At 59.3% G+C, this 57,520-nt stretch carries 52 protein-coding genes (1 of these 52 only partly in view); 21 read left to right on the top strand and 31 right to left on the bottom strand.

Going from position 1 to position 57,520, the window contains the following annotated elements; all coding sequences use genetic code 11:
- Positions 1-416: 416 nt before the first annotated feature.
- Positions 417-953: a hypothetical protein gene (locus VK574_RS08460; RefSeq protein WP_472799400.1), complete on the bottom strand. Its 537-nt coding sequence runs from the start codon at positions 951-953 to the stop codon at positions 417-419.
- 171 nt (positions 954-1,124) lie between these two features.
- On the opposite strand from VK574_RS08460, the gene rpsO reads away from it, so the two are divergent.
- Positions 1,125-1,391 carry a 30S ribosomal protein S15 gene (gene rpsO, locus VK574_RS08455; RefSeq protein WP_472799399.1) on the top strand — a complete coding sequence of 89 codons (267 nt, stop codon included), beginning with the start codon at positions 1,125-1,127 and terminating at the stop codon, positions 1,389-1,391.
- 294 nt (positions 1,392-1,685) lie between these two features.
- Positions 1,686-4,163: a polyribonucleotide nucleotidyltransferase gene (gene pnp / locus VK574_RS08450; RefSeq protein ID WP_472799398.1), complete on the top strand. Its 2,478-nt coding sequence runs from the start codon at positions 1,686-1,688 to the stop codon at positions 4,161-4,163.
- 84 nt (positions 4,164-4,247) lie between these two features.
- Here the strand turns inward: pnp and VK574_RS08445 are convergent, their stop codons facing one another.
- The gene (locus tag VK574_RS08445) at positions 4,248-5,600 is read right to left on the bottom strand and encodes a diguanylate cyclase domain-containing protein (RefSeq protein WP_472799397.1); all 1,353 of its coding nucleotides are present in this window, start codon (positions 5,598-5,600) and stop codon (positions 4,248-4,250) included.
- A 212-nt stretch (positions 5,601-5,812) separates the two neighbouring features.
- Here VK574_RS08445 and VK574_RS08440 point away from each other — a divergent pair, with 212 nt between their 5' ends.
- Complete coding sequence (locus tag VK574_RS08440) at positions 5,813-6,223, top strand: hypothetical protein (RefSeq protein ID WP_472799396.1); 411 nt, start codon at positions 5,813-5,815, stop codon at positions 6,221-6,223.
- 46 nt (positions 6,224-6,269) lie between these two features.
- Here the strand turns inward: VK574_RS08440 and VK574_RS08435 are convergent, their stop codons facing one another.
- Positions 6,270-6,566, bottom strand: a complete 297-nt coding sequence (locus VK574_RS08435) for a hypothetical protein (protein ID WP_472799395.1) — start codon at positions 6,564-6,566, stop codon at positions 6,270-6,272.
- 126 nt (positions 6,567-6,692) lie between these two features.
- On the opposite strand from VK574_RS08435, the gene VK574_RS08430 reads away from it, so the two are divergent.
- Positions 6,693-6,827 (top strand): hypothetical protein, encoded by a 135-nt coding sequence (locus VK574_RS08430; RefSeq protein ID WP_472799394.1) that lies wholly within the window; start codon positions 6,693-6,695, stop codon positions 6,825-6,827.
- A 237-nt stretch (positions 6,828-7,064) separates the two neighbouring features.
- Here VK574_RS08430 and murA read toward each other — a convergent pair whose 3' ends face one another.
- Positions 7,065-8,342: a UDP-N-acetylglucosamine 1-carboxyvinyltransferase gene (murA, locus tag VK574_RS08425; RefSeq protein ID WP_472799393.1), complete on the bottom strand. Its 1,278-nt coding sequence runs from the start codon at positions 8,340-8,342 to the stop codon at positions 7,065-7,067.
- 215 nt (positions 8,343-8,557) lie between these two features.
- On the opposite strand from murA, the gene VK574_RS08420 reads away from it, so the two are divergent.
- On the top strand, positions 8,558-10,108 hold the full coding sequence (locus tag VK574_RS08420) for a DUF5597 domain-containing protein (RefSeq protein WP_472799392.1): 1,551 nt from the start codon (positions 8,558-8,560) through the stop codon (positions 10,106-10,108).
- Positions 10,109-10,466: 358 nt separating this feature from the next.
- Positions 10,467-10,754, top strand: a complete 288-nt coding sequence (locus VK574_RS08415; RefSeq protein ID WP_472799391.1) for a hypothetical protein — start codon at positions 10,467-10,469, stop codon at positions 10,752-10,754.
- A 32-nt stretch (positions 10,755-10,786) separates the two neighbouring features.
- Here the strand turns inward: VK574_RS08415 and VK574_RS08410 are convergent, their stop codons facing one another.
- The 4 genes from VK574_RS08410 to VK574_RS08395 all read right to left on the bottom strand — a co-directional run bounded on the left by VK574_RS08410 (position 10,787) and on the right by VK574_RS08395 (position 13,211).
- Positions 10,787-11,194: a VOC family protein gene (locus VK574_RS08410; protein WP_472799390.1), complete on the bottom strand. Its 408-nt coding sequence runs from the start codon at positions 11,192-11,194 to the stop codon at positions 10,787-10,789.
- Between the two features lie 132 nt (positions 11,195-11,326).
- Positions 11,327-11,845: a hypothetical protein gene (locus VK574_RS08405; RefSeq protein WP_472799389.1), complete on the bottom strand. Its 519-nt coding sequence runs from the start codon at positions 11,843-11,845 to the stop codon at positions 11,327-11,329.
- 188 nt (positions 11,846-12,033) lie between these two features.
- Positions 12,034-12,663, bottom strand: coding sequence for a hypothetical protein (locus tag VK574_RS08400; protein WP_472799388.1), 630 nt, complete (start codon positions 12,661-12,663; stop codon positions 12,034-12,036).
- Positions 12,664-12,941: 278 nt separating this feature from the next.
- Positions 12,942-13,211 (bottom strand): hypothetical protein, encoded by a 270-nt coding sequence (locus VK574_RS08395; RefSeq protein WP_472799387.1) that lies wholly within the window; start codon positions 13,209-13,211, stop codon positions 12,942-12,944.
- Positions 13,212-13,354: 143 nt separating this feature from the next.
- On the opposite strand from VK574_RS08395, the gene VK574_RS08390 reads away from it, so the two are divergent.
- Together VK574_RS08390 and dnaE are read left to right on the top strand one after the other, a co-directional pair.
- Positions 13,355-14,077 (top strand): hypothetical protein, encoded by a 723-nt coding sequence (locus VK574_RS08390; protein WP_472799386.1) that lies wholly within the window; start codon positions 13,355-13,357, stop codon positions 14,075-14,077.
- A 773-nt stretch (positions 14,078-14,850) separates the two neighbouring features.
- Positions 14,851-18,357 carry a DNA polymerase III subunit alpha gene (gene dnaE, locus VK574_RS08385; protein ID WP_472799385.1) on the top strand — a complete coding sequence of 1,169 codons (3,507 nt, stop codon included), beginning with the start codon at positions 14,851-14,853 and terminating at the stop codon, positions 18,355-18,357.
- A gap of 297 nt (positions 18,358-18,654) precedes the next feature.
- On the opposite strand, the gene VK574_RS08380 is transcribed toward dnaE, so the two are convergent.
- From VK574_RS08380 to VK574_RS08330, 11 genes are all read right to left on the bottom strand, one after another.
- A complete protein-coding gene (locus VK574_RS08380) occupies positions 18,655-20,124 on the bottom strand; it encodes a rhamnulokinase (RefSeq protein ID WP_472799384.1) in 1,470 nt (489 codons plus the stop codon).
- 23 nt (positions 20,125-20,147) lie between these two features.
- Positions 20,148-22,367, bottom strand: coding sequence for a bifunctional rhamnulose-1-phosphate aldolase/short-chain dehydrogenase (locus VK574_RS08375; RefSeq protein WP_472799383.1), 2,220 nt, complete (start codon positions 22,365-22,367; stop codon positions 20,148-20,150).
- 65 nt (positions 22,368-22,432) lie between these two features.
- Positions 22,433-23,626 carry a sugar isomerase gene (locus tag VK574_RS08370; RefSeq protein WP_472799382.1) on the bottom strand — a complete coding sequence of 398 codons (1,194 nt, stop codon included), beginning with the start codon at positions 23,624-23,626 and terminating at the stop codon, positions 22,433-22,435.
- 194 nt (positions 23,627-23,820) lie between these two features.
- Positions 23,821-24,459 (bottom strand): LutC/YkgG family protein, encoded by a 639-nt coding sequence (locus VK574_RS08365; RefSeq protein ID WP_472799381.1) that lies wholly within the window; start codon positions 24,457-24,459, stop codon positions 23,821-23,823.
- Entirely contained in the window at positions 24,456-25,919 is a 1,464-nt protein-coding gene (locus VK574_RS08360) for a LutB/LldF family L-lactate oxidation iron-sulfur protein (RefSeq protein WP_472799380.1), read from the bottom strand. The genes VK574_RS08365 and VK574_RS08360 overlap by 4 nt, the downstream gene beginning before the upstream one ends.
- Entirely contained in the window at positions 25,916-26,668 is a 753-nt protein-coding gene (locus VK574_RS08355) for a (Fe-S)-binding protein (protein ID WP_472799379.1), read from the bottom strand. The genes VK574_RS08360 and VK574_RS08355 overlap by 4 nt, the downstream gene beginning before the upstream one ends.
- 144 nt (positions 26,669-26,812) lie before the next feature.
- Positions 26,813-27,433: a potassium-transporting ATPase subunit KdpC gene (gene kdpC, locus VK574_RS08350; protein ID WP_472799378.1), complete on the bottom strand. Its 621-nt coding sequence runs from the start codon at positions 27,431-27,433 to the stop codon at positions 26,813-26,815.
- Between the two features lie 10 nt (positions 27,434-27,443).
- Entirely contained in the window at positions 27,444-29,546 is a 2,103-nt protein-coding gene (gene kdpB / locus VK574_RS08345; RefSeq protein ID WP_472799377.1) for a potassium-transporting ATPase subunit KdpB, read from the bottom strand.
- A 71-nt stretch (positions 29,547-29,617) separates the two neighbouring features.
- The gene (kdpA, locus tag VK574_RS08340) at positions 29,618-31,360 is read right to left on the bottom strand and encodes a potassium-transporting ATPase subunit KdpA (protein ID WP_472799376.1); all 1,743 of its coding nucleotides are present in this window, start codon (positions 31,358-31,360) and stop codon (positions 29,618-29,620) included.
- A gap of 1 nt (position 31,361) precedes the next feature.
- Positions 31,362-31,451 carry a potassium-transporting ATPase subunit F gene (locus VK574_RS08335; RefSeq protein ID WP_472799375.1) on the bottom strand — a complete coding sequence of 30 codons (90 nt, stop codon included), beginning with the start codon at positions 31,449-31,451 and terminating at the stop codon, positions 31,362-31,364.
- Positions 31,452-31,694: 243 nt separating this feature from the next.
- Complete coding sequence (locus VK574_RS08330) at positions 31,695-32,390, bottom strand: response regulator transcription factor (protein WP_472799374.1); 696 nt, start codon at positions 32,388-32,390, stop codon at positions 31,695-31,697.
- Between the two features lie 69 nt (positions 32,391-32,459).
- Here VK574_RS08330 and VK574_RS08325 point away from each other — a divergent pair, with 69 nt between their 5' ends.
- On the top strand, positions 32,460-33,926 hold the full coding sequence (locus VK574_RS08325; RefSeq protein WP_472799373.1) for a sensor histidine kinase: 1,467 nt from the start codon (positions 32,460-32,462) through the stop codon (positions 33,924-33,926).
- Here VK574_RS08325 and VK574_RS08320 read toward each other — a convergent pair whose 3' ends face one another.
- The 3 genes from VK574_RS08320 to VK574_RS08310 are packed head-to-tail and all read right to left on the bottom strand — an operon-like array spanning position 33,927 to position 38,192.
- The gene (locus VK574_RS08320; RefSeq protein WP_472799372.1) at positions 33,927-34,988 is read right to left on the bottom strand and encodes a Gfo/Idh/MocA family oxidoreductase; all 1,062 of its coding nucleotides are present in this window, start codon (positions 34,986-34,988) and stop codon (positions 33,927-33,929) included.
- Positions 34,989-35,025: 37 nt separating this feature from the next.
- Positions 35,026-36,768, bottom strand: coding sequence for an ABC transporter permease (locus VK574_RS08315; RefSeq protein WP_472799371.1), 1,743 nt, complete (start codon positions 36,766-36,768; stop codon positions 35,026-35,028).
- The gene (locus tag VK574_RS08310; RefSeq protein WP_472799370.1) at positions 36,765-38,192 is read right to left on the bottom strand and encodes an ABC transporter ATP-binding protein; all 1,428 of its coding nucleotides are present in this window, start codon (positions 38,190-38,192) and stop codon (positions 36,765-36,767) included. Before VK574_RS08310 ends, VK574_RS08315 begins: the two co-directional genes overlap by 4 nt.
- A gap of 455 nt (positions 38,193-38,647) precedes the next feature.
- Here VK574_RS08310 and VK574_RS08305 point away from each other — a divergent pair, with 455 nt between their 5' ends.
- Positions 38,648-39,019 carry a response regulator gene (locus VK574_RS08305; RefSeq protein WP_472799369.1) on the top strand — a complete coding sequence of 124 codons (372 nt, stop codon included), beginning with the start codon at positions 38,648-38,650 and terminating at the stop codon, positions 39,017-39,019.
- A gap of 19 nt (positions 39,020-39,038) precedes the next feature.
- On the opposite strand, the gene recR is transcribed toward VK574_RS08305, so the two are convergent.
- From recR to VK574_RS08270, 7 genes are all read right to left on the bottom strand, one after another.
- On the bottom strand, positions 39,039-39,641 hold the full coding sequence (gene recR / locus VK574_RS08300) for a recombination mediator RecR (RefSeq protein WP_472799368.1): 603 nt from the start codon (positions 39,639-39,641) through the stop codon (positions 39,039-39,041).
- An 11-nt stretch (positions 39,642-39,652) separates the two neighbouring features.
- Positions 39,653-40,600: an MBL fold metallo-hydrolase gene (locus VK574_RS08295; protein ID WP_472799367.1), complete on the bottom strand. Its 948-nt coding sequence runs from the start codon at positions 40,598-40,600 to the stop codon at positions 39,653-39,655.
- A gap of 55 nt (positions 40,601-40,655) precedes the next feature.
- The gene (locus VK574_RS08290) at positions 40,656-40,982 is read right to left on the bottom strand and encodes a YbaB/EbfC family nucleoid-associated protein (RefSeq protein ID WP_472799366.1); all 327 of its coding nucleotides are present in this window, start codon (positions 40,980-40,982) and stop codon (positions 40,656-40,658) included.
- 16 nt (positions 40,983-40,998) lie between these two features.
- Positions 40,999-42,912: a DNA polymerase III subunit gamma/tau gene (dnaX, locus tag VK574_RS08285; RefSeq protein WP_472799365.1), complete on the bottom strand. Its 1,914-nt coding sequence runs from the start codon at positions 42,910-42,912 to the stop codon at positions 40,999-41,001.
- Positions 42,913-43,040: 128 nt separating this feature from the next.
- The gene (locus tag VK574_RS08280; RefSeq protein ID WP_472799364.1) at positions 43,041-43,436 is read right to left on the bottom strand and encodes a hypothetical protein; all 396 of its coding nucleotides are present in this window, start codon (positions 43,434-43,436) and stop codon (positions 43,041-43,043) included.
- Positions 43,437-43,632: 196 nt separating this feature from the next.
- Positions 43,633-44,385: a hypothetical protein gene (locus VK574_RS08275; protein WP_472799363.1), complete on the bottom strand. Its 753-nt coding sequence runs from the start codon at positions 44,383-44,385 to the stop codon at positions 43,633-43,635.
- Positions 44,386-44,455: 70 nt separating this feature from the next.
- Positions 44,456-44,983 carry an SET domain-containing protein gene (locus VK574_RS08270; RefSeq protein WP_472799362.1) on the bottom strand — a complete coding sequence of 176 codons (528 nt, stop codon included), beginning with the start codon at positions 44,981-44,983 and terminating at the stop codon, positions 44,456-44,458.
- Positions 44,984-45,084: 101 nt separating this feature from the next.
- Between VK574_RS08270 and VK574_RS08265 the strand changes: the two genes are divergently transcribed.
- Positions 45,085-45,819, top strand: a complete 735-nt coding sequence (locus tag VK574_RS08265; protein WP_472799361.1) for a tetratricopeptide repeat protein — start codon at positions 45,085-45,087, stop codon at positions 45,817-45,819.
- 396 nt (positions 45,820-46,215) lie between these two features.
- Here the strand turns inward: VK574_RS08265 and VK574_RS08260 are convergent, their stop codons facing one another.
- Positions 46,216-47,085, bottom strand: coding sequence for a prepilin peptidase (locus VK574_RS08260; protein ID WP_472799360.1), 870 nt, complete (start codon positions 47,083-47,085; stop codon positions 46,216-46,218).
- A 126-nt stretch (positions 47,086-47,211) separates the two neighbouring features.
- Between VK574_RS08260 and VK574_RS08255 the strand changes: the two genes are divergently transcribed.
- From VK574_RS08255 to VK574_RS08230, 6 genes are all read left to right on the top strand, one after another.
- On the top strand, positions 47,212-48,309 hold the full coding sequence (locus tag VK574_RS08255; RefSeq protein ID WP_472799359.1) for an SMP-30/gluconolactonase/LRE family protein: 1,098 nt from the start codon (positions 47,212-47,214) through the stop codon (positions 48,307-48,309).
- Positions 48,310-48,424: 115 nt separating this feature from the next.
- Entirely contained in the window at positions 48,425-49,465 is a 1,041-nt protein-coding gene (gene mazG / locus VK574_RS08250; protein WP_472799358.1) for a nucleoside triphosphate pyrophosphohydrolase, read from the top strand.
- Positions 49,466-49,616: 151 nt separating this feature from the next.
- Positions 49,617-50,423 carry a GNAT family N-acetyltransferase gene (locus tag VK574_RS08245; RefSeq protein WP_472799357.1) on the top strand — a complete coding sequence of 269 codons (807 nt, stop codon included), beginning with the start codon at positions 49,617-49,619 and terminating at the stop codon, positions 50,421-50,423.
- 67 nt (positions 50,424-50,490) lie between these two features.
- A complete protein-coding gene (gene menC, locus VK574_RS08240) occupies positions 50,491-51,621 on the top strand; it encodes an o-succinylbenzoate synthase (RefSeq protein ID WP_472799356.1) in 1,131 nt (376 codons plus the stop codon).
- A gap of 169 nt (positions 51,622-51,790) precedes the next feature.
- Entirely contained in the window at positions 51,791-52,243 is a 453-nt protein-coding gene (locus VK574_RS08235) for a GNAT family N-acetyltransferase (protein ID WP_472799410.1), read from the top strand.
- Between the two features lie 135 nt (positions 52,244-52,378).
- The gene (locus tag VK574_RS08230) at positions 52,379-53,317 is read left to right on the top strand and encodes a DUF2076 domain-containing protein (RefSeq protein ID WP_472799355.1); all 939 of its coding nucleotides are present in this window, start codon (positions 52,379-52,381) and stop codon (positions 53,315-53,317) included.
- A 39-nt stretch (positions 53,318-53,356) separates the two neighbouring features.
- Here VK574_RS08230 and VK574_RS08225 read toward each other — a convergent pair whose 3' ends face one another.
- On the bottom strand, positions 53,357-54,160 hold the full coding sequence (locus tag VK574_RS08225) for a hypothetical protein (protein WP_472799354.1): 804 nt from the start codon (positions 54,158-54,160) through the stop codon (positions 53,357-53,359).
- Positions 54,161-54,570: 410 nt separating this feature from the next.
- Between VK574_RS08225 and VK574_RS08220 the strand changes: the two genes are divergently transcribed.
- The 4 genes from VK574_RS08220 to VK574_RS08205 all read left to right on the top strand — a co-directional run.
- Entirely contained in the window at positions 54,571-55,317 is a 747-nt protein-coding gene (locus VK574_RS08220) for a YebC/PmpR family DNA-binding transcriptional regulator (protein ID WP_472799353.1), read from the top strand.
- A gap of 286 nt (positions 55,318-55,603) precedes the next feature.
- Positions 55,604-56,311, top strand: coding sequence for an acyloxyacyl hydrolase (locus VK574_RS08215; protein ID WP_472799352.1), 708 nt, complete (start codon positions 55,604-55,606; stop codon positions 56,309-56,311).
- 56 nt (positions 56,312-56,367) lie between these two features.
- Positions 56,368-57,318 carry a glutamate formimidoyltransferase gene (ftcD, locus tag VK574_RS08210; protein WP_472799351.1) on the top strand — a complete coding sequence of 317 codons (951 nt, stop codon included), beginning with the start codon at positions 56,368-56,370 and terminating at the stop codon, positions 57,316-57,318.
- A 98-nt stretch (positions 57,319-57,416) separates the two neighbouring features.
- Positions 57,417-57,520 carry the beginning of a hypothetical protein gene (locus VK574_RS08205; RefSeq protein ID WP_472799350.1) on the top strand. Its footprint extends 850 nt past the window's final position, so 104 of the gene's 954 nt are visible here — the first part of the coding sequence; the start codon lies at positions 57,417-57,419; its stop codon lies beyond the right edge, outside the window.

The raw sequence follows: 57,520 nt of genomic DNA, 5'->3' as shown, positions 1-57,520 counted from the left end.
CTCCTTTTCGAGGCCAATCTGGACCAGAACATACCTGAGTCGATTGTGCCTGGACGTGCGAACGAATCCAAGGTTGCGAGAACAACAACCGGGTCTACCGGAAAAGGACCGAATGCAGAAGGCCAATTGTGCAACGGAATTCTCGCCTTGTCACGAACGCTCATACATCGCGGCCCCGATGTACTTCAAAGCCTTAGGAGCAACTCGCAAAACCGTTAGAGTGCGACGGGTGCCAAGCCGTCCACGCGGGCTTTGCGTCGATTTCTCAATAGTATGACGAGCAGGTGATTGAATTAGCGTGTGCCTGCGCAAAAATACTGCGATTGGGTTAGGTCAAAATGCGGCGCGTCGCGATGCCCCAAGGGTTCACATTGGTTCCCAACCAACATTCGGCGGCAGGAAAGAGAAAATCCAAATCATCCATTCGAGGCAAGAGTAGTGCGGTCGAACCATTCGGGGCGGGCGCCGGCATGACGGATATCGGCGGCGGTTTTTCCGGTGCGCCGGAACAGTTCGTTGACGGCGTCGAGAAATCCCCATGCGCCTGTCGGTTCAACGGCGATGTAACGATCGAGTTGGCCGGCTGTTGCGAGGGCGGCTTCTTCGCCTTTCGGGATCGGGTCTTCGAGCCAGTGCCAATCTTCGGGCGCACCTTCGCGAAGAACGAAGCCGGCTTTGCCGTCGGGGTGGTCATGATCCCAATCGGCGTAGCGGAAGGACTCGTTGATGCTGGCGCCGTAGAGTCCGCGCATCAGAGTCGCGACGGAGACTCCTGTGGCGGACAAGGACGTGTCGATGTATGGCCAGGAAGTGAGCCAGCAGCAGTCGTACATTCGCCCCAAAATTGTCAGGTGGGTAATGACGCATGGGCGGAGATCGAAGCCGGAACCGGGCAAGACCTCCGCGATGATGGTGTCGTCGATATCGACGTAGAGGGTTGTCTTTCGTTGCACTTGTTGGGACTCCACAGCTCGATATCACTGTAGTTCAGGTATTGCATGGAACGCAGAGGTCTAGTTTCGGCGGGGTATGAAGGGCACGGGGTTACTCGCGCAAGTCATTCATGGTAATCTCTATCTAGACACTTGAGAGTGGACTGAGAACGCAAGAGGAGTAATACCGCCGTGCTGGCGACTGCCAAGAAAACTACCCTGATTGAACGCTTCCGCACCCACGAGAAGGACACCGGTTCCCCCGAAGTCCAGATCGCGATTCTGAGTGAGCGGATTGGTGAACTGACCGAGCACTTCAAGACTCACAAGAAGGATCACGCTTCGCGGCGTGGACTTTTGATGCTGGTCAGCAAGCGCCGCCGCCTGCTGGACTACCTGAAGACGCATGATTCCGATCGCTATCGCGACGTAATCGGCAAGCTCGGTATCCGCAAGTAATCAGAAAGCAAACGTTGACCCGGAAGCGCCCAGACCGGATTTTGGTCACGGCCCCGCATTACCTAGAACCTGGGGCCATGGTGTACCTGGCGAATCAAAGATGCCGCCAGGGCTCGCGCAGAGCTGTCGCCGATTGGCGATTTGGAAGCTTCGCGCGGCCCGCGCATTTTGTATCGATGCAAATTGGTTTGGTTCAGTCGCGTCCTGCGACTTCCGCGCATCGGTACACCCACCGGATTTCCGGATCTTCCTACCCACAAGTTTCCCAAGCGAAAAAAATGAAACGAGGACTCCATGTCTAAACAAGAAGTGACAGTCGAGCTTGCAGGCGGCAAGCGGCTGGTCTTTGAGACCGGGCGCATGGCGAAGCAGGCATCTGGTGCTGCACTGGTCACCACGGGCGAAACCGTGGTTCTGGCCACCGCGGTCGCGTCTCCTGACCCAAGAGAAGGCATCGACTTTTTCCCCCTCACGGTGGATTACCGCGAATACACCTACGCCGGCGGACGCATCCCCGGCGGATTCATCAAGCGCGAAGGCCGGCCCAGCGAAAAGGAAGTTCTTACCTGCCGGCAGATTGACCGACCGATCCGTCCACTGTTTCCTGATGGCTTCCGCAACGAGACACAGGTAATTGCCCTGGTCTTCTCGGCGGACAAGGAAAACGATCCCGATGTTGTCGGGATTAATGCAGCAGCTTGCGCATTGGCTCTCAGTGACATTCCGTTCAGCGCCACGGTCGGCGCCGTTCGCGTGGGTCGCGTGAATGGGGAATTCGTCATCAATCCCACCTATTCAGAGCGCGCGGAAACGACGGTGAACATCATGGTTGTCGGTCACAAGGACGGCATCGTGATGATCGAGTCGGGCGCGAAGGAGGAGACGGAAGAAGTCATTCTCGCGGCCATCGAATTCGCTCATACCGAGATCAAGAAGATTGTCGCTGCGATCGATGAGTTGGTTTCCAAGGCCGGCAAGCCGAAGCGTGCATTCGTCGCGCCTAGCACGGACGAAGGCTATTACGATGAGCTGAAGACCAAGATCGGCGATCGCCTCAAGGATGCTCTCGACACCAAGAAGTACGCCAAGACCGACAGCTACGCACTGGTAAAGAAGCTCAAGGACGAGTTGGCTGCCGAGCTTCCCGCCGACGATGCAACCGCAAAGAAAAAACTGGCCACGTATTACGAGCTACTCCGCGAGCGGACTTTCCGCGAGCAGGTGACCAAGGAACGGATTCGTCCCGACCGCCGCGCTTTCGACGAGATTCGCGAGATCACGATCGAGACCAGCGTTCTTCCCCGCACCCATGGTTCAGCACTGTTTACCCGCGGCGAGACACAGGCCCTGGTGACGGCAACCCTGGGAACCGCCGATGACGGACAGCGCCTGGAGAGCTATGAAGGCGAGAAGAAAAAGAACTTCATGCTTCACTACAACTTCCCGCCGTTCTCTGTTGGTGAGACGGGACGTATGACCGGAACAGGCCGTCGCGAAATCGGACACGGAGCGTTGGCCGAGCGCGCCATCACTGCGGTTCTGCCGACCGCAGATGAGTCGCCCTACAGCATTCGCATCGTCTCGGACATTCTGGAGTCCAATGGATCTTCGTCGATGGCCTCGGTTTGCGGCGCGAGTCTTGCTCTCTATGACTCCGGCATCGCACTGAAGGGTGCAGTGGCCGGTGTGGCGATGGGCCTGGTGAAGGAAGGCGATAACTATGCCATCCTTACCGACATTGCCGGAGCGGAAGATCACTACGGCGATATGGACTTTAAAGTTGCCGGAACGCGTAAGGGAATTACCGCGCTGCAAATGGACATCAAGATCGGCGGACTGACGCGCGAGATCCTGCAGCAGGCCATGGAGCAGGCGAAACGCGGCAGGCTCTTCCTGCTGGACAAGATGGATGCAGTTCTGGATGGACCGCGCACGGAGCGCTCGGCTTATGCTCCGCGGATCGAGACCGTCATGATTCCGACGGACAAGATTCGCGATCTGATAGGCAAGGGTGGCGCGACAATCCGCGGCATCATCGAGCAGACAGGAGCCAAGATCGATGTGGACGATACGGGCAAGGTGAGCGTGGCCTCAAGCGACGCGGACGGCCTGAAGCGCGCACTCGAAATCATTGGCAACATCACAGCGGTTCCCGAGATCGGCAAGGTCTACTTGGGTAAGGTGGTTCGTCTGGCGGAATTCGGCGCATTTGTCGAATTGTTCCCCGGCACCGATGGACTGCTGCACATCTCGGAGATCGCAGAGCATCGCGTGAAGGAAGTCAAGGATGAGTTGCGCGAAGGTGATCAGGTGATGGTGAAGGTCCTCGCTATCGAGGGCAATCGCATCAAGCTGAGCCGCAAGGCGCTCATCCGCGAGCAGAAGGCGAAGCTGGCGCAGTCTGCGCCAGTAGCTGAGGCTCCAGAGCCCATCGAGGGCGGTACTGAAACCGAAGCAGCAATTCCACCGCCTGCGCGACCGCGTCACGAATTCGACGAACGTCAGCCCCGCTCAAATCAGAGCACGATTCTGATTGAGGGCGGGGAAGACTTCGACGATGACGACGAAGAGGGCGAAGAAATCGATGAAGAGAACGAGCCCAACTTCAATCGCGCGGATGGAACCCCTGTTCCGGCAGGACAAGTTGTCGGTGGAGGAGCAGGACCCAGGCCCGCTGGTGGTGGCGCTGCGGGAGGCCCAGCCAACAGGAATCGTCGTCGGCGGCGGCGCGGCGGACGCGGCGGACAGGGTGGCGGCGGCGGTAGCCGGTAACCCAGTCGAACCAAAATGAGGCACACGCAAGACAGAGTGCCCGAGCCAAAAGCTCGGGCATTCTTTTTGCGTTATGCGTAGCGCCTAGATTTTCGGTACGTGCGCGATCATCTTGAAGCCTTCGTTTTCTTTGCTGCGAAACTCTGGCAGAGGCTCTGACTTGACGGGGAGGCGCTCGGCGTCGGTCTCTCGCGATTCATTTTTGTCGTCGTACATGCGGAGATCGGCAGCGATGCACAGGCCTTCAATGTCGGCTGCATCGTCGGGAAAGACGGCGACGCCGATGCTGGCACCGACCTTGAGTGTGTGTTCGCCGACCTGCAGGGGCTCATCGAGCATTTCCATCAGAGACTTTGCGACCCACTTGGCGTTGGAGCGGTTGGTGGGCTCTTCAAGGATGAGAGAGAATTCGTCGCCTCCGGTGCGGGCCACGGTATCGGAGCGGCGGACGCGGCTCTGGAAGATCGAGCTGACTTTTTTGAGCAGCAGGTCTCCGGCATGGTGGCCGAGCGTATCGTTGACCCGCTTGAAGTGGTTCAAGTCGATGACCAGCAGAGCGGCTTTGGATTCCATGCGGCGTGCGCGTTCAAGCGAGAGCGCGAGGCGGTCAAGAAAGAGACGACGATTGGGGAGGCCGGTGAGTTCGTCGTGGAGGGCCAGGTACTTGTTGTGCTCAATCTGGTCCTCGAGGAGGAGCAGAATCATGCCAACGGCGACGACGTACTTAGGCAGGTTCCAAACCTCGCTCTCAATTTGAGCATTGGGTACAAGAAATCCGGCAATCGGCGCAAGGACAAACACCATCGCCCAACCAAGAAATCCGACAATCGTGATCAACGAGCCTGCGCTCACGCGTTCGCGATAGCTATACCAGACATGCACGCAGCAACCGAAATAGACCGTAAACAGGACGGCATTGGATGCGATATAGAGTCCATTGCCAGGCCGGTTTTGGAAAGCGAGCAGGAAAACGGCGAGCACGCAATAGATGCCGACGAGCAACCAGCGCAAAAGGTGGGTAAAGTCGCGCCGTGCAGTGAGGGCGAGGGTCAGGGGTGCTGCTCCAAAGAGGATTGCCGCAGTGTTGAGCGCCGATGGCCATGGGTGATCGAAGCCCAGCAGCACAATGTAGATCGCGTTGGTGGCGAGCACTGAGATCAACATCCATACGCTCGAGCGCTCAGTGCGGTAGGGAACGGATGCCCACATGAAGAGCACGCCGGCAGAAATGAGCGAGATCAAGCCGATGTCAGTTGCGATCTTGCCCCAGGCGCCGGGCGCTGAAGAGAAGATGAAGGCGGCGAAGTGGACAGCAATGAGGACCCAGCCGGTGAGCCAATGCCGCGAGGTCGTGGTTTGGCCACGCCGCGCCACGGACGCAAATGCGCACGTGAGCGCAGCCACCGCTGCAAGGTCGGGGAGTTTAGTCCAATCCACCCAGGGTCCCTCGGTTCCACAATCCGTTCTGCATCAATTTTAGATGCGGTCTTATATTGAGAATGAGCGAGATGACGCTTTTGTTGTATTGCGGCAGCAATACCTATGAAACTTGCGTAATCTTGCGCTCCCACCCGAACCAGTGATCCTTTGGATTACCTGAGGGGAAATTGAGTGTTTGCTACAGTTTCTCTCCACTATGCTCAAAAGCGATGGCTGCGAGTTTGTACATTGTTGTGGAAGGAGTAGACCCCGGCTTCGACATCTTCGTCAACGGCCACGCACTGGCGCGTAACGAAGATGCGCTGGAGCGTCTGGCGGAGTCGCTCAGCGTTGCGCCGCTGCTGCAGTTCTTCTCCGCAGACGAGAACTCGATGTGCCTTCTGCTGGACCAGGGCGCGGGCGACCCGGAATGGGCTTGCAACCTGCCGGAACCACAATGGTTTGACCCGGCCGATGGACTGGTGAGCGTACGCGCGCTGATTCGCTTTCTTGCGGATACGCCGGTGGCATTCGGATCGGAGACCCTGCCGATCCTGGGTGAACTGCGGGAGTACGAGCGGGTGCTGGAGAAGACGGCACAGTACAAATTGCGGTGGCACCTGGCGGTGAGCTGGCGGTGAGTAGTTCTCAAGCGGCCCAACAGACAGGATGGCGGGAATTGTGAAGTCAGTTCGGCTGTCGCGCCCCCTCAGCGCGTGCTTTTCTGCCCACCAGGTCAATTTCGCCGGTCATGACGTGGGCGTGCAATCGATATTCGCCGTCCGTTGTTTTCTTCGTGAAGCTGCGGAAGAAGCCGCCCTTGTCAGCGCCATAAACTCGTGCACTAACTTGGCCGATCGTCACAGATGCATTCACGCTTCGGTAGTTCCATTCGTGGGCAGATGAAATCGTAATCTGGCCGGCGTAGAGATCGATATCCTTGTCGCCCTTGATCTCCTCGACTTTCACTTCTCCTGCAGGCATTCGCACGCTCAGATTCGTTTTCCACGGCACCTCGACTCTGACCTGAAGGTTATCCCCGTGTCTCAGATGTCTGCCCTCAATTGTCAGTCTGCCGCCGTCTGGGGTTGGAGAGAATTGAAGGAGGATATGGCGGGCCGCGTCCTCGCTGTCACCACCGCTGCACGTCACGTGGATCGTCCCATGGTCGGTTCCAACGATTTCGAGACCTGCGGGCCGCGAGTCAATTATGAGGACGGCGCTCGAGCGGAGTGGGGCGGTTAGGGTCTGATCGCAGGAGACTTTTGTCTCTGCGAGCCCGGCAAGATTGCAGGCAAACAAAGCCGCGCCTGCGACGGCACAGACAGATCTCATGGTGTACCGTACGGTGATTTCGTGACAATAGTTCCCGAAGGTTCCCAAAGTGGCAGCTCGCCCGGGCAATCGCGTATTTGTGACCAAACCCGTATACGAATCCCATGTGGGCGAGGCAGCAACCGTATTGGTTTGTCAATGCCGGACTCAGCCGAAGACGTTTCCCATGCGGCGGATCTGGGCGCCAGCGCTTTCGAGTTTCTGCTCGATGCGTTCATAGCCGCGGTCCATGTGGTAGACACGGTCAAGGATGGATTCGCCATCGGCGACAAGGGCTGCGAGAACCAGCGAGGCGGATGCGCGCAGGTCCGAGCACATGACGGCCGCGGCGGATAGAGGGGCGGGACCGCGAACCGTGGCAGTGCGGCCGTCGACCTTGATGTTTGCGCCCATGCGCACGAGTTCTTGCACGTGCATGAACCGGTTCTCAAAGATATTTTCCGATATCTGACTAACGCCCTCGGCCTGCGTTGTCAGCGCCATGTACTGCGCCTGCATGTCAGTGGGAAAGCCAGGATACTCTTCAGTGGAGATGTCGGCGGCGCGAAGCTTGCCATCGCTGCGGACGCGGACGGAGGTGGCGTTGAGGATGTCGACGGTCGCGCCGGCCTCTTGAAGCTTGGCGATGACGGCGCCGAGGTGGTTGGGGTTGCAATCGGCGATGGTGAGGTCACCCCCAGTGATTGCGCCGGCGATGAGGAATGTGCCGGCTTCGATGCGGTCGGGGTTGATGCGGTAGTGCGCGCCGTTGAGGCTGGTGACGCCCTGCACGCGGATGGTGGAGGTTCCAGCGCCTTCGATCTTTGCGCCCATGGCAATGAGCAAGTCGGAGAGATCGCAAACTTCAGGCTCGCGCGCGCAGTTTTCCATCAGGGTTTCGCCTTCGGCGAGGACGGCGGCCATGAGTAGATCTTCAGTGCCGGTGACGGTGATTTTGTCGAAGACAATGTGAGCGCCTTTTAGCTTGCCGGCGCGGGCTTCGAGGTAGCCGTGTTCCTGGAAAATCTCAGCTCCCATTTTTTCGAGGCCCTTGATGTGGAGATCGATGGGGCGGCCGCCGATGGCGCAACCGCCGGGCATGGCCACGCGGGCCATTCCAGCGCGGGCGACGAGCGGGCCCAGGACGAGGGAACTTGCGCGCATGGTTTTGACGATTTCGTATTTTGCCTCAGGGCTGGAGAGGGTGCGGAAGCTAATGCGGGTGCTGTGGTCGGCGGTTCCTGTGCCTAGCTCGACTTCAGCGCCCATGGCGACGAGGAGTTTGCGCTCGGTCTCGATGTCGCGGACCTGGGGAATGTTTTCGAGCGTGACTTCGTCTTCGGTGAGGATGGCGGCTGCCATGCAGGGAAGTGCGGAGTTCTTTGCGCCCGAGATGCGAACTGTTCCAACCAGCGGATTTCCGCCGCGAATGACGAACTTGTCCATGAAGGTGTGGTGGCTCCGTGCTTTTCCAGTGTAATTCTGTGGCGTGAAGATGCAGTTGGCGAGGGATATACTTGGCGTTGATTTAACGCTGAACTTTTGAGGGCACGGAGATGACAGGTACGAGCGCGTGGATGAATGCGAGAAAATCAGCTCTTGTTGTGCTGCTTTTGGAAACGTTTGCAGGTTTGTTGATTTGGGCGCAAGAGCCTCGTCCAATGGCAGCACGCGCAAGGCCGATTCCAACGATCGCGCAGAAGGATGGCCGTTACGCGCTCATGGTGGATGGTGAGCCGTACTTGATGCTGGGCGTCCAGGCGAATAATTCAAGCGCGTGGCCGGCCTATCTCGACAAGGTGTGGCCTGCGGCGGAGACGTTGCACGCAAACACAGTGGAGCTGCCGATCTATTGGGAACAGATGGAGCCGACGCAGGGCAAGTTTGATTTCAGCGCCGTGGATCTGATTTTGAAGCAGGCGCGGGAACATCATAAGCGCTTGTTGCTGCTGTGGTTTGGCACGTGGAAGAACGGCAGCTCGCATTACACACCGGACTGGATCAAGCTGAACCAGGAGAAGTATCCGTTTCTGAGAAATGAAAAGGGCGAGACAGTGGATTCGCCATCGCCGTTTTCAGAGGCATTTCTCGAAGCGGACAAGACTGCATTTCGCGCGCTGATGCGGCATTTAAAGGACGCCGATGTGCAGCGGACGGTCTTGCTGATGCAGGTGGAAAACGAAGGGGGAGTGTGGGGCGGCGTGCGCGATTACGGCGATGCGGCGCAGAAGGCGTTCGCGGGGCCGGTTCCTGAAAAGCTGGTGAAGGGGCTCGGTAAGCAGGCGGGAACGTGGAAGGAGGTCTTTGGAGAGGATGCGGATGAGACCTTCGAGGCATGGTACACGGCGGTATACATTGAGCAAGTCGCGGCGGCGGGAAGGGCGGAATACCGCCTGCCGTTGTATGTAAATGCAGCGCTGCGCGATCCGTTTCATCCAGGAAGGGCGCCGAGCTACGAATCGGGTGCGCCGACGGACAACAACATTAGCTTGTGGAAGATTGCCTCGCCGTCGATTGATGTGGTGGCACCGGATATCTATATTCCGGACTATGCGAAGTACCTGAAGGTGATGGATCTTTACGGACGACCAGGGAATCCGCTGATGATTCCGGAGACGGGGAACGCGGCGATTTACGCGCACTATGTGTACGCTGCGATCGGGCATGGCGCGATGGGATGGGCTCCATTCGGCCTGGACCTGTCGCGCTACAGCAACCTGGCGGAAGGGCCGGAGGCGATGGAGGCGAACGCGCTGAAGCCGGTTGCGGAGCAGTATGCGTTGCTGGCGCCGATTGCGCGGCGGATTGCGAAGGCGAACCTCGAAGGGAAGGTTTTGGGAGTGAGTGAAAGTCCTGAACTTCATACGAACGAGATCCCATTTGGACGGTGGGACGTGGTGGTGAAATACGGCATGCCATCGTTTGGAAACTGGATGCAGCCGAAAGGGAACACGCCTCCAGATGGAGGTGCGGTGGTTGTGGAACTGGGGCAGGATGAATATCTTGTCGCGGGCCATCACGTGCGTGTGGATTTCGTGCCGACATTTGCGCCCGGGAAGAAACGGCTTTGGCTCAAGGTGGAAGAAGGCAGTTATGACGCGGCGGGGACCTGGAAGACGGTGCGGATCTGGAATGGAGATCAGACGGATTATGGATTGAACCTGAAGGCGGACGAGAATGTGCTGCTGCGGGTGCGGCTGACGACGTTCTGATGATGAGCGCGAATATTGATTTGCGGCTTTGAAAGGGACACTTAGCGACGAATGCAGCGTGGTAAACTGCGAGGCTTAAGAGGTCGAGCATGAATCCCTTACATTTGAAAGACTTTTGCCCACTCCCCTGAGCGCGTGCCGCACTGTGCCTGGTTCTTTGTTTTCCAACTTTGACCGCGTTTGCCCAGTCGACCGCTGTGCCGTTCGCCGGCGCGGCTGGTCCGCAGAAGGCGAACAACGAAGGCCGCACCCAGTTGCCGATGGTGGTGAGGCGAAGCCACCAAGAGCATGCCGGATGAGGAGAAAGTGAAGGCGGAGATCGACGCCTTTGCAAAGAAGATGAAGGCGGGCGCAGAGCGTGCTGACAAGCAATGCGGGCGCCAGGGAATCGACGTTGCGCATGCCCGACCAGATCCACGAGAAGTTGTTCGCGCTGGATGGTCTATTGGAAGGCGACGATATGGCCCCGACGGCAGCCGTGATGGACGACCAACGCCAAGTAGATGCGGAGTTCGAAACCGCGATCCGCAAATTCAACCTGTTTCTTGCTGACGACGCGAAGGCGTTCAACAGCGCAATGGCAGCACGGAATCTTACTGGAATTGTGACGGGGGAAGCGTTGGAGCCTAGAGCACGGAGGAGATAGCGTTCAGGGAGCGATGGGCTCGAACCGCTTGTTCAAAGCGCAACCCAGGTACCGCCCCAGCTTTCGGGCTCGATGTCGGCGAGTGTCTGCGTGAAGTCCCAGTGGTGGCCGTGGAAGTCTCGCGCGTTGTATTGACGCTCGCCGTACATGTGGTCAGCAGGCTCACTGAGGATGACGGCTCCGGCCTGACGGGCGCGCTCGCAGTGTGCACGCGCGTCTTCTACACGGACCTGAATGATGTGCGAACGATTGGGCGCAATAGTGCCTTCGGCGATAGTGAAGCAGCCTTCGCCAGCACGCATCTGAATACGATGGTTGGCAATGCGCAGACGCACGGTAAACCCGAACGCCTTGCCCAGCCACTCTGCCGCGACTGAGGGATCAGGATATATGAGCACGGGAATCACGGTACATGGCGGGACGGAGCGATTGGTCAGCATGTCCACAATTTAGCAGGAAATAAAACCTCGCTTCTCTTTTTTAGCGGAGGAGACAACGAGGAGGCGCGGACCGACCTCGCCAAGCAAGCGGCCGCGCAACTTTACCTGTGGGAGATGTGCATTTAGCAGGGCTCAGCGCGAGGCGATGAGCTGCTTATCGAAAATGGCGACGATGCGGTAGGTTTCCGCTGCGGTTTTGCCGTCGGTGCCCACGGGCCACTTGAGCTTCGCGTTCTTGCCATTCAGCTCGGTCTCTACGTGCTCAACCAGTGGCATTTCGCAGATGCGGCGGCTGATGTAATTGCCCTTGGATGAGTATTTGTTGACGCAGTTGACTAGCGCGACTCTTCCGTCGGGCAGCAGCAGCGAAAGCGTGGTGCCCACGAGATTGAAGGAAACCTGTCCCGGCGCGGCGAGCGCAGCATTGGCGTGGCTGGGCGCAGCGCACGCCTCGGAGAGCGGTTCAAGGGAGCAGTCGGTGCCGCCTTCATTGGGAGTGATGGTATATCCAGGGATCACGGCGAAGTAGTTCGAGTCGCTGGCTTGGCGGTACAGCACGGTCGCATCCAGTTTCTGCGCGCAGACCGACTGCACGCTTGTCGCGATCACAAGAAACGCCATCCCGAAACCCATCCAGCGGGGCTTGCTCATGTCAGGACCTCTATCCAAGTGTTTCCCAGAGTGTATGGGGCGGGCCAGTCGAATGGCGGCGCGTCTGGAGGGGCTGACACTCTGAGGTAACGTGACAGAAGAGCTTCCTCTTCCGCACCATTTGTGGCGGAAACCTGAGAAACGTGAGGAATGGCTGTCGGATGCGCCACTTAGCTAAGTCGGCAATTTCAGAGGGAAACGCTAAGTGCAATTCCTAGAGGGCCGGGATAGCGGCGGTTGAACAGGTAATAGCCGTCCCCCTTGTAGGCCACGTAGACGTCGTCGGTCTCATACCATCTTCCGCCCCAACTCTCTGGGAATGGATCGAGCAGGGTGAACCAGTAGCCGTCATACTGGAAACGCGGATTTCCAGCTTCGTACTGGAAAGGAAGGCCGTAGATCCGGAAAGCGTGTCCGTCGCCGTAATGATCGTGGAAGTAATCCTCAGGAACCCGATAGCCGCTATAACCGCCTCGTTGCTGCCAGCTGCGGCGCTCGTATTCCCAATGATTCGCGCGCCGCTCCTGCCAGGCACGTTCCTGCGTTCTTTGCTGGTCGTGCGCTTGTTCCGGTGAGCGCTCCATCTGCTTCTGTTGCCCAACACGCCGGCCGTTATCGACCTGATTCTGCGGGCGCGAGCTCTGAGGTCCATGCTGATCGGTCTGCCCCTTCGGCTGGTTGGCTGGACCGGCATGTTTGTCCTGATTCTGCCGTTTGTCTTTGTTCTTGTCCTGGTTGTCCTGGGCGTAAGAGAAAGCGCATGCCCCGAGAGTGAGAGACAGGATGGAGACGGAAGCGACGATGCGAAAGCGTGTCATGCGTGTTTCCTCTGTACAGTTTCTGAATGCTCTCGTTGTTGGAGGCTCACTTTACTGGCAGCAAGAGGGACCGTCTGGGAACGGATGGTGCTCCCAATGCTACGCGCATTCGGGGCCAGGTGCTTATCCTGGATCGCCTCACCGCAATCCAAAGTTCCTGAGCCTTTGGACTTAAGGATGTACGCCTTTGATTGCATGGGACTGATTGGAGGGTAAACCGGCAGAGAAACTGAGGGCTTTTGGGCCTCGACGACGCGCTGTGCGAAATTCAGCCTCAATCAAGGCCCGCTATTCGCCTGGGAGACGGAAGTGTTGTTGACAATGCCTTCGAGGGAGTCGGGCATCGCCATCGGCGCCGTGGTATCGGGATCGATGACGAAGATGTCTGCCGCCTTGTGCCATTGGCCCATGTGTCCCATGCCGCCCTCATCACTTGAAACCTTGTAAGCCTTCATTCCGTTATCGCCGCTTGCGCGGGCGAGGACATAGCAGTTGTAGCCAATTCCCTTATCTGTAATAACCGTGACTTGCTGGCCTACTTCGAACATGGGGAGCCGCCTTTTCCTGACAATCTCTCACAGCCTAGCGGGTCTGCGGAGAGATTGATGGTCTGAATTGACCGCAATCTGAAGTAGCGTGAGGATCGACGAGGGCCCGCATCCCGCAGAGACCCGAAGATATAATTGCTGCCATGTTGCGCTCAGTTTTATGTTTGACGATCCTCTGCACCGGCACTGTGTATGGCGCGGTGAAGCATATCCCGATCCGGTCGGGTGTGGCGTTGAAGCCGGGTGAGGCTTACACAGCTCGGGTTGAGAGCGCGAAGCCCGTAGAGATCGGGTGGACGGCCGTGCAGGCGAATCCCTGCACCATGGACTGCATTCGCTTGACCTTGATGAGTGATACCAATCCTCTGCCGTTCGCATCGGCGCGCGGGGCGCAGGGAAAGTACACGCCGACGAACGGAAAAATCATCGTGGAGTACAAGAACGTCTCGCAGCAGCCGGTCACGATAGATGTGTACCGCCTGGAGCGGACCTGCGATGCCGAGGCGTGCAAGCTTTTCGACCCCAGCAAGAAGGGGAATTGGCTGGTGTTCAAGATTGATGAGTTCAAATCGATCACGAACAGCACGGATACTTCCTACTCCGTGATCTCAGGCGTTGTGGAGAGCGGGCGGGCGTTCCGCATTCATGTGGTGTGGTGGACGGATGAGAAAGGTGCGGGGTTCATGGGCTGTCCGCGTTGGATCAAGGGATATGTGGATAACCACACACCGAAGGAGAAGTATCGACCCTACATTATTTCCGGGATGAATGTGGGGGATGAGAACAATATCGTTCTGAAGTCGATCGATGACTGCGTTCCGCTGGCGCCGCATTTTGGGGTGCCGGAGAAGAACGTTTTCAAGTAGGCTGCGGAGCTAACGCGTGTCCTCGGACGGCGGCCTTGCAGTTGTTGCCATCGGTCAGGATGTGGGGACACTCCTTGAACATCGATATGACTCCTGGGCACCCCCTATTATCCCGTCTCTCGAGGTAAGCATGCTGCTTTCATCGAATTGCAGAGAGGGGTGGCGCCAAAGATATCTGTGCACTGGGGTTAGCTGTAGAGGTTTCTGCGGATTGGGCTTAGCTAGAGGCAGTGGACAGTGGGCAGTGAACAGTGGACACTGAGCGGCTATCGTTTGCATTCGGGCTTTCACTCTACTTCCATTGTGCGCCGGGAGGGGGAAATTACCTGCAAAATGACCTGAAGAATTTGGTGAGTGGAATGAGGGGGTTAGCGGGAATGTTGGCTGCGAGGGGTTGACACGGGGCGTGTGATAGCGGAGTTCGCGCGCTTGGCGGCATTCGCAGCGGAGGCTGGGGATTTTACTTTCCCACCCTTGCTACGCAAGGATGGGGCACCCAGATTTGGTGATGGGTGGGCCACCCGCCGCGTGATAGCGAAGTTCCCGCGCATGGCGGATTTCTCAGCGGAGGCTGGGGGATTTACTTTCCCACCCTTGCTACGCAAGGATGGGGCACCCAGATGGTGATGGGTGGGCCACCCGCCGGCCGGCTCCACTGCTCGCCAAAAACTGAAAGCAGATCCTTCGTTTGATCGTTAATCGCAATAGGGATTTCGACCGCGTTTTCAACCGCACATCGTCAAGGTGCTGCCTCGGTAAAATAGTGATAGACCATGGCTGAATTTACTCACTTACATCTTCATACGGAATACTCGCTCCTTGACGGCGCCTGCGACATTCACAAACTGATTGATCGCGTAGCCGCGCTGGGGCAGAAGTCTGTCGCGATGACAGACCACGGGAACATTTACGGAGCAGTTCACTTTTTCAATGCGGCCAAGGCGAAGGGGATCAAGCCGATTCTTGGATGCGAACTCTACGTGTGCAAGGCGGAGGACCATCGCGCCGATACCCCGAATGACACCAACAACCATCTGCTGGTGCTGGCGGAGAACGAGGAAGGGTATCGCAACCTGATCCGGCTCACGAGCGAGGCTAGCCTGCATGGGTTCTATCGCAAGCCGAGGGTGAGCAAGAAGTTTCTTGCGGACAATGCGAAGGGGTTGATCGGGTTTTCAGGCTGCCTGAGCGGCGAGCTTTGCGAAGAGCTCTCGGCAGGACACTACGAGAAGGCCAAGAGCGCGGCCGTGCAGTACCAGGACATCTTTGGGCGCGGCAACTTCTATCTCGAGATTCAGGACCAGGGACTGGAGCAGGAGAAGAAGATTCAGGCCGATCTGTTCAGGCTGGAGAAGGAACTCGACATCCCGCTCGTCCTCACGAACGACTCGCACTACCTGTGCGGCGAAGACTCGCACGCGCACGACGTGATGCTCTGCGTGCAGACGGGCTCGAAGATTCACGATGCCGAACGGTTCCGGTTCGACTCCGACCAGTTTTTTGTGAAGAGCGCCGACGAGATGGGGCGCATCTTTCCCGACTCGCCGGGCGTGACTACGACGACGATGGAGATTGCGGAGCGGTGCAACTTCAAACTGCATGCCGTGGACAATCCGTTTCCGGAGTTTGCGGTCCCGATGGGGCACACCATCGACAGCTATTTTGAAGAGGTGTGCCGCGAGGGTTTGAAGAAGCGGCTCGAGACGGCGGTGCGGCAACTGGAGCTGCGCGGGGTGCGCCGGTCGCCGACGCATGAGTACGAGGCGCGGCTGAATTTCGAGATCGGCATTATCAAGCAGATGAAGTACTCGGGGTACTTCCTGATCGTGTGGGACTTCATCAAGTATGCGCGGGACAACGGCATCCCTGTCGGACCGGGACGCGGATCGGCAACGGGATCGCTGGTGGCGTATGCGATGGAGATTACAAACATCGATCCGATGCAGAACGTGTTGCTGTTCGAGCGGTTCCTGAACCCCGAGCGCGTGACGATGCCGGATATCGACGTGGACTTCTGCCAGAACCGGCGCGGCGAAGTGATCGATTACGTTACGCGAAAGTATGGGCGCGAGCAGGTCGCGCAGATCATCACGTTCAACACCATGGCTGCGAAGGCTTCGATCAAGGACTGCGGGCGCGCGATGGATATGCCGTACGGGGACGTGGATCGGATTGCGAAACTGGTGCCGCCGACCGTGGGGATGACGCTGGAAAGGGCGCTGGAAGAGTCGCCCGATTTGCGCAAGGCGTATGACTCGGACAAGCAGGTTCGCGAGCTGATCGATACGGCGAAGAAGCTGGAGGGACTGGTGCGCGGGGCGGGCGTTCATGCTTCGGCGGTGGTGATTGCGCCGCGTCCGCTAACGGAACTGGTGCCGCTGAATCGCACGAAGAACGATGAAATCGTGACGGCCTACGACATGAAGTCCGTCGAAAAGATGGGCCTGTTGAAGATGGACTTTCTGGGCCTCGCGACGCTGACGGTGATTACCGATTGCCTGAAGCTGATCGAACTAAATCGCGGAGAGCAGATCGACATCGAGATGGTTCCGGGGGACGATCCTGAGACCATGAAGCGCGTGTTTCATACAGCGCTGACTTCGGGGATTTTTCAATTTGAATCAAGCGGGATGCGGGACATTTTGCGGCGGTACAAGCCGGACACGGTGGAGGAACTGACGGCGTTGAATGCGTTGTACCGGCCTGGACCGATGAACATGATCGACGACTTCATCGAGCGCAAATGGGGTCGGCGCAAGGTTGAGTTCCTGCTGCCGGAGCTTGAGGGGATTCTGAAGGACTCGCTCGGCGTGATCGTGTATCAGGAGCAGGTGATGCGGATTGCGCAGGTGCTGGCGAGCTTCAGCCTGGGCGAGGCGGACCTGCTGCGGCGCGCAATGGGAAAAAAAGATCAAAAGGCGATGGCGGAGATGCGCGATCGCTTTATGAACGGCGCGGCGAAGCTGGGACACCCGAAAAATGTGCTCGAAGAGTTGTTTGAGCAGATGGCGAAGTTCTCAGAGTACGGATTCAACAAATCGCACTCCGCAGCGTATGCGCTGGTGGCGTACCAGACGGCGTATTTGAAGACACATTATCCGGTGGAGTTTATGGCAGCGCTGCTGACGAGCGAAACCTCGAAGCCGGAAAACGTGGTGAAGTACATCGGCGAATGCAGGGAAATGAACATCAGTGTCGAGCCGCCGGATGTGCAAGTGAGCGGCGCGCAGTTTACGCCACATGGGGAGGCGGCGATCCGGTTTGGACTCGCGGCGGTGAAGAATGTCGGCGGCAATGCGATTGAATCGATCACGTCGGCGCGTGCGGAGGCGGGTGGGCTCTTCAAGACTTTCTGGGAATTCTGCGAGAAGGTTGACCTGCGGGTGATGAACAAACGGGTCATCGAGTCGCTGATCAAGGCGGGCGCCCTCGACTCGCTGGGGAAGCGTGCTCCGCTGTTTGCGGCGATCGACAAAGCCATGGAGCGCGCCCAGAAAGCACAGAGGGACGCCGAGCAAGGGCAGGCCGGGCTGTTCGGATTGTTCAACGAGGAACCGGCGCACGGAAGACGCGGCGACGATTTGCCCAACGTGCCGGACTGGGAAGAGGGCGAGCGCCTGGCGAACGAGAAGGAGGTGCTGGGCTTCTTTGTCTCGGGACATCCGCTGGATAAGTATGCCGACAAAATCAAGAATCTCAGCGGCGTGATTTCGACCGCGGACGCGCTGGAGCGCAAACCTGCCGAGCGGCGGTGGGGCAAGGATGCGGACCCTGCGGACGAGATCCAGGTGGCGGGTATCATTCAGGGCATCAGGGTGCAGAAGGGCAAGCGTGATGGCAAACTCTATGCCACAGGGTCGCTCGAAGACGCGACAGGGAAGATTGAGCTGATCTCGTTTTCGCGCGATTATGAGCGGCTTTCGGAGCAGTGGAGGATTGAGGCGCCGGTTCTGGTTCGCGGAACGCTGATGGGCGATGAGGATTCGGCTCCGAAGATTTCAGTGAGTAACATTCAGTCCCTTGATGCTGTCCAAGTGAAGTTGCCCACGGGAGTACGGATCCGCATCAGCCTTGATCGCGCGACGGACGAGCTTATGGCAAGCGTGAAGAGCGCTGCAGACGCAGCACCGGGACCCGGTAAGGTCATGATTTTCCTGGAGAAAAAAGGGGAATTTCAAGTGATACTTGAGCCGGAGCAGATGAGCGTTGCCGCGGATCGATGCTGGGTGGAGCGGATGGAGGAATTGACGGGAAAGGGAACCGTTCAGCCACTGGGTTGAGTGGCCGCACAACCCGATGGGGGCTTCCCCGAATCTGGCCTGCTTTGGTTCGCAAGAAAGGATTTGTGTACCGAAGTTAGTACGAAATCGGAAGAACGTAAATAGCACTAAAGTTTTGTCGGGCACAGGGGCTGAGCCCAATGATTTCAGGGACGTTATTCGTGGGGCTGAAAACCCAACGCTTCTTCCGGTGGAAACGATGAAAGCCCTAAAAGCAGATCCTTCGCTCACCATCCGCAAACTAAAAACGTTTGCGGCCCCGTTCGCTCAGAATGATACTTCCAGTTGGGAGAAGAGTCAGTAGTCTCCGAGTAGGCTGGCCCAGCGCCGGAGTTTGGCTTGATTGAGATGGCCGTCCGAGCTTTCGCTTGCGGCTAGCTGCACGGCGAAATTGCCGAGGGTGGAGCTTTCGGGATGTCCGCAATCGACCGGAAGGCCGGTTTGGCGTGCGGTGAGATCGGCGAGAAGGCGGTTGCGGCTGGCGCCTCCAATGATGTGGATGCGGGTGAGTTTTCTACGCAGCATCTGTTCGAGATCGGCGATTGCGGTGGCGTAACGTGTGGCGAGGCTTTCGAAGATCATGCGGGCGAAGAGCGGCTCGTTGCCGGGGATGTCCGCGATGGGAGAATGGCCGGCTGCGGCGAGTTGTTCGTTGATGCGCGTGGGCATGTCGCCGGCGAGGAGCAGCGGCTCGGCATCGACGTTGATGATGGGAGTGGCTGCGCAGGCGGTGGCTCGCTCGACGAGTTCAGGGATGGTGAAGTTGCGACCGGTTGCAGACCATTGCTCCATGCATTGTTTGAGGAGCCACATGCCATTGACGTTGGTGTGGAAGCAGAATCCGCCTGCGGCGGCGCCCTGATTTGTGTAGCGGGCGGCGAGGGCGTGAGGGGTTGTGATGGGCTGGGACACGAGCGTGCCGATCAACGACCATGTTCCGGAACAGATGTATGCTGTTGAGTCGAGGTCCGCGGGAATGCCTGCGATGGCGGACGCGGTGTCGTGGCAGGCGGGGGCGATGAGCTCGGTATCGCGGAATGCAGCGAGCGCAGACAGGGGGCCTTGCAGACGACCGAGCCGCGTGCCCGGGGGAACGATGCGGGGCGCGGCCTGGATGTCCAGACCGAGCGTGGCGAAGATGTCAGGGGCCCAGTTGCCGGTGGCGAGATCGACCAGGCCGGTGTGGGTGGCGTTGGTGTACTCGGCAACTCTCGGTGCGCCCAGCCAATGCAGGACAAACTCGGGCAGACAAAGCCAGGGAGCGCGCTGTTCTTTTTCAGAATCGGCAAGGAGCTGGTAGAGCGTATTGATGCGGAGGGGCTGCGCGCCTGTTCTGCGAAAGGTTTCCTCGGGAGGCAGAACTGCGTCGGCCTTGTGCTTCGCGGCGATGGTGCGCTCGTCCCGATAACAGAATGGATCGTGCAACGGGTTTCCATCTTCATCGAGACGAACGTAGTCGACAGCCCAGCCATCGACGGCGATGGAGGCTATGCCTTCTGTGGCGAGATAGGCCGCCTGGCGAAGGCCTTCTTCGATGCCGGTGAGAATGCGCTGGAGGGGCCAACGGAGCGAGGAGCCGTTGGAGACGGGCCCATCGGGAATACGGTGGACCTCGGTGATGATGGGACCGTTATCCACCGATCGAAGAACGGAGACGCGGCAGCTTTCGGCGCCGAGGTCGATGGCAACGCGGGCGCGAGGATCACGCTGAAGTTGGTCGCTGAGGTCCGGTTCGCTCCCCGGTCTCAAACGCGAGACCGGGGGCAACCAATCTGAATCTCTGGGAGAACTCACCGGAGAAATGCCTCGGGTAATCCTCCGTCGACGGGAAAGATGTGGCCGGTGGTGCAGTGAGCCTTAGGGCCGGCGAGGAAGAGGATGGCTTCGGCGCAGTCAGCCGGATCGATGGGGCGATGGGTCAGCGTACGCTGGGCATAATAGCCCGCGAGCAACGAGCGCAATTCGTCGTCGGATTTGGAATCGTCGAAGGCGATGTTGTACTTGGTGAGCGAGGCGCGGACGCGGTCGCGGGGAAACATGGTGCTGCCTTTGACGACGGTGGCGGGACTTACGGCATTGACGCGGACTTTCGGCGCGAGCGAAACGGCGAGTTCTCTAACCAGATGCGAAAGAGCGGCCTTGCTGACGTCGTAGGCCTCACTGCCGCGCTTGGGTACCACTGCATTTGCGGAACTGGTGAGCACGATGGAGCCATCGAGATCCTGTTCGGCGAAGAATTTGGCGGCTTCGTCGGCAAGGATGAAGTTGGCGGTGACGTTGATGTTCATCGTCGCGGACCAGAGATCGTCGCCGATTTTGCCATCGGATGACGACGGGAAAAGCGCAGCGGTGTTGATGAGGATGTCGATGCCGCCGAATGCGGCGATGGTGGCGCGGATCGCATCGCGGATCGTATCGCGGCTGCGGATGTCGACGGCGGTTGTGGCAACAAATTCCTTTTGCGTGATGTGCGCCAGCTGAGCGGCGACACGGGCTGCAGCGACGCTATCGTAGTCCGCGATCATGACGTGCGCTCCGCGGGCGGCGGCGAGATGTGCGACTTCGCGGCCGATGCCGCTGCCTCCGCCAACGACGAGAGCGATGCGGCGGCTGAGTTCTTTCTCGGGCGGCTGACGGCGCAGCTTGGCCTCTTCCATCGCCCAGTACTCGATGCGAAAGGCCTCGATGGGCGGCAGGGCGACATAGTTGCTGAAGGTCTTGAAGCTTGCGGGCTCCATCCCCTCTCCACATTGCGGAAGGGTGCCGGAGACCTTGCCCTCGGACAGGAGAGTTGCTCCCTCGATGACGTGGATGGCGTTGGTGTAGAACTCGCCGACGATGCGCGCCTCAGTCTTGTTTTTGCCGAAGCTGAACATGCCGAGTCCGGGGATGAGGACGACGGTGGGGCTTGGGTCGCGAAGCGAGGGGGAATCGGGCGTGGCGAAGTAGTGGTAGTAGGTGCAGTACTGTTCGCGATATTCGGTGAGCGATCGATCGATCTGCGCTTTGAGATCGGTGATGCTGCCGTTTTTCGGCCAGGGCACGAACATGGGACGAATCTTGGTGCGGATGAAGTGGTCGGGGCAACTGGTGCCGAGGTAGGCTAGTTCTTCGGCTTGCGCGGAGTTGACGAACTGGAGCACGTCGGGCGCGTCGCTGAAACTGGAGATCCAACAATGCTGTGAGCTCACGCGGCCGCGGAGGTGTGGCGCAACCTCGAGCGCGAGATCATGGCGATCGTTGCGCGAGGGTACAGATTCCCCACCAAAACGGACTGTCGCCTTTGTCTCACCGTGGCGTGCGATGAACTGGCCAATCTGATCGATGATGATGACGGTATTGAGGTAGCATCCGCGTTGGGTCTGGCCCCAGGTGAAAAGACCGTGGCCGCCAAGGACGATTCCATCGCATCCCGGATTGGCGCGGAGGGCATCGCGCATCATGAGACCGAGCTCAAAGCCGGGCCGCTGCCACGGAATCCAGATGAGCGTGTGGTTGAACTCGCGATTGAACTCGTCCATCTTCGTTTTGCCATTGGCAGATGCAGCCAGGGCAATGCCCCAGTCGGGGTGGAGATGATCGACGTGCGGGAAGGGAAGAAAGCCGTGCAGCGGCGTATCAATCGATGCGGCGACCGGGTTGTTGCGGAAGGCGCACATGGGATACATCGCCACCATATCGTCTTCGGTGTCAACGCCCTTGTAGCTGCGCTCAAGTGCGAGCAGCTTTTCCTGGTAGAGGGTGGCGAAACCGGTGCGCTTGATGCTGCCAAGGTCGCCGCCCGATCCTTTGACCCAGATGACTTCAACCGGTTCGCCGGTGAGGGGATCTGTCTCCATCACCTTGGAGCTGGTGTTGCCGCCGGCAAAGTTGGTGATGCGCAGGTCAGAGCCGAGCAGGTTGGAGCGATAGCGCAGAAGCTCGGGCTCGTCGAGCGAAGAAGCAACGGCGGGATCCCAGCGGTCTTCGAGGAAGCGTAGCGTTGCGGTTGGGAGAGTTGCCTGCGACATAGTGCACCACCAGATGGGAATTGATCGAAGTGCCAGAGTTCAATTTTACCGCCGAAAGCGCAAAGTCACGCGTAGCTGCCGACGGTGGACTGCCGGCCGGCGCGTTCGCGCGTGATGCGCTCGACATAACCGTCTTCGCGGAGCGCACTGAGCGGGTCGGCGGCGAGACCGCGCGATTGACGCCATAAAGCAAGCAGCGGGCGAACGTCGCGCCAGAAAGCGCCGCGGAAGAGCTCCTCAGCCGCGACAAGATCGCAGGATTGCTGCAGGACCGCGAGCTGTTCCCGATCGATGAGCGCAGCCTTGAGCCACAATTCCTGCGCCGTGGCGACGGTCTGTACCATGGCCTCGATTTTGCCTTTGAGGTTATGGCTCTGATCGATCATGAACGCGGCTCCGCCGTCTGACTCTTTGGAGTGGGGGTTGTGGAGCTCGTGAAAGATTCGGAAGACCTGGTAAGGATCGATGGAGCCGAGGGTGAGGTCGTCGTCGGCATAACGGCGATCGTTGAAGTGGAATCCGCCGAGGAGATTCAGATGCAGGAGCCAGGCAACGATCTGCTCGATGTTTTGCGAGAGGTAGTGGTGGCCGGTATCCACAAGAACGAAAGCCTGTGGCCCGGCTGTGCGGCAGAGATGCGAGGACATGCCCCAGTCGGCAATGTCAGTGTGGTAAAAGGCAGGTTCGAAGGGCTTGTATTCGACGAGAAGACGCTGATCTGGGGCGAGGCGCTGGTGCGCGGTGCGGAGCGCTTCTTCAAGCCACTCGATGCGGCGGCGCATGGACTGCGTGCCGGGGTAGTTGGAGCCGTCGGCGAGCCAGAGGGAAATGTCGCGCGCATGCAAGTGGCGGGCGATTTCGATGGAGTCAAGCACGTGGCTCAGGGCGCTTCCTCGGATTTCTTCAGAAGGATTGCAGAGGGAGCCGAACTTGTATTGCTGATCCTGAAAGAGGTTGGGATTGATGGAACCCGCACGGATGCCGGTGGTGCGCTCGAGCGCCTGAACCTGTTCGACATCGGCGAGGCCGCTGGGCAGGTCCCACAACACGTGGAGTGCCAGCGTGGGAGTGGCGCCGGTGAGGCGATGCACTTCGGCGGCGTCATTGAATTTCTCTTCAAGGGTGGAGGCGGCGGCGGACTGCACGAACTTGCCAAAGCGCGTGCCGGTGTTGGCGAATCCCCAGGATGGGATTTCAATTTGGAAGCGATCGAGGATGTGTGCCGCAGTTTCGAAGAGAGCGGAATCAGATGGACTCATGGCTGCCTCTGCTCTGCAAGTGTAGCGCTGACGGGTGTGGACTTGAGAAAAAGCCGGGGCTAAAGCCTCTCATTTTATGGCCGTGATTAGTGGGACTGAAGCCCCCACGCTCCCTCCACAGAGACATGAGTTTGTCAGCGGCCGAAGTCTGCGTCTTCCTCCGGCCGAAAGGACGTGAGCGGTTGCACTAACGCCTAGAGATCGTCGCGGACGATGATCACGCTGAGGAAACGGGGTCCATGAACGCCCTTGATGCGGGTCATTTCGATGTCGGCTGTGGCGCTGGGGCCGGAGATGTAGGTGGCGAGGCGGGGCAGTTCGGGGCAGCGGGCAAAGTATTCGGGCAAGGTTTCGACGATTTGCGAGGCGCGGAGAATGCAGAGGTGGAAGTCGGGCAGAAGGGTGAGAATGCGGCGACCTTCGCTGGGCGAATGGTGAAGGACGATGGTGCCGGATTCTGCGATGCCTGCGAAGGAACCAGTGAGAACTCCGTCGCAAAGCTCAATCTCGTCGAAGGAGAGATCGTTGTCGAGTTTCAAGTTGACGTCGGGAGGCAGCAATTCAGGGGGAAGGGCGGGGCACGCGACAAAGGTTCGGCGGCCGCTGGATTGAAGTTGATGCGCGACGGTGGCGGGAAGATCAGCGGGCGAGGCTTCGATGACTTCGGCGCCGTACTCGAGGAGGCGCTCGGTCATGAGATGCAGACGGGCAGCGGTGTCGAGCGCGCCGCGATGCGTGTAGTTGCGCGGAATGTCGGCGTAGGTATTCGCATCGGCGCTTGTGGCGGCGCGGACGCGATCGAGGATTGTGCGGCGTGAAGAAGAGGCCGTCATCGGTTCCCCTTCGAGGGACGCGCTGCCCACCAATCGCGAAAGGTTTGGTTGGGGAGTGCGCGAAGATCGCGGGAGAGGGTCCAGCGTCCGCCAAGCGAGGGAAGGCGGTGGATCCAGCCGTCGCTGCGGGTGAAGACGCGGAGGCCGATGCGACCGAGTCGTTGCGCGATTTGGAAGCGCGACGCGCTGGCAAAGGTAACGTTGGCGGCCTTCATGCCGATGAACATTGGATCGAACCATCGGCTGCTCTGTGCGCGCTGCTGGTTTACGACTTGCGCGCGGAGTTCGATGAGGACTTCAGGGATGTTGATTTTGACGGGGCAAACTTCATAACAGGCGCCGCAGAGGGACGACGCGTAAGGCAGGGACTGCGCGTGCTGCATGCGCTCAAGCTGGGGTGTGAGAATTGCGCCGATGGGGCCGGCGTAGGGGGAACCGTAGGCGTGTCCGCCGGTCTGGCGATAGACGGGGCATGTGTTGAGGCAGGCGGCGCAGCGAATGCATTGCAAGGTTTGCCGCTCGACCTTTCGCGCGAGAATGCGGGAGCGGCCGTTATCGAGGAGCACAATGTGGAAGCGCTGCGGCCCATCACCCGGAACGACACCGGACCAGAGCGAGGTGTAGGGATTCATGCGCTCTCCCGTGGCCGAACGCGCGAGGACCTGCAGCATCACTTCGAGATCGGAGAATCGCGGCAGGAGCTTTTCAATGCCGGCGAGGGCGATGAGCGTACGGGGCAACGTGAGACACATGCGGCCATTGCCTTCTGACTCGACGATCGCGACCGAACCATTTTCGGCGATGAGGAAATTTGCGCCGCTGATGGCTGTGGGGACGCTGAGGAATTTCCTGCGCAGGTAAGTGCGGGCGGCTGCGGTTAGGGCCTGGGGATCGTCGGAGAGTTGGGGCAACCCCATGCGCTCTGCAAATATCTCGCGCACCTGACGGCGATTGACGTGCAGTGCGGGCACGACGATGTGCGAGGGTTCGTCGTCGCCAAGTTGGAGGATTAATTCAGCAAGATCGGTTTCGATTGCGCTGATGCCGGCTGCTTCCAGTGCGGGGTTGAGCTGGATTTCGGCGGAGGTCATGGTCTTGATCTTGATGACTTCGCTAGCCTTTTCCTGACGGAGGAGATCGAGAATGATGGTGCGCGCTTCGGCGGCGTCGGTTGCCCAGTGGACCGTCCCGCCGGCGGCGGTGCAGTTGGATTCGAACTGCTCCAGATAATCGCCGAGATTCGCGAGAACGTGAGCGCGAATGGCAGCTGCGGAATTGCGCAGTTCTTGCCAGTCCCTCTTTTCAGCAACAAGGCTGTTGCGTTTGGTCTGGATCACGTCGGTGGCGTGCGCGACGTTGGTGCGGAGCTGGGTGTTCTGGAGGATGGGAAGGGCAGCGGCGGGAAACGGCGGCGCAAAGCGCGGGTCCATTACGGGCGGATGATGGGCGGGCGTCGTCATTGGCCGGCCCTGTATGGATGCTCAACAGTGCTCGCGAGAATGCCGGCGATATGGATGGTCTGGATGGCTTTCTTCTGGCGGTGCAGCGCGCCGCCCAGGTGCATCAGGCAACTGTTATCGAGGGCGGTGCAATAGCCTGCGCCAGTGGCGAGCACGTCAATGAGCTTGGCATCCAGCATGGCGGTGGAGACTTCAGCGTTTTTCACGGAGAAGGTGCCGCCGAAACCGCAGCAGCGCTCGAGGTTGGCGAGGGGGAGCAGTTCGAGTCCGCTTACTTTGCGGAGCAGGCGAAAGGGTCGGTCGCCCACTTGCAGTGCGCGAAGGCCGTGGCAACTGGCGTGATAGGTGACGCGGTGCGGGAAATATGCGCCGACGTCGTCGAGGCCGAGTTTGTCGGTGAGAAATTCGCTCAACTCGAAGACGCGGGGCAGCAGTGCCGCGAACTGCCGCCGCAGTTCCTCATTTCCCAGTTCCTCGAATAGGCCCTGATATTGGTCTCGGATCATGGCGACGCAGGAGGAGGAGGGAATGACGACGCATTCGGTATCGCGATAGAGCTGGACGAAGCGTTTGGCTTGCGAAAAGGCCTCGCCGCGGAATCCGGTGTTGGCGTGCATCTGGCCGCAGCAGGTTTGTGCCGGCAGAAAGTCGAGTGTAATGCCAAGCCGTTCGAGCAGCCGCACTACGGCGCGCCCGGTTTCGGGAAAGAGCGTGTCGTTGTAGCAGGTAATGAAGAGCGATGCGCGCATCCGCGAGACCCATCAGACAAGCAGGATGTGAAAGACGATGATATTTCGCGGGGAGAGGCTTGTCGAATCGTGCGCAGCAGAGATGTCGCCAGGCAGGAAAAAGGCGGGGGAGGAATTGCTCCGCCCCCAATTTGCAGGGAAACCCTATTTGGAGAGATTGTCGAGGGCGAGATTCAGCTCAAGGACATTGACGCGCGGTTCGCCCAGCAGTCCGAAGGTGCGGCCTGCGGTGTGCTGCTGAATGAGTTCGTTTACCTGCGCTTCGGTCAGTCCGCGGGCCTTGGCGATGCGGCGAGCTTGAAACGTCGCATTGTCGGGGGTGATGTCGGGGTCGAGGCCCGATCCGGAAGTGGTGACTGCGTCGATGGGGACGGGGTGGCCGGGATTTTCCGCGTCGAGCTTGTCGATGTCGCCCTGCATGCGCTGGACGAGCTTGGCGTTGGACTGCGCCAGGTTCGATCCGCCGGAGGAGGTTGGATCATACCCATTGCCGGCCGCGGAGGGGCGCGGGTGGAAGTAGCGATCGGAGGTGAAGCTCTGGGCGAGGAGTTCGGAGCCGATGACCTGGCCGTTTTTCAGGATCAGGCTGCCCGCCGCTTTGTGGGGAAACAGGGTGCCTGCGATTCCTGTGACGAGGAGCGGGTAGCCAATGCCGAACAGCAAGGTTGCAAGCAGCGTGAAGCGGATGGAGGTGCGCCAGATCGAGTGAGTGACGGTTGCAGTCTGGACTGGCGCTGACGGAGCGAAGGTCGTTGTTGCGTGCATGTTCAGTCCCCTATGCCATGTGCATGGCTACGAGCAGCATGTCGATGGCCTTGATGCCGATGAACGGAATAATGACGCCGCCGACACCGTAGATGAGCAGGTTCCGCCGCAGGAGTGCTTCCGCGGCTTTGGGTTCGTATTTGACGCCGCGCAGAGCAAGAGGGATCAGCGCCACGATGATGATGGCGTTGAAGACGACGGCTGAAAGAATCGCAGACTGCGGCGAATGGAGGTGCATGATGTTCAGCGCATTGAGTACTGGAAAGGCCACCGAGAACATCGCTGGAATGATGGCGAAATATTTCGCCACATCGTTGGCAATCGAAAAAGTGGTGAGGGCGCCGCGGGTCATCAGCAGCTGTTTACCGATCTCGACAATTTCGATGAGCTTGGTCGGATTGGAGTCGAGGTCGACCATGTTGCCGGCCTCCTTGGCGGCCTGCGTGCCGGAGTTCATGGCAACACCTACGTCGGCCTGCGCGAGTGCGGGGGCGTCGTTGGTGCCATCGCCGGTCATGGCGACAAGCTTGCCTTTCCCTTGTTCGCGCTTGATGAGGTCCATCTTGTCTTTCGGCTTGGCTTCGGCGAGAAAGTCGTCGACGCCTGCCTCACGCGCGATTACGGCCGCCGTGAGGGGGTTATCGCCGGTGATCATGATGGTGCGGATGCCCATGGCGCGCAGGCGTGCAAGCCTTTCCTTGAGTCCGCCTTTCACAATGTCTTTGAGATAAATGACGCCCAGGGCTGTGGAGTTTTCAGCTACGACGAGCGGTGTGCCGCCGGCGCGGGCGATCTCTTCGACAGCATCACGCACTTTTCTAGGCAGCGACGATCCCTGGTCTTCAAGGAAGCGGGCGATCGCATCGGCGGAACCCTTGCGAATGCGAACGCCAGGCAGGTTGACGCCGCTCATACGCGTCTGCGCGGAGAAGGGAACGAACTCGGCGTGGATGCCGCCGAGATCGCGGCCGCGCAGGTTGTACTTCTCCTTTGCCAGCACGACGATCGAGCGGCCCTCCGGCGTTTCGTCGGAGAGAGAGGCTAGCTGCGCGGCATCGGCGAGCCGTTCCGGCGTGACGTCGGGCGCCGGGATGAATTCGGTGGCCTGGCGATTGCCGAGGGTGATGGTGCCGGTCTTGTCGAGCAGCAAGGTGTTCACGTCGCCAGCCGCTTCGACGGCGCGTCCGCTCATGGCCAGAACGTTGTACTGGACTAGGCGATCCATTCCGGCGATGCCGATGGCGGAAAGCAGGCCGCCGATGGTGGTCGGAATCAGGCAGACTAGCAGCGAGACCAGCACGAAGACTGTTTGCGGCGCTTTGGAGTAGATGGCGAAGGGTTGAAGCGTCACGACCGCGAGCAGAAAGACGATAGTCAGGCCGGAGAGCAGAATCGAGAGCGCGATCTCGTTCGGCGTTTTCTGGCGCGTCGCGCCTTCCACCAAAGCAATCATGCGGTCAAGGAAGGTTTCGCCGGGATTAGAGGTAATGCGGATCTTGACCCAGTCCGATAGCACCTTGGTTCCACCGGTTACCGCCGAGCGGTCGCCGCCGGCCTCGCGGATTACGGGTGCCGATTCGCCGGTGATCGCTGACTCGTCGACGGAAGCAACGCCTTCGATCACTTCGCCGTCGCCGGCAATGTAGCTACCCGCAGGCACGTAGATGATGTCGCCGGCGCGGAGAAGGCCACTGGCTACCTGTTCCAGAGACCCCGAAGCGGTGTAGCGCTGCGCGATGGTTTCGCCCTTGGCTTTGCGCAGGGTGTCGGCCTGTGCTTTGCCGCGGCCTTCGGCCATGGCCTCGGCGAAGTTGGCAAACAGTACAGTGAACCAGAGCCAGAGCGTGATCTGGAGATTGAAACCGAATCCCGCGCGGTGGTGGATGGTGTTGTCGATGAGCAGGGCCGAGGTCAAAACGCTGCCGACCTCAACCACAAACATCACGGGGTTCTTGACCATCCAGCGGGGATCGAGCTTGCGGAATGCGTCGATGAGCGCCTGGCGAATAATCCCGGTGTTCCACAGGCTCTTCTGTTCAGTGGATTTTTTTCTGCGATGTTCATGATGCTCCGGCGGCAGCGCGGAGGATGAGGCAGGCTCAACGGAAGGCATTCCTGAATCCGAATGAACTTCAGCTTGAGCGGGAGAATTGAATTTGTTGTAAGAACTCATGTCAGGTCTCCTCAGAAGAGCTGTCCGGATTTCAGTAGCAGATGGTCGAGGATCGGTCCCAGGCTAAGTGCCGGGAAGAAGGTGAGCGCGCCGAGAATCATGACCACACCGACGAGCAGGACGGTAAACAGCGAAGTGTTAACCGGAAACGTTCCGGGCGACGGCGGAATGCTTTTCTTCTGGGCGAGATTTCCCGCCATTGCGAGCACTGGGATGAGCATGAGAAAGCGACCCACCAGCATGTCGAAGCCGAGTGCGATGTTGTACCACCACTGCGTGGTTGGATTCACTGGAATATTCAGGCCAGCAAAGGCCGAGCCGTTGTTGCCCGCGCCCGATGTGAAGGCATAAAGAATCTCGGTCAGCCCGTGTGGCCCGCTGTTCGAAAGCGCCGCGAGTCCGACCTTTGACGACATCACAAATATCGCCGTCAGATTCAGGATGATCAGCGGAAAGATAAGCACGTAAAGCATCGCCATCTTCACGTCGTAGGCTTCAATTTTCTTGCCCAGGTACTCGGGGGTTCGGCCGACCATAAGACCCGCGATGAAGACAGAGAGAACGACGAAGATCAGAATTCCATAAAGGCCAGAGCCGACACCGCCGAAGATAACTTCTCCGAGCATGATGTTGGTGAGAACAACCATGCCGCCGAGCGCGGTGAAGCTGTCATGTGTACCATTCACCGCGCCGCAACTGGCATCCGTGGTGATGGTGGCGAACAAGGCGCTTTCGGCAATGCCGTTTCGGACTTCCTTGCCCTCCATGTTGCCGCCAGGCGCTGTGGCCGTTGCGGTTTGCGCAGCGCCATGGATCAAGGGATGGGGATGCGCTTCAGCCCAGTACACGGTGGTGAATCCCGCAGCAAAGAGGACGTACATTGCAGCGAAGACCGCCCAGCCGTGGCCCGGCGAACCGGTCATACGGCCAAGTGTGAAGGTCAGGCCGGCGGGGATGATGAAGATCGATAGAATCTGCAGAAAGTTCGAGAACGGAGTGGGGTTTTCGAACGGGTGAGCACTGTTGGCGTTGAAGAAGCCGCCGCCGTTGGTACCGAGCATCTTGATGGCTTCCTGCGAAGCCACGGGCCCTTGCGCAATGGTCTGCGTCTGATTCTCGATTGTGTGGGCGGTTGTGTAGGCCTTGAAGTTCTGGGGCACGCCCTGACCGACCAGCAGTAGCGCGTAGATGATGGATCCCGGCAGCAGGATGTAGAGCAGCGTGCGCGTGGTATCGACCCAGAAGTTACCGATCGTGCCGGACATCGTTCGCTTGATACCGCGGATCAGCGCCACCGCAACTACGATGCCGACGGCTGCGGAGAAGAAGTTGTGCGTGGCAAGCCCCGCCATCTCCGTCAGGTAACTCATGGTGGACTCGGGTGTGTACGACTGCCAGTTGGTGTTCGTCGTGAAACTTGCGGCCGTATTAAACGCAAGATCGGGAACAACAGCAGCGAGCCCCTGAGGATTCCATAGCTTGATTACGGCCTGGAGACGCTCGATCCCATAGGTAAGCAAAAGGCTCACCGCGGAGAATCCGAGCACGCCGAACGCGTATTCGCGCCAGTTCATTTCGTGATCGGCCTGCACCCCGCACGCCTTGTAGATCAGACGCTCGATGGGACGCAGAACCGGATCAAGCCAGGTGCGCTTGCGTTCCAACACTTGCGCGATATAGAGGCCAACCGGGCGCGTGAGGAGCGCCAGAACGACAGAAAAGAAAAGAAACTGCAACCAGCCATTCGCAGACATGTCAGAACTTCTCCGGATAGAGCAGCGTGGCGCCGAGATAAATAAGCATCAGGACCGAAAGCAAGAGAGCGATAACGGTGACAAGGTCCATGTCTTACCTCAGCTTCTGACAGGCCTTGACATACAGAAAGGCCACGGTAAAAAAAACTGCGGTGAAGAAGAGCATGACGAGATCTTGCATGCGAAGTCCCTCGATTCAGAGCGGCACAGAGCCGTACGGGCCTCTGAGACGCCAAAATCGATTTTGCGGGTTGGGGCGTTACGTTCGTGGAAGGGAAATCTAAAGGAAATATAAAGATATAGACGATTCAGCCTTAATGAGCGGCGCTGGGGTCTACTCTTCTTTGGCGTTGAAACCCTCGGGGACAAAGCGATAGCCCACCCAGGGTTCCGTCTGAATGAACTGCTTTCCGGATTCGGCTTCGAGCTTTTTGCGAAGCTGGCCGACGAAGACGCGGAGGTACTCCGGCTGATGAGCCGATTGCGCGCCCCAGACAGCGGTAAGCAGGGCGCGATGCGTAATAACCTTGCCGGCATGGCGCGCAAGGTGGAGCAGAAGTTCAAATTCCTTAGGGGTCAGGTGGATTGGCTTGCCCGCAACTTCGATGCTGTGTGCGGCGGCATCGATAACAAAATCGCCGGCGACGACGGCCGACTCGGTCCGCTCGGGCGCGCGCCGCAAGTGGGCACGGACGCGCGCGAGCAGTTCCTGGATGCTGAAGGGCTTGGTGACGTAGTCGTCGGCTCCGGAGTCGAGCGCCTCGATCTTGGCGCGCTCGTGATCGCGCACAGAAAGCACGAGGATCGGCGTGGATGAGGTTGTGCGAATGGCGCGGCACACCTCAACACCACTAAGTCCGGGCATCATGAGGTCGGTAATGACAAGGTCGGGCGGCCACTCGGCGAAGAGGCGAAGACCCTCTTCAGGATCGTTGGCGGTGCGTACATCAAAGGCTTGCGCGGACAATGCGGCGCGAAGCACGCGGGTGATTTGCGGTTCATCGTCGATGACAAGGATTCTGCCCGGCATTTTCGCACTTCTTCCATCCGCAGCTTACATCATCGGGCGGGACCGGTATGATTCCGGGTGGAGACCAGCATGGATTTGAAGCCGAAGGCGCGCCATTATTTTCAATGGCTGGGCGCCACGGTGGCTGCGGTACTGACAACGGTTGGCCTGGCGATGGCCGGCGCGCGAGCGGCCACTGCCGGAATGGTGTTTCTTGTCGTGGTTGTTGTCACCGCATCGCAAGCCGAACTTGTAATTGCGCTCTACAGCGCGCTGCTTTGCGCAATCTCGTTTGACTACTTCTTTCTTCCTCCATTGCACACTTTCACGCTTGCGGGTCCGCAGGAGTGGGTTTCAATCCTGACGTTTGCTGTGAGCTCGGTTGTTGCGGGGCGGGTGTCGGAACGGGCGCGAAAGCAGAAGGAGCAGGCCGAGCAGCGCCGCGAAGATGTGGAACGGCTCTACCTGCTGAGCCAGGAGATGATGCTGCATGAGGACGCGGAAGGGCTGATTCGGGATCTGCCATCTCTCGTGGCGAAGGGATTCGCGCTCGCGAGCGTTGTGTTGTTTGTGCAGGAGCGGGACCAGTACGTCTCGACCGACACAGAATTGTCGGCGATGTTCAAGGCCAATCTGCGCGAGATGACGGGAGGCGCAAACGCTGCCATCGCGGCGCACGATGGATTTGAAGCGCACGCGCTGATGGTGGGAATGCGCGCGGTGGGGGCAATGGCCTGGAAGCCTGCGAGGCTGTCGCGTGAAGTGGCGACCGCCGTTTGCGCGCAGGTGGGAATCGCCATCACGCGAGCCATTGCCATTGAGGCGACGGCGCGCATGGAGGCTTCGCGCGAGGGCGAGCGGCTGCGCGCCGCGCTCATCGACTCTCTCACGCACGAGTTGCGGACGCCTTTGACGTCAATCCGCGCGGCAGCGACAACGTTGACCCAGGATGAAGGTCTGGACGATGAGGTCCGCAAGGAACTGGCTACCGTGGTCGACGAGGAATCGGCGCATCTGGATGCATTGATCGGCGAGGCCGTGGAGATGGCGGAACTCGACGCCAAGGTGCTCAGGGTCCAACGTGCGCCGCACCATACGCGCATGTTGCTGGATCACGCGGTTGAGGCATCGCGTCGCGTGCTGGCGCGCCACCAGGTCACGTTGATGGTGCAGGAGCCCGACACCCCGGTGTGGTTCGATGCCAAGCTGCTGGGCCGTGTGTTTCGCCATCTGATCGAGAATGCCGCGCAATATTCACCACCGGAAAGCAGGATCGTGTTGCGGAGCCGGCGCGTGGAGGGCAGGCTGGAATTTGAAGTGGAAGACAGCGGTCCCGGCATCGACAAGGTCGATTTGCCGCATATCTTTGAGAAATTCTATCGCGGCAAGAAGGGCGCAAAGCTCGGCAAGGGAACGGGCATGGGTCTGGCGATTGCCGGAGCCATCATGGTGGCGCATGGCGGCGGCATCGCGGTGGAGAGCAATCCGGAGCATGGCAGCATCTTTCGTTTCTGGGTACCGCGGGAGGAAAAGCAGGCAGCCGATACGGCTCGGTGATCAGCCCGGCTCTCCGCTCCAATCGCACTCGATGTCTCGCTGTTCGCTGGAGCTTTGTTTTGCCAGTTCGAGAACGCGGGCGGTCCGCCAGGCTTCTGTGGGAGTGACGGGCGGTGCAGTCGCATTGCCGGTGAGCACGTCACGGACGCCGGCGTAGAAGAGCCGGTAATCTCCCGTTGTTGAAGGTTCCGGCCGCGTCACCAGGCTGCCATCGGCATCGACGCTGAGGGTGCCCCATCGATCGCTGGGCTCCTGACCCCAGTTGGGATCGGTGATCTTGGCGATGGCGTTCAACGCTTCTTCCTGAGGGTCCATTCCCCATTTCCAGAAGTTGCCGCGGGTGCCGCGCAAATGAAAGCGCGGACGGGCCAGCGAAGAAAGACAGTTGGCTCCCAGGGTTACGGAGAAGCCGGTCAGGTAGTCGAGGCGAATTGTGATGGCATCGTTGGAGCCTTCGCCGTCGCGCTCGCGCCGGATCTCCGCGCCCACGGACGCAGGCTGGCCGAAGAGTACAAGCGCCTGATCGACGATGTGTGTGCCGAGATCGTAGAGAATGCCGCCTTGATCGGTCTCTTCTTTCCAAGCCCGCGTGGAGAGTCCCGGACGCCATCGGTCGAAGTTCGATTCAAAGTGAACGAGTCGACCAAGAGTATGTTCATGTATTAATTTGCGAATAGTCAGGAAATCATTGTCAAAACGACGGTTATGGAACGGAAAGAAATTCAGGCCAAGGCCGCCGGCAAGTTCGGCGAGCTGGGCAATTTCCGTAGCGTTCATGGCAACAGGCTTGTCGACGATGACGCTCTTTGCGGCCTCGAGCGCCTGCATGGCGATGGAGAAATGCGTGCTGTTAGGGGTGGCGACGACGACTAGCTTGATGGACGCGTCGGCCAGTAACTCCTCGACGGAGCGATAGGTGGTGATGCCGGGATAACGCTCGGCAGCGTTATTTTTAGAGCGCTCGACTACGGCGGCGAGCTCGAAACCTTCGACCGAGGAGATGAGCGGCGCATGGAATACGCGGCCCGCCATGCCGAAACCAACTAGTCCAACGCGAATCATAACTTCCCCCGAACGCACCGACAGTCGTTTGTTCTATTTAGCTTTCGAGTTTATACCGGGTTTCAGCGAGGCGATAGAGGCGCCGCCAGACGAGTCGATTCATGGTAACGACCATGAGAGAGATCATGATGGTGGCGAGCAGGATGATGGGGAAGCGTCCGCTGTCAGTTGCGGAGCTAATCTCGGCGCCAAGGCCGATGGTCTGCAGGGTGCTGTCTTTGAGGTGGGAGTATTCGGCGTAGACAGAGGCATTCCATGCACCGCCGGAGGCTGTCACCATGCCGGTGATGAGGTAGGGGAATATCCCGGGAAGAATGAGCTTGGTCCAGCGCTGCCAGCGGGTGAAGTGATAGAGCGCTGTGACTTCGCGCAGGTCAGAGGGGATGGACATGGCACCGGCGATGACGTTGAAAAGGATGTACCACTGTGTGCCAAGGAGCATGAGCGCGATGGATCCGATGCCGAGGCCGCCGCCGATTTTGACCAGTCCGATGAGGATGATGGGGAAAAAGGCCGTGGCGGGGATGGATGCGAGTACCTGGGCGGTTGGCTGGACGATGCGCGAGAGACGCGGATTGAGGCCGATGGCGACGCCGACAGGGACTGTCCACGCAGCAGAGATGAGAAGAGCCGCATTGACGCGGCCAAAGGTTGCGGCCGCGCCTTCGAAGAGCAGTTTCAGGTCGGCCCAGCTGATCGTTCTGAGCATGACGACAGCCTGCAATGCTCCCCAGCCGACGACTCCCGCGGCCGCAACCGCCAGGAGATGAAACCAGAAGGAACTCCGAGTGGATTTCTCTTCGTCGACGGGTTGGACGACGCGGCATTGTCTGGTGCGGGAAAGCCGGCGATAGATTGGTTCTTCGATGCTCGTCCAGACGCGGGTGGGGAGCGAGCTGAGGAGGCTAGAACGGCGCAGAAGAGCGAGCATCGGCGAGCGGACGCGATCGGTGGACTCGACCTGTTCGAATTTGAATTTGTCGCTCCAGGCGATGAGCGGGCGCCAGACAAGCTGATCGGTGGCGACGACGATGAGGATGACGGTAACGATGCCGAAGGTCAGCGCGCGGTAGTCGCCGGTGTTGGTGGCGACCTGAAGATAGCTGCCAATTCCAGGAAGCTGGTAGGTGTAATTGGCGAAGGGCGAGATCTCGCACGCGATGAGGGCGAACCATCCGCCGGCGACGGAGACGATGGAATTCCACACCAAGCCAATGGCGGCGTAGGGCATTTCAAGCTGCCAAAAACGCTGCCAGGCAGAATAGCGATAAATGCGCGAGGCTTCCACCATTTCGCGAGGGATGGATTTTAGCGAGGAATAGAAACTGAAGGCCAGGTTCCACACCTGCCCGGTGAAGATGAGGAGGATGACGGCCATCTCGATGCCCAACTGGTGGCCGGGAATCAAAACGACCATGAAAAGGACCACAGGGGGCAGGAAGCTGAGAACCGGGATGGACTGAAGAATGTCGAGGACGGCGACCATCCAGGGCTCAATGCGCGGATTGTAGGCGGCGATATAGCCGTAGGCGATAGCGAAGACCAGGCTGAGCAGGTATGCGATGCCGATGCGGACGATGGAGTAAAAGGCGTAGAGGGGAAGAGCGCTGATGGAATGAGAGATTTCAGCGATGGGTGCGGGTTTGCTGAGCCAGTATCTGCCGGTGCCGACGATGGCAAAGAAAATGGCAAGACCGCAGACAGCCACGCCCAAGTCGATGATGAAGGGCCAGGTGCGAACGGTGACGAGCGACCGCGCGAAGGTGCGCTGCAGGGTCACTCGTCGCCTCCGGCATCGGCGGTTTCTTCAAGGGCGTCGGGCATCACGAAGCGGCGTCGAGCAGCATCGAAATCGAACAATTCGCCGTAGCGGCCCCAGTTGACGGCGGTCTCAATCTGACGGTGCGATTCCTCGTCGCTGAACTGTTCGTCGAGCATATCGAGGAAGAATTCATCGGGGACGGTGTGGTCGCTCTTCGCGTCGAGGGCGCGGCGAATCTGACGAAGCAACAGGACGTTGGCAAGGGCAGCATCGCGGAAGAGTTCTTTTTGCCGCAGAATTTCGGAATTGGCGAATTCGGTGCCGGTCTCGGTGATAGAGGCGTCTCCTTCCTCCACTTTGAGAAACCCGAGCAGCTGCGCAGCGTCGACGATAGGGAGGAGGTCGTCGATTTCGAAGGCAAGGTCGTCGGCCAGACGGTAGATGTCGTCGCGGCCGCCCTTGTCGAGAAGGAGTTCGAGCAATCCCGCAACGCCGCCGGGTCTTGCGTGGGGTAACATCTGGTACTTCATCTGGCGCTGGTCGCGGATGCGCGGGCCGGGATGCTGATGCTCGGGCGCCTGGGTGGGAGCGACGTCGGGCCGCGTGAGCACTTTGTAAATATAGTCGACCAGTTGCGTGAAGGGTTCGGATTTGCGATCACGCGGCTGAGGAAGCTGGTTGCGAAAATCGGTACGGATGTGCCCGGGGTTGCGGCCGAGAACGATGATGCGGTCGGCGAGCAGGACGGCTTCTTCGATGTTGTGCGTCACGATGAAGACACAGCGCGTGGGCATTGTCTTTTTCGCCCACAACTCGAGCAGTTCACTGCGGAGGTTTTCGGCGGTGAGGACGTCGAGGGCAGAGAAGGGCTCATCCATGAAGAGGACCTCGGGCTCGACCACGAGGGCGCGAGCAAAGCCGACGCGCTGCTTCATGCCGCCGGAGAGTTCCTTCGGATAGGCGGACTCAAAACCATCGAGACCGACGGTGTCGATCATGCGCATGCTTCTCGAACGGCGCTCTTCGGGATCAACGCCGCGTGCCTGGAGGGGGGCCTCGACATTTTCAAGCACGGTGAGCCAGGGAAAGAGGGCAAAGCTCTGGAAGACAATCGAGACGTTGATCTCGGCCTCGGCAATCGGTTTTTCGTGCCAGTAAACCTGACCGGCGGAAGGGCGCGAAAGGCCGGAGAGCATGCGCAACATGGTGGACTTGCCCGAGCCGGAGGGTCCGAGCAGGGCGACGATCTCTCCAGGAACGATGCTCAGGTCGGTGGGCGAAATCACCTGGATGCGATTCTGGCTGGGCTGCGCATAATACTTTTCGATCTTTTCGGCGCGAATGATTGCTTCACCGGCGCGGGAAGTGAATTCGCCATTGGGGCGATTCGCTGCGTCAGGGGCAGGGTTCAGCGCTTCGTTCTGGATGCCTGCAGGCTGCATGCGTGCCTCTTCGCCTCAAATTTCGCCGTGGCTCCGGCGGGAGCCGGTGTTTCAAAAGCTTATGTGGATTGCGTTTCTTCCCGATGAATTTCCGACGGGCAGGGAAGTATCCGCGGAATTAGAGTAACGCAGTCCAGGGGAACCCGTGGCAGGCCATGAGCAGACGGGGCTTTCGAGAAAGAAATCGGGTCAAATAGGGCACTACTTCTGCCCGCGATTCGTCCAACAGACAGAGCGAATATTGAGAAACAACAGCCATCTTGCGCAATGCAGGAAGCATCCTTAAACTGTGGAGCCGGGGGGCCCTGAGGGTTGCGCGTTGTCCCTTCCGAAGATGTTATCCTAACAAAGTGTTTACCAAGCTGATCGTACGGTAAGCGGTGCTGTTCGGCTTCGCTGCGCGGCGCGTTTGACTGATAAGGCTTTGCGCAGATCCCTTTGGCGTTCAGGAGTGTATGCCCGATAATCACGTTAAGCCCAAAGTTCTAGTGGTAGACGACGAGCGTGTCATTGCGGATACGCTGGCTATGATTCTCAATCAGAGCGGATTTCAGGCGAGGGCCGTTTATTCCGGAGAAACCGCGCTGGAAACCGCCTCAAGCTACGAGCCGGATATGCTGATCGCCGATGTCATCATGGCCGATTTGAACGGCATCGATGCGGCGATCCAGATTCGCGCACTCCTGCCGAGAATCAAGATTCTGCTGTTCTCAGGCCAGGCCGCAACAGCCGACCTGCTGGAAAAGGCACGCTCCCAAGGCTATGAATTTGAGATTCTCGCCAAGCCAGTGCACCCGCAGGACCTGTTGACCCGGCTGCGCAGCTAGCCAAACGATCTAATTTTGCTCATGGCTTCATCTCGTGCCGGCCTTCGATGGCGTGCGCCATGGTGACTTCGTCGGCATATTCAATGTCGCTGCCGGCCGGAACGCCCATCGCGATCCGCGTGACGCGCACCTTGAATTCGCGCAGCGCACCGGCCAGCCAGCTTGCCGTGGCTTCGCCTTCGAGGGTCGGACTGGTGGCAAGGATCACCTCATCCACCTCACCGCGCTCGACCCGCTGGACGAGACCGCGACCGCGCAACTGATCGGGGCCGACTCCATGGAGCGGCGACAGCGTTCCGTGCAGCACATGGTAGACACCGCCATACCGGGACCGCTCCACGGCGTCGATGTTGGTTGGCTCCTCGACCACGCAGACCAGCCGCTGGTTGCGCGTGGGACTGGCGCAGTAGGCGCAGGGGTCGACGTCGGTGATGTTATTGCAGACCGAGCAGAGGCGCAGGCTGGCTTTGAGCCCGCGAACGGCATCGGCCAAAGCGGAGGCATCGTCGTCGGTGGAGCGCAGGATGTGAAAGGCGAAGCGCTGGGCAGTCTTGGTTCCCACCCCGGGGAGCTTCTTCAATTCGTCGATGAGCCGGGCCATGGGCTCGGCATAGCGTGCCACAACAACTCCTCCTAAACGGTACGGTAGACAATACCCACGAACATGTCTGGCGCAAAACCATGCGCCCAATCCGCGTCAAGGTCGGCCGTGGGCTTTTTGCCAATCACTTCCTGTTCGCTGGCGCCTCCTTGCTTCAGCGCCGCAACCTTGTCGCGCACCACTGAAAGCATGTCGACGTATTCCCTCAAATCGGTCTTGTCTCCCAGCGGGCCATGCCCAGGGATAATCTTGGTCTTATCACCGGCCAGCGCCAGCGATTTCTGCGCCGCCGCAATCGTGCCACCGATCGAACCGCCGGTGCCTTCATCGATGAAGGGATAGGTTTTGTTGAAGAAGATATCGCCGCAGTGCAGGATGTCGGCATTGTGGAAGTGGATGTAGATATCGGTGTCGGTGTGCGCGGGGTCGTAGTGAACCAGGTCAATGCTGTCGCCGTTGTGGTTGTGGTGCATCGAGGTTGCGAAGGTGGTGGCGGGAAGGGCGCTGTCAGGGTATGCAGGCAGCGACATCTGAAACAGTTTCATCTCCGCGGGTTGCGACATACGCTCTTTCGTCTTCTCGTGGGCAATCACGTGGAATCCTGCGGCGTGCATGCCTTCATTGCCGTCAACGTGGTCGACGTGCCAATGAGTATTGACGAGCGCGTGGGGTGCATCGGTGCTGACCGCGGCGATGGCCTCGCGGATGTGGGGAACGGCTGTGGCGAAACTGGAATCGATGAGGATGTTGCCGTCTTTGCCGCTCTGGACGGCCATGTTGCCGCCAGCGCCCTGCAGCAGCCAGAGGTTGTCGTAGAGCTTCGTGGACTTGATTGGCGTCGACGCGCCTGCGGTGCGCATCTGCGTGAGACGGTCGGCTGGGGGCGCCGCTTGCGCAAACACCCAACGCGATGCAAGCGCAGCAGCGCCGGCCGCCGCGCCCAGATGGAGAAAGCTTCTGCGATTCATTTCGCCTGACATTACAACCTCCTGGTACTACCCAAAAAGCTCTGCACGAGCAGGGAAGAAATCGAGTTTAACCGAGGCCGGGAATGTTGAAGCCGCCGAGCGCGCCTTTGACGCTTGACTGGATCGCCTCGTCGGCCTTATGGCCCGCATCGTTTACAGCGCCCACGATCAAGGCCTCGAGCATTTCTACATCGGGGCTGGGACCGCTGAAGCTGGCGACGGCCGAAGGATCGATCTTAATCTTTAGAAGCTCTTTTTTGCCGTTCATGGTGACCGTGACGGCTCCGCCGCCAGTCGATCCCTCGACCACCGTTTCCGCCAGCTTGCGCTGCATCTCCTCTTGCATTTTGTTTGCCTGGGAGAGCATTTCGGCGATCTTGAGCGGGTTTACCATCAGGGCCTCCTCGGTTCTATTTGGTGCGCAGGTCAACCACGCTGCGCACTTCGGCATTAAAGATTTCCTTCGCCCGCTGCACCATGGGATGTTCGAGCGCGGCCTGCTGGATGCTGCCGACAACCGGCGCGGAGACCGCAGATGTGGCCGCCACGCCCTCGCCCGGAATCACCATGAACCGAGCCGGCGCGCCGATGCGCTGCAAGTCCTGCTTGATGATTTTCTCGGCGGCGGGATTGACGGTGAGAGCCAGCATCTTCTTGCCGATTCCCGGAACTTCAATGCGCAGGCTGGTGGCTTCGAGCGTGAAACGCGCCGTGGAGAGGAGTTGCGATGCGGATGCATGACCGTTCTGGGCGAGACCTGCAACGATGACTTGTTGAACGGAGTCGGGAGTAAGTCCGTCGGCCGATGGCGTGCTCGGGGGCGCTGCAGGCGGGATCGTCAATTGAGGAACAGGCAATTCGGCGGGATCGCTCTTCGTATCGAGTGCTTCAAGATCGCTGGGCCGTGGCTGAGCAGAGGGGAACGGGATGACGGCTCCGGCATGCGCGACTTCCGGGCGAGAGGACGCCAATGCTACAGAGCCGTTTACGGCGTGGCTCTCCGCGATCGGCGCGGACTGCATAACTGGGCCTGATCCGAAGGGCGAGCGAGGCGGCGGAGCGCTCGAAACTGGCAAAGAATGCGATACGGGCGATGAACTTCGTGAGGGCGCGGAGGATGTACGTGGTGCGGACGATGCGCCACTGCTAATCGGCTTGCCACTCGCCACAGAACTGAGCAGTTCTTCGAGGGGAAGGAGGCGCTGGGCGTGGACGAGTTTCATCAGGCCCAGTTCAAGATGAAAGCGCTGCTCCTGACGGTAATTCAGGTCGTCGAAGGTTCGCAGCATGATCTGGAGGTTGCGCGTGATCTCTTCTTCGCCGAAGAGCAGGGCGGTGCGCGCGGCACGGGCGCGCTCGTCGGCGGAGATCTGCAGCAGTTCGGTCTGCTCGCCGCCGAGCTTTGCCATCAGGGTGTTGCGCAGATAGCGAACGATTTGCCGTGCCAGGGACTGCGCGCTATGTCCGGCGTTGAGCAGGTCGTTCAACTGCATCATGACCGGTGCGCTCTCGCCCGCAGCGACTGATTCAAGCAGATGCTCGAAGACGGTGTTGGGAACTGATCCCATCAGCTCGCGGATTTGCTCTGTCGAAAGAACGGGGCGATTGCTCGCATCGCATGGGGCGGAGGCAATGGCCTGGTCCATGATGCTGAGCGCATCGCGCATCGATCCATCACCGGCTTCGGCCAGCAGGGCGAGTGCGGCTTCTTCGGCTTCGACTTTCTCCTGCCCGGCGATCATCTTGAGTTGCGCGAGGATGTCGTCGAACTTGACGGCGTGAAAGCTGAAGTGCTGGCAGCGGGAGCGTATGGTCTGCGGAATATTCTCGGGTTCCGTCGTTGCCATCATGAAGATGACATGCGACGGCGGCTCTTCGAGGGTCTTGAGGAGCGCGTTGAAGGCGGCCTCGGTGATCTGGTGGGCTTCGTCGAGGATGTAGATCTTGTAGCGATCGCGGGCGGGCGCGTAGCGGGCTGCGTCGCGCAGTTCGCGAATCTCGTCGATGCCGCGATTGGTGGCTGCGTCGATCTCGATCACGTCGACGGCATTGCCCTGGCGGATTTCAACGCAGGAGTCGCAGATGCCGCAGGGCTCGGCTGTGGGGCGCTGCGCGGAGCCGATCTCAGTGCGGCAGTTCAGCGCCTGGGCCAGGATGCGGGCGATGGTGGTTTTGCCGATGCCGCGATGGCCGGAGAAGATGTAGCCGTGCGCGATGCGGTTCTGGGTGAGCGCGTTCAGCAGGGTGCGCGTAACGTGATCCTGGCCGGCGACGTCGGCAAACTTTTGTGGCCGATACTTGCGAGCCAGAACCTGATAACCCATGCGATCGATTACTCCCCGAGGCCGGCGATTTTTGATGCAGGCTCCAGGTTGGATTGTATCGTTCCGGGGTGCGCGGAGGCGGAGGTGGAAAATGCCGCCCGAGCAGCGTCCAGAATGTGGGAAAGGGCTTAGTTTGCGTCGAGGTTGAAGCTAATGTCGTTGAGCCATTCGGCGATCAGGTCTTCGTCGCCGGGATCGAAGACGTAGGCATCGTTGAGCAGGAGAATCGTTGCCCAGTAGACCAGGTCGCGCTCGGAGACGAGGCCGAAGCGTTTGTGCTCGAGTGCGTTTGAGATGTGTTCACGGGTGATGACGATGCCGGGTTCGGGGATCGGAAAACGGTTATTGGCGGAGCGGCGCTGGGTGATGCCCTTGGAGGTTTCTTCTTTGGGATCGAAGTTGATGTCGAAGGCTCCGGCGAGTGCTTGCAGCATGTCGTCCCGGCTGACCTCGAAGAGCGCAAAGCGGCGCAATATGTCGAGTTGCACATCGGTGAGGGGCGGTTGCTCTGGCTCTTGCGTCATGGTGGTGGCTGCCGGATGAGATCGGCAATGCCGAAGTGCAGAGTAAGACCGGCAATCCGGGAGCCGGCCAAGCCTGCTGGTCTCAATTTACCTGAAAGGCGCGAGCGGTGGTTTCAACCCGGTTGTCCGATAAAGGCGTGCGCCAGGCTGAGCTGCCACTCTGGACGGTGCACCTACCAGGATTTTGCCGGAATCCTTACCCGACGATAGCGTCGGCGATCTTCAGCCACCACTGCGCGCCCGTCGATATTGTGTGCATCACGAGGTATTGGCCGAGAGCGAAGGCCGGAAGGGCCCATAAGTACACTGCATGAACACGACGGCTCACAACCAGGTCGCGTATGACGCCGAGAAAGATAAGAGCATCAACTCCCGCGTAGAAATAGATGTGTGAGTGAAACGCCTCAGGAAAGCGAAAGAAGGCCGCGGCAGTGAGAGAGCATGAGGCTACGAAAACCAGTCGGCGGTGATACTCGGGTCGTTTGCGCCAGAGGACCGCGAGCCAGAACGTGCTTGTGAAGCAGACCATGTCGAACAAGGGAATCAACGTGAAAGGAGCGCGTTGGTCTCGGGGCTGGTGCAGCTGGAAGACATCGAACCGCGCCATGACAACGGATATGACAGCACCGAGTATTGGAATCAGCGCCCCCAGTCCTGCGCCAAACCAACCTGTGCGGCGGTGCCAGGACACATGATGTGTCCGCACGAGCGCTGACTGGAAGATGAAGAAGACCACCCAGCCCGAAAACACGGCTCCATGAAGAAAGAGCAGGATGGGCCTCGAAGGGGCGGGATTGAAGAGATTCTGGCCTACGGTTTGGCTGAATCCGTAGACGACCGTCACGGCGATCAGCAGTGACATGAAGAAGTAGAAGTATCTTTCGGTAATTCCGCGAAGGCCCGAGGAAGGCGCGGACTTGCCTGGGCGCACAACTTGGGTGGTTGACATGGTTCGCGGATGCTAGCAGGGCTGGAGAGCGCGTTGCAATCGAAAACTCAGGCGCGATTGGGGGACTCCATCAGGCAGCGTCTTCCTCTTCGACCACCTCGGGCTGGCGAGGAATCGGAATCTCGGTGGCGCGGGAGCGGCGTTTTGCAGGCTTTTTCTTTTCGGCTCTTCGGGCGGCGGCTTTGCGACGGCGGATCTCCTGGGGAGAGTACATGGTGCCGCGGCAGCGCTTCGCGCCGCAGTTGCAGGTGGCCTCGTCTTCGCCCCCGTCGTAGAGGCAGTAGTCGTAGGTAATTTCTTCTCCGGGCTCAATTTTGCGGATGGCCGTGATCCAAACGCGGCCCCGGATTTCCTCGGTCTCACAATTCGGCCTGCAACTGTGGTTAATGAACATGGCCATGCAATGACCATCGATCACGACGGAGCCGTCGCCGAGTCCAAACAAGTAGGTAATGGGCGAGTCTTCATTGGACGCGTCGGCTTCGTCTTTACTGAGGCGCGGCCCGGTGTATTCGGCAACGCGCGTGCCTTTGCGAACCGCGGTGGTGCTATAGCAGCCGGCGGCATGGATAGCTGAGGAGCGGATGATGAGAGCCATGGGGAATGCGGGTTTTTCCTGGGGTGAGTTGAAGTGCTGTATGCACCGCATCGTAACATTGATGTGATGAGAATGAACGGCGGGACGCGAAAAGAACTGAAATGAATTTGAGATTTAACATTGCGCTGGGGTTTGGATGCGGCTTGATGGCGGCAACGGTCCTGTATGCGCAGTCGACACCGCCACCAGCGCAGAAGCCGAATCCGCCGGCGAGCCCATCGCAACAGCAGCCTGCGCAGAAGCCACCCGTCGCGTCGAACCCGTTTCCTGAAGATACGAACAGTGTACCCGTGGTGCCGACGAGCGGAGAGCCCGCGCCACCGCAGCCCGTACCGGTCACAGGCGAAAGCTCGGGAACGACGAGCCTGCTGCACGACGATACCGACCCGGTGCACAGCCCCGACGACCCGCCGCCCGGCGCATCGGACTCCGGCGACGGATTCAGCTCAAGCCTGACTGGAGCCGCCGATGTGAACATCCCGGATGAAACGCGGCCGGGCAAGCACGCGAAGAAAGGTGACGAGCCGCCCATCCACCAGGAGACAGCAAAGGAAGATGAGGATGTCGGCTCCCTTGAACTGAGCCGGAAGAACTGGAAGGCTGCACTGTCACGGTACCAGTCAGCCTTGATCACTGATCCAGAGAATCCTGATGTGTACTGGGGGATGGCCGAAGCGCAACGCTCAATAGGCGACTATGCGAATGCCAAGGTCAACTACCAGAAGGTGATGGAGTACGACCCCGACAGCAAGCATGCGAAGGAAGCGAAGAAGTGGCTGAAGGAACCGGAGTTGGCGAATGCGCCGGCAGTGTCAAAGAACCAACAGCCACAGTAATCGACCAGCCGCACGCCTTTCATTCCGAGAGTGTATTCAGCCCGCATCGGGTTCGCTGTGATGGAGATCAGCGCACGAGCCCAAGCGAAAAACCAACTGCAGGTTCCTCCACTCCCTGCGGTCGGTCGGAATGACAGCGCATTTGTACGAACGCCTCTATTCGACCTACATTGTTGCGAGCCGCTAGCCGCACACTGTGTATCGGTGTCACTGGCGAACATCGAAAGAGGGTCTTCCAGCGCTTGATCTAAGCAGAGATTGGCTTGAATACGAGCCGGCGGACTATAGAACTGCAACTGACAGGCTGCTGTCTTGAATCGGGCTTTGCGAACGGCAACTGCAGATTCCTCCACTCCCGTTGGTCGGTCGGAATGACACGGCGGCTACTGGATTCACTTAGCGCAATCCTACGAGGTGCAGGTAAGCGGCGATGAGCGGCTGACCCCAGAGGGCGCTGATGATTCCGCCGACGCATAGGAACGTACCGAGGGGCATTTTGGATAGGAGCCAGGTGTCCGATTCGCGTCGCGCGGCGGGAACCGCGAGTACGACGAGGGCGAAAACTGCGCCGAGCAGGACGCCGATGGCGAAGGACAATAGAGCGCCGGAGAGACCGAGCCACGCGCCCAGCATGGCCATCAGCTTGGCGTCGCCGAGGCCGATGCCTTCGCGGTGGCGAACTAGCCAGTAGGTCCAGCGGATGAGGAGGATCACAGATGCGGCCGCCGCCGCGCTTCCAGCGCGCTCCCAAAAGAAATACATCGGGTGAGCAGGGCGGAAGAATTCATTACCAATCGCCGAAAAGATGCTGGTGAGCACGATTCCAACAATGATTCCTGGGTAGGTTAAGAAGTTCGGCAACCACAGATTTTCAGCATCCAGAATCGCCAATGCGATCAAGAGCCAGCCCAGTATCATCATCGCCACTGCACCAGCAATCGCCTCCTTCTCAGCGACAGGTAGCAACGGGAAGTCGGGAATCGAGATCCACGCCGATAGCGCCCAGAGGACGCTCACAGCCAACTCGACGAGCGGATAGCGCCAGCCGATTTTTACTTTGCAGGTGCGGCAATGACCGCGAAGGGCAAGCCAACTCAGGAGCGGGATGTTCTCCCACCAGGCGAGGGTGCGACCGCAGTTGCGGCAGTGGGAACGCGGCTTGACTACGCTCTCGCCAGCGGGCCAGCGGCTGAGGCACACGTTGAGGAAGCTGCCGAAGGCGAGCCCCAGCAGCGCAGCCAATATCGTGCCGAGAATGCGGATCATTAAGGAATCACCGGGAAGGTTGAGTATACGGCCACACGGTGCATGCGTAAGACGTTGCGGAAGTTCTTGCCGTTCGCAGTGTCGGACATTCAGAATGGACAGCGTTGTGTCGGAAGGAAGGATCGAGTGAATCGGACGAAACTGATTGTCCTTGCAACAGTCCTGTTTGCCGTCGTTGGAGTGACGGCGGGATGTCACGCGCGGATGGAGTCGGATAAGCCTGGGAAGGTAAATCTCACTGGCGTCAGCGTTCTAAAGCTTGATCGGCTGGATCCTGCTATCGATCAGATTGTTCCGGCTGATGCAATGCTGGAGGAGGTCGCCTCGGGATTCAAGTGGACGGAAGGCCCGGTGTGGGCGGATGGAACGCTCTATTTTGCAGAGATCCCCAGCAACACGATCCGCAGGTGGACACCGGGCTCCGGCGTCACGATGTTTCTCACGCCGAGCGGATACAAAGGCTCCGCGCCATACGGAGGCCCTGAGTCGGGGTCAAATGGAATGACGCTCGACACTCGCGGCAGGCTTACGGTTGCCGGTCATGCTCAGCGCGACGTGTACCGGTTGGAATCGCTACGCTCCGACAGCCCGATCAGCATTCTCGCCGACGGCTACCAGGGCAAGAAGCTCAACAGCCCGAACGATCTTGTGTACCGGTCGGATGGTTCGCTCTATTTCACAGATCCTCCGTATGGACTGCGCTCGCAAAAGGACGATGACCCAGAGAAAGAGCTCAAGGTGAACGGCGTCTACCGCATTCCTCATGCGCTCGAGCAGAAGCCCGGTTCTCAGTCTGCTCGATCAGATATTCAGCTTCTTGTCTCCGATCTCCCGCGGCCGAACGGGATCGCCTTTTCCCCGGACGAGAAGTATCTCTACGTGAATAACTCCGAACCGAAGAAGATCTGGATGCGCTATCGGGTGCAGCCGGACGGTTCTCTCACCGATGCCAAGCTCTTCTACGATGCGACGTCCGATACGCGGCCAGGTGCGCCTGATGGCATGAAGGTGGATGAGAAGGGAAATGTCTACAGCACGGGGCCGGGAGGGGTGTGGATTTTCTCACCGGAAGGGAAGCCGCTGGGCACGATCGTCATGCCCGAAAAGTCGGCCAACGTTGCCTGGGGCGGTCCTGACCACAAGACGTTGTACATCACCGCGAGCACCAGTATCTATCGAATCCATCTCACGATCGCAGGTGCTCCACTGGTTCGCAAACCTTGAGCGTCCCGAATCTCGGACCGGATTATGCGCGGAATCGGGAAAATTACCTGAAAAATGCCTCGAAGAGATTTCGTCTTAAAATCAGCGGCTTGGCGGAAAGACGCGCGAAGGTGGCTTGACATTTTCGCCCGGGCTGCAGGGGCTGCTCCTGGATTGTTCTACGCATCATGAGAACAGCCTTCGAACCGGCAGAGTTACACTGGATGCGATGGACGGCGCGAGAGACGCACACAGTCCTCAGTCTTCAACGTCTGCACCGAGCAGCGCAGTTCTCAGCGATCCGGAGCGGGCGGCGGCCCTGTTTCAGCAGGCGGTTGCCATCATGGCGCGGCTGCGCGCGCCGGGCGGATGCCCGTGGGACCGCGAGCAAACTTTCGATACCATTCGCAAATACACGCTGGAAGAGGCCTACGAGGTCTTCGACGCCATTGAGCGGCGCGATTTTCCGCATCTGGCTGAAGAACTGGGCGACCTGCTGCTGCAGGTGCTGTTCTACGCGGAGATGGCTGCCAACGAAGGCCACTTCACCATTGCTGACGTGATCGACCACCTGAACCGCAAGCTGGTTCGGCGTCATCCGCACGTCTTTGGCGAGGAGGCTTCGCGCGCCGCCGGTAATGAAGCCAATGTGGATTCAGCGGTCGAGGGGTCGGCGGCCAAGGTGCTTCGCAACTGGGAAGAGATCAAGGCTGCGGAGGTGCTGCGTGCAGTGTGGCCTCGGACGAGTTCCCGGCTCGATAGCGTGCAGCGCGCCATGCCCGCATTGGCCGAGGCAGCGAAGATCGGCGCGAAGGCTGCCAAGTCCGGATTCGATTGGCCGCACTGGCGCGATCTGCTGCCGAAGTTGGCTGAGGAAACTGCGGAACTGGAGGCTGAAGCGGCGGCCTCGGAAAAGTCGGATGATCCCGCAATCAAAGCCGCGGTCGAAGCTGAACTTGGCGATCTGCTTTTTACGGTCGTCAATCTTGGGCGGCACCTGGGCGTGGATGCGGAGATGGCGCTGCGCGGCTGCAATCTGCGTTTCAGGCAGCGATTCGCCGAGATGGAACTGGCCTCAGAAAAGCCGCTGGAGGAATTGCAGCCTGCGGAGTTGGAAGCATTATGGGTTGAAGCGAAGAGGAAGCTGGGAACGAGGGAGGAGGGCAGAGCGCGATGATTTGGGATGGAGTCTTTGCAGGAGCTGAAGCCCACTTCTTTTTCGAGACTGTTACGGCACGCGACCCACTGTGTGGGTTCCCCGAGTCGTGCCCTGACACGGAGCGAACTAAACCGTCGAGGATTGGGCGAGATCGCAGGATGGATCAACGATGATCCTGATCCGCGCGTGTTCGGGGCATGATGAACTGGAAGCCTGCGTTCAGATGCAGATTGAGACGTGGGGTTACGACGACAGCGACATTATTCCGCGCAAGGCATTCCTGGTGGCGCAGAAAATCGGCGGCCAGGTGCTGGGGGCTTTTGATACGACGCTGCCGGGAGCCGCGCCGAACGGCACGCCGGAGTCGATGGTGGGTTTCGCCATGTCTTTGCCGGGTGTGAAGACGGGAAAGAATTCCACAGCGGGAAATCCACAGCCCTATTTACACTCGCATATGATGGCGGTGCGCGATCACTACCGAGACCGTGGACTTGGAGCGCAACTTAAGCTGGAGCAACGACGTGAGGCACTTTCACGCGGTATCCGGCGCATGGAGTGGACGTTCGATCCACTGGAGATCAAGAACGCGCATCTCAACATACATAAGCTAGGCGCGATCGTACGTAGCTATTACGTGAATTTTTATGGTGTATCCTCTTCTCGACTCCAAGGTGGACTTCCAACGGACCGTCTCGTTGCAGAGTGGTATCTCGACTCTGACCGAGTTAATGGATTGCTGGAAGGCCGGCCCCCGGTCACATATGAAATTGAAGAACGCATCCAGGTCCCAGCCGCCATCTACCAATGGAAGGCTTCCTCCGGTGGCCGGGAGCAAGCACTTGCCGTCCAGTTGCAGAATCGCCAGAAGTTTCAGGAAGCCTTTTCAAAAGGATTAGCCGTCGTCTCGTTTAACCGGGACGCGGAAGGTAACGGAGTCTTCGAACTGGGCCATTGGGCTGAACCGGCGAAAGTCTGATTTTCACAGCCGGGATATGGAACTACCAACATCTTCGTAAGCAGTCATCCAAAGGAAGCAACACTTTATGAGAATTGACGGAATCGTCCTACGTGAGCTGCACCTTCCGCTGGTGCGACCCTTTGAGACAAGTTTCGGCGTAACCCGCAACCGCAGGATCCTGCTGGCCGAGGTTCGGTCAGAAGGACTGGTGGGCTGGGGTGAGTGCACGGCAGGCGAGCGGCCGCATTTTTCCGGCGAGTCGACGGACACGGCCTGGCAGGTGATCGTGAACGAGTTGGGGCCGATGCTGACGAGCGCCACTGTGGATCACGGCGGGGATTGCCCGATGATTTTCAACATCGTGCGCGGCAATCCGATGGCGAAGGCGGCGCTGGAAAACGCGATCTGGGATCTTGAGGCGCAGCGTGAGGGTGTTTCACTTTCCCAATTGATAGGAGGCGTGCGCGACCGGATTGCGTGCGGCGTATCGCTGGGGATTCAAAAATCGATTCCAGAGCTTTTGGACATCATCGACCGCGAAATTGCGGCGGGGTACCAGAGGATCAAGTTGAAGTGCAAACCGGGCTGGGACGTCGAGGTTTTTGAAAAGGTGCGGACTCAGTGGCCTGACATCATGCTGAGTTGCGACGCCAACTCCGCTTACAAGCTGAAAGATGCTGACCACCTGGTCACCTTCGACGCGTTCGATCTGCTGATGGTGGAGCAGCCGCTTTGGCACGACGACTTCTACTATCACTCGATGCTGCAGACGCGGATGAACACGCCGATCTGCCTGGATGAATCGATTCGCAACCGGCGCGACGCGCTGGCTGCGATCGAAATGGAGTCGTGCAAGATCATCAACATCAAGCTGGGTCGCGTGGGAGGCTTCTCGGAGGCTATTGCGGTGCATAACGCGGCGCAGGAGCGGGGGATTCCGGTGTGGTGCGGCGGGATGCTGGAGTCGGGCGTGGGACGCGCGCATAACATTGCGCTTTCGACCCTGGAGAATTTCCGCCTGCCTGGCGATGTGTCGGCCTCGGCGCGCTACTGGCACGAGGACATCATCGAGCCCGAGGTCACGGTCACGTCGGAAGGCGAGATTCTGATCTCCGATGCGCCCGGACGCGGTTACGAAGTGCGCGCGGACCTGGTCGAGCAGCTTACGGTTCGCAAGGAAGAGATTCGCGCCTTCGAACTGGTGGGACAGGGCTAGAGAGTGCTTCATAAGTGATGTATAAGTGATGTATCCAGATCCGATTGTCACCTGCTCAGGTGTTACGACCCCTCATCTTTCAGGTCTCATGCGACGCGACTGAAGTCGTGCCCTGAACCAAAAGAGCTTCAAATGAAGCTCACGCTCAAGAATTCACATCGTGCCAATTATGAACGAAGACCTCGAGGTCGTACGGTCGCTGGAGTTGCGGCACGGCGACCTCGCATTGCGTCTGGCGGACCACTCGGTGCACGCGCATCACAGGGTGCCTACGTATTTCTTCCGCATGATGAGCGTTGATCGTGCAGAAGAGATGGGCACCGTCAACCTGCGAATTGGATCCACGACGCACGTGGAGCGGTATGCAGGCCACATCGGATACGGGGTTCATCCGGCGTATCGCGGACACCATTATGCGGCGCGTTCAGTCAAGTTGCTGCTGCCCGTGGCGCGCAGTCTGGGCATCGATCCGATGTGGATAACGTGCGATCCAGAAAACATTGCATCGCGGCGGAGCCTGGAGCTTGCAGGAGCGGAATTGGTTGAGATTGTGGATGTCCCGGAGGACTGCGGAATCCGCAAGTATGGGGGCAGGATGCGGAAGTGCCGGTATCGGCTGTAGATGGGTGCGTGCTGGAACCATCTGACAATCGGCATCGTACTGTCTTCGAGGCGGAGCAACTTTGCCGGCGGGATCGCGTCTCAATAGCGAGAGGCGGCCCGACCCCGCAGTTGCCGGCCGCCGGAGGTTACACCGTTGACTCCCCAGGAAGAACAGCTTCTTAACTCGCTCATCGAGCGGGTCAACCAGACGCAACTTCAGGAAATGGATCCCGACGCCGAAGCGCTGATCAATCAGAAGCTCGGCCCGAATCCCGATGCGCTTTACATGCTGGCGCAGACCGTGCTGGTGCAGAACATCGCTCTCGACCAGGCCAAGGCGCAGATCGGGCAGTTGCAACAGCAGGTCCAGCAGCAGCAACAACAGAGGCCGCAGCCGGCGCATACCACAAGCTTTCTGGGACGGCTGCTTGGCGAGCACGATCAAGTTCCTCAACAGCAGCAGGCTCCCGCTCCGGCATATCAGCCTATGCCGCAATATGCAGGGCCGCAGGCGCAGCCTTATCCGCCGTACGGGCAGCCGCAGTATCCGCAGGGGCAGTATGTTCCTGTCGGCGGGCAGCCGAGTTTTCTGCGCGGCGCCATGCAGACGGCGGCGGGCGTTGCGGCGGGCGCGCTGGCGTTCGAGGGCGTGGAGTCAATTCTTCATGGATTCGGGCACGGGGGCTTGGGTGGTTCCGGCTATGGAATGGGCGGGTTTGGTGCGGGCGAGCGTCCTGTTGAAGAGGTGATCAACAACAATTACTACGACGAACCCGGGCGCGGCTCCGAACACAGTGAACACCACATGCAGGACCAAATACCGTCAGGGGGTGCGCAGTTCAACGATGCCGGGCACGACTCTGGCGCCGGTTACAACCCGCGCGAAAACGACCCGAACGACAACTTGCGCGGATTCGATCAGAATGCGAGCGCAGGAGGAGATCAAGATACCAGCGCCTTTGCCGATGCTTCGAACCTTGCTGATCCGGCAGCTTACGACGATCAGAATGTGGATGACGGATCCGGTTTTGACGACTCCGGCAGCTTTGATGATGGTGGAGGAAGTTCCGATGATGGCGGGGGCGGGTTCTAGGAACACTGCTTCAACGACGCATGGGCCGGGCACAATCTGCTAGTGATTTCCAATCGGACCTCGGTCGTGGTGGCCCCAGTCGAAGCGGCGGCCGAGGATGCCTTTGACAATCCAGTGGTCGGTCGCTGCGGTTGGTCCAACGCCGACGCCGAAGTTGATCTCCCACTTGGGCGAGACGTTGAGGTCGATGGCAGGGAAGATCTGCTGCTGCTGGTCGTGGAGGCTGGCAATGTCGGTGAGGCTGCCGTAGTCGGCGTAGTATTCCACGCCGCCGGCGACGACCTTGGTGAAGTTCCAGCTTAGCTTCACGGCGGGGGCGAAATCGAGACCGAGATTCACGTCGGGACCGTGCCAGGTACGTTCGAGTGCCGGGTTGACGGCCCAGTAGAAGCGGCCCTGCTGCTTGTCGATGATGGGGCGGATCTCCCACGTCCAGGTGTCGCGGTCGAAGAAGGCACGTTGATACCCGGCTTCCATCGAGAGACTGACTCCCACAGGCCAGTGCCACGACTCCGGCACTCGGACGCGGGGGCGGATGTGGTCGCCGACCCATTGCACACCTGTGCCGCTCTGTTCGCTGGTAAAGAAGTAGAAGCCAAGTTCTGCCCAGTCGGTCAATCCCTGGGTGATTTCGATGGTCTCGTGCTCGGCGTGATTGGTGGGATTGACGCCATCGATGAATCGCCTCTGACCGACTGCTGTGAAGTTCGAATGTAACTCGACCATGGTGCTGCGGGGAGCCTGCGTCTCAGAGCCGTAAACCTGAATTTCGTAGTTGCCTTGCGCGTGTGCGAATCCGGCTGTGGCAGCGAGAAGAGAGAGGACAGAAAGAATGCGCTTCAAGCAGGCTCCTGAGACGGGCAGGTTTTGGGAAGGGTAACGCGAGCGATTTCTTTCTTTCTTCGATTGCGGCTCTCAACAAAATTGTAAGCGGTGGCAGAGCGGAAGAAGCGGAACCCAGCAAATGAACTCTTGTTCATTTTTGAGATTGCTGCTTGATCCATGTCCAAGTCGGACGCTGGATCGAAGTACCCCCGTGACCAGCCGATAGGGGAACGCGGATGGCCCCTTGGCGGCAAGGACAACCCAGCCAGAGATTCGCGTTGAGAGGCAGTTCGTTTGAGGCGTTGAGGGGAGGGATTGCCTCGCTGAGAGGCCGTCTGGAGCCCATTTTCGCCATACCTTCCCGGTGGTATACTCACATGGGCGGGTGCGCCTGCTGCACCCGCGTTTTCACGTTTATTGAGGTTTCCATGTCCGGCCATTCCAAATGGGCCACAATCAAGCACAAAAAGGGCGCGCTGGATGCCAAGCGCGGCAAGATCTTCACCCGTCTGCTAAGGGAAATCGCCATGGCTGCCAAGGGCGGCGGCAACCCTGACAGCAACGCTCGGCTTCGCACGGCCGTTGCCGCGGCCAAGGCCGAAAACATGCCGCAGGACAACATCAAGCGGGCCATCCAGCGCGGTACAGGCGAGTTGGAAGGCGTGAGCTACGAAGAGATCACGTTCGAGGGCTACGGGCCCGGCGGCGTGGCAATCGTAGTGGAAACGCTGACCGACAATCGCAACCGTACCGTCAGCGAAATTCGCCACGCGTTCTCAAAGAATGGCGGCAATCTTGGCTCGACAGGTTCGGTTCTGCACATGTTCTCGAAGAAGGGCGTGATCGACATCGAGAAAGCCAACGCCACCGAAGAACAGCTGATGGACATCGTGCTGGAGCACGGCGGCGAGGATCTGCGCGACGAAGGCGAAGTGTGGGAGATCGTGACCGATCCGCATGGCTTTGAGGGTGTGTTGAATGCCGTGAAGGCAGCGAATATCACTCCGGCATCGAGCGAAGTAACCATGCTGGCTTCGACCTACACCAAGCTGGAAGGAGCTGCAGCGAACCAGATGCTTCGATTGCTCGAGGTGCTCGAAGACTTCGACGATACGCAGAATGTGTACTCGAACTTCGATATGGACGCAGAGCAAATGGCGCAGATGGCGGGATAAGAGCGGGCAGGCTGGCAATCCGAAGGCCGCCTGAAGATGGCGGCCTTTTTTCGTGGAGTACAGATTCTAAGAGAGTGCATATCGGTTTAACCCGGCGAATTGCAAGGTAGGTGAAAGAGGCGGTTGTGGATTATGGAGCATTCAGCAGCGGCTGAAGCCCGCATTCATTTTGCAGCTTTTTCGGTACGACTAAAGTTCGTGCCCTGTTACAAAACTCAGACCTATTCCCCGCGTGGAAAGATGGCAGAGCTAGTTTGATATTCAGAAATAGGAAAAGGGAAGAGCGTTGACCCCAACTGCGAAGTTATTTGTGTTGACATGCCTGGTTATTGGAACCGCTGTGGCATCGGCGCAAGCCACTGTAGCTGAAGACAATTCACCGGTAGCCGAGGTTCGCAATGAACGCAGCTGGGAGTATGCGCCTTTTGTGAATTATGGCAACGGCATCGGCGGCGACCGCTCAAATTACCGCTTCTTTTTTCTGGGTGTTGAGGCGGGAAAAGTGTTGACGCCACCAGTGCACGCGGGGATTCTGAGCGGCCAGTTCCAATATGCCGTAAATATTATCCCCTTCTGGCAGGCGTATACACCTGCGCCCCACGTAGAGACTTTCGTCTTTCAGGGTGTGACGTACCAGCAACAAGTAGGCGGTGGAACCTATACCGGCGCCAGCATCACCCCGGTGATCTTCCGCTGGAATTTTCTTACGCATTCGAAACGGGTGCAGCCGTGGTTTCAGGCTGCCGGCGGGCTCGTCTACACCACTCACAAGTTTCCACCGGATGTATTAGTGCCGCATGGTGTGCCCGGCGGCACATCGGTATGGAATTTTTCGCCGCAGGGTGGAATTGGAGTCCACTACTTCACGCGTCCCAGGCGATCCATCGATCTGGGCGTGAATGCGGTTCACATCTCATCGGCGTCGCTCGGCGATCGCAATCCGGGCGTGAATGCCAGCATCCAGGTGCAGGTGGGATACACATTCTGGAAGTAGAAGGGCAGCGGGGCGCATACCAGATCCCGGATGCGCGCGCAGGTTGAAAGACAGAGATGAAAGAGGCAGTTGTTGAGTGCGTTCCGAACTTCTCTGAAGGCAGGGACGCCCGGCGTGTGGAAGCCATTGTCGCTGCGATGCGGGTGGAAGGGGTGCGCCTGCTGGACTGGTCAAAGGACGCGGACCACAACCGCTCGGTCGTCACCATTGCCGGCGCACCTGCCGCGGTGCTGGAGTCCGCGGTTCGCGGGGTGGGAAAGGCTGTCGAACTGATCGATCTCACCAGCCAGGAGGGCTCGCATCCGCGCATCGGGGCAGCGGATGTAATTCCGTTTGTTCCACTCTCCGGCATCAAGCTGGAGCAGTGCGTGATGCTCGCGCGGCAGGCAGGTCTTGAGATATGGCGGCGCTTCGGACTTCCGGTGTACTTCTACGAATCTGCAGCATCGCGTCCTGATCGCGCCAATCTCGACGATGTACGCCGCGGGCAATTTGAAGGGCTGCGCGACGCGGTGCGCAAAGAGGCTGCACGGCGACCCGATCTTGGCGGACCAGGATTGCACCCAACGGCCGGGGCATGCGCTGTGGGAGCACGCAAATTTCTGGTGGCATACAACGTGTACTTCGATTCCGCCGATGTAGCGGTGGTGAGGGCAATCGCGCGGGAAGTGCGGACTGCTTTCGGCGGCCTGCACGGGGTCAAGGCTCTTGGCGTACTGGCACACGGACGCGCTCAACTCACCCTGAACATCACCGATTTTGAGGCGACGCCGGTGTCTCAGGTTTACAGCACGGTCTCAAGACTGGCGTTAAAGCACAAGACGGCACCGGTTGAGGGCGAGGTCGTCGGACTGATACCCGAAGCTGCCTGCGAGCGGGAAAGCGAATGGATGCGTCAGTTGAATGAGTTCGACGACGAAACCAAGATCCTGGAGCGGCGGCTTGAATCGCCGCTATCCTGGCCTGGCGAAGGTAACGGTACCGACACCAAACTGGTCAACGTCTAAAAACTGTACAGAGGTAAAATGGGGATGCGGGTGGTGTCTATTTTCCTGCTCCCGCAGCGTAGAAGACGGCGAGCTTTGTGGCTTCCCGGAGGATAAGAGTGCTCAAGTTTTTTGCCAGGATTTCGGTTCCCGCGTTCCTTGCGGCCATGACTGTTGCAGCACCGGCGGCGCAGCTTTCCGGCGATGCCCGCGCGGCAATTCC

Source organism: Occallatibacter sp. (genome assembly GCF_035317045.1).
Classification (GTDB): Bacteria; Acidobacteriota; Terriglobia; order Terriglobales; family Acidobacteriaceae; genus Telmatobacter.
Note: the sequence above shows the minus strand (reverse complement) of the source record. Positions and strands in the feature narration are given on the sequence as shown.

What these genes read in the sequence shown, in the direction of transcription:
- VK574_RS08280 (WP_472799364.1), bottom strand. Translation starts at nt 43,436, where the DNA reads ATGACGCAAGAGCCAGAGCAACCGCCCCTCACCGATGTGCAACTCGAC.
- kdpB (WP_472799377.1), bottom strand. Translation starts at nt 29,546, where the DNA reads ATGCCTTCCGTTGAGCCTGCCTCATCCTCCGCGCTGCCGCCGGAGCAT.
- murA (WP_472799393.1), bottom strand. Translation starts at nt 8,342, where the DNA reads ATGGACAAGTTCGTCATTCGCGGCGGAAATCCGCTGGTTGGAACAGTT.
- VK574_RS08390 (WP_472799386.1), top strand. Translation starts at nt 13,355, where the DNA reads ATGTTGCGCTCAGTTTTATGTTTGACGATCCTCTGCACCGGCACTGTG.
- dnaX (WP_472799365.1), bottom strand. Translation starts at nt 42,912, where the DNA reads ATGGGTTATCAGGTTCTGGCTCGCAAGTATCGGCCACAAAAGTTTGCC.
- kdpA (WP_472799376.1), bottom strand. Translation starts at nt 31,360, where the DNA reads ATGTCTGCGAATGGCTGGTTGCAGTTTCTTTTCTTTTCTGTCGTTCTG.
- VK574_RS08395 (WP_472799387.1), bottom strand. Translation starts at nt 13,211, where the DNA reads ATGTTCGAAGTAGGCCAGCAAGTCACGGTTATTACAGATAAGGGAATT.
- VK574_RS08325 (WP_472799373.1), top strand. Translation starts at nt 32,460, where the DNA reads ATGGATTTGAAGCCGAAGGCGCGCCATTATTTTCAATGGCTGGGCGCC.
- VK574_RS08405 (WP_472799389.1), bottom strand. Translation starts at nt 11,845, where the DNA reads ATGAGCAAGCCCCGCTGGATGGGTTTCGGGATGGCGTTTCTTGTGATC.
- VK574_RS08275 (WP_472799363.1), bottom strand. Translation starts at nt 44,385, where the DNA reads ATGTCAACCACCCAAGTTGTGCGCCCAGGCAAGTCCGCGCCTTCCTCG.
- VK574_RS08235 (WP_472799410.1), top strand. Translation starts at nt 51,791, where the DNA reads ATGAACGAAGACCTCGAGGTCGTACGGTCGCTGGAGTTGCGGCACGGC.
- VK574_RS08435 (WP_472799395.1), bottom strand. Translation starts at nt 6,566, where the DNA reads ATGCCTGCAGGAGAAGTGAAAGTCGAGGAGATCAAGGGCGACAAGGAT.
- dnaE (WP_472799385.1), top strand. Translation starts at nt 14,851, where the DNA reads ATGGCTGAATTTACTCACTTACATCTTCATACGGAATACTCGCTCCTT.
- VK574_RS08220 (WP_472799353.1), top strand. Translation starts at nt 54,571, where the DNA reads ATGTCCGGCCATTCCAAATGGGCCACAATCAAGCACAAAAAGGGCGCG.
- VK574_RS08290 (WP_472799366.1), bottom strand. Translation starts at nt 40,982, where the DNA reads ATGGTAAACCCGCTCAAGATCGCCGAAATGCTCTCCCAGGCAAACAAA.
- VK574_RS08375 (WP_472799383.1), bottom strand. Translation starts at nt 22,367, where the DNA reads ATGTCGCAGGCAACTCTCCCAACCGCAACGCTACGCTTCCTCGAAGAC.
- VK574_RS08260 (WP_472799360.1), bottom strand. Translation starts at nt 47,085, where the DNA reads ATGATCCGCATTCTCGGCACGATATTGGCTGCGCTGCTGGGGCTCGCC.
- VK574_RS08365 (WP_472799381.1), bottom strand. Translation starts at nt 24,459, where the DNA reads ATGACGGCCTCTTCTTCACGCCGCACAATCCTCGATCGCGTCCGCGCC.
- VK574_RS08245 (WP_472799357.1), top strand. Translation starts at nt 49,617, where the DNA reads ATGATCCTGATCCGCGCGTGTTCGGGGCATGATGAACTGGAAGCCTGC.
- VK574_RS08265 (WP_472799361.1), top strand. Translation starts at nt 45,085, where the DNA reads ATGAATTTGAGATTTAACATTGCGCTGGGGTTTGGATGCGGCTTGATG.
- VK574_RS08295 (WP_472799367.1), bottom strand. Translation starts at nt 40,600, where the DNA reads ATGTCAGGCGAAATGAATCGCAGAAGCTTTCTCCATCTGGGCGCGGCG.
- VK574_RS08430 (WP_472799394.1), top strand. Translation starts at nt 6,693, where the DNA reads ATGGCGGGCCGCGTCCTCGCTGTCACCACCGCTGCACGTCACGTGGAT.
- VK574_RS08360 (WP_472799380.1), bottom strand. Translation starts at nt 25,919, where the DNA reads ATGACGACGCCCGCCCATCATCCGCCCGTAATGGACCCGCGCTTTGCG.
- VK574_RS08305 (WP_472799369.1), top strand. Translation starts at nt 38,648, where the DNA reads ATGCCCGATAATCACGTTAAGCCCAAAGTTCTAGTGGTAGACGACGAG.
- pnp (WP_472799398.1), top strand. Translation starts at nt 1,686, where the DNA reads ATGTCTAAACAAGAAGTGACAGTCGAGCTTGCAGGCGGCAAGCGGCTG.
- VK574_RS08335 (WP_472799375.1), bottom strand. Translation starts at nt 31,451, where the DNA reads ATGGACCTTGTCACCGTTATCGCTCTCTTGCTTTCGGTCCTGATGCTT.
- VK574_RS08410 (WP_472799390.1), bottom strand. Translation starts at nt 11,194, where the DNA reads ATGCTGACCAATCGCTCCGTCCCGCCATGTACCGTGATTCCCGTGCTC.
- VK574_RS08440 (WP_472799396.1), top strand. Translation starts at nt 5,813, where the DNA reads ATGGCTGCGAGTTTGTACATTGTTGTGGAAGGAGTAGACCCCGGCTTC.
- VK574_RS08310 (WP_472799370.1), bottom strand. Translation starts at nt 38,192, where the DNA reads ATGCAGCCTGCAGGCATCCAGAACGAAGCGCTGAACCCTGCCCCTGAC.
- VK574_RS08370 (WP_472799382.1), bottom strand. Translation starts at nt 23,626, where the DNA reads ATGAGTCCATCTGATTCCGCTCTCTTCGAAACTGCGGCACACATCCTC.
- VK574_RS08330 (WP_472799374.1), bottom strand. Translation starts at nt 32,390, where the DNA reads ATGCCGGGCAGAATCCTTGTCATCGACGATGAACCGCAAATCACCCGC.
- VK574_RS08400 (WP_472799388.1), bottom strand. Translation starts at nt 12,663, where the DNA reads ATGACACGCTTTCGCATCGTCGCTTCCGTCTCCATCCTGTCTCTCACT.
- kdpC (WP_472799378.1), bottom strand. Translation starts at nt 27,433, where the DNA reads ATGCACGCAACAACGACCTTCGCTCCGTCAGCGCCAGTCCAGACTGCA.
- VK574_RS08355 (WP_472799379.1), bottom strand. Translation starts at nt 26,668, where the DNA reads ATGCGCGCATCGCTCTTCATTACCTGCTACAACGACACGCTCTTTCCC.
- ftcD (WP_472799351.1), top strand. Translation starts at nt 56,368, where the DNA reads ATGAAAGAGGCAGTTGTTGAGTGCGTTCCGAACTTCTCTGAAGGCAGG.
- VK574_RS08320 (WP_472799372.1), bottom strand. Translation starts at nt 34,988, where the DNA reads ATGATTCGCGTTGGACTAGTTGGTTTCGGCATGGCGGGCCGCGTATTC.
- VK574_RS08420 (WP_472799392.1), top strand. Translation starts at nt 8,558, where the DNA reads ATGGCAGCACGCGCAAGGCCGATTCCAACGATCGCGCAGAAGGATGGC.
- VK574_RS08270 (WP_472799362.1), bottom strand. Translation starts at nt 44,983, where the DNA reads ATGGCTCTCATCATCCGCTCCTCAGCTATCCATGCCGCCGGCTGCTAT.
- menC (WP_472799356.1), top strand. Translation starts at nt 50,491, where the DNA reads ATGAGAATTGACGGAATCGTCCTACGTGAGCTGCACCTTCCGCTGGTG.